This window comes from Streptomyces sp. NRRL S-37 (genome assembly GCF_000721605.1).
Lineage (GTDB): Bacteria > Actinomycetota > Actinomycetes > Streptomycetales > Streptomycetaceae > Streptomyces.
In genome coordinates this window covers 56,712-112,831 of the sequence record NZ_JOIZ01000022.1, presented here as the reverse complement: position 1 = coordinate 112,831, position 56,120 = coordinate 56,712, and the positions used below count along the sequence as shown (strand labels likewise).

At 72.6% G+C, this 56,120-nt stretch carries 51 protein-coding genes (2 of these 51 cut by a window edge); 25 read left to right on the top strand and 26 right to left on the bottom strand.

All coding sequences use genetic code 11. The features are described from left to right. Both IH50_RS0130105 and IH50_RS0130100 read right to left on the bottom strand, forming a co-directional pair. Positions 1–1,277, bottom strand: partial view of a sensor histidine kinase gene (locus IH50_RS0130105; RefSeq protein ID WP_030869220.1) — the 5' portion only. The gene continues 136 nt to the left of window position 1, outside the view; the window shows 1,277 of its 1,413 coding nt (coding positions 1–1,277); the start codon lies at positions 1,275–1,277; its stop codon lies beyond the left edge, outside the window. 11 nt (positions 1,278–1,288) lie between these two features. Beyond that, on the bottom strand, positions 1,289–1,960 hold the full coding sequence (locus tag IH50_RS0130100) for a response regulator transcription factor (protein ID WP_030869217.1): 672 nt from the start codon (positions 1,958–1,960) through the stop codon (positions 1,289–1,291). Positions 1,961–2,167: 207 nt separating this feature from the next. Here IH50_RS0130100 and IH50_RS0130095 point away from each other — a divergent pair, with 207 nt between their 5' ends. The 4 genes from IH50_RS0130095 (at position 2,168) to IH50_RS0130080 (ending at position 6,479) form a co-directional block, all read left to right on the top strand. After that, positions 2,168–3,193 (top strand): amidohydrolase family protein, encoded by a 1,026-nt coding sequence (locus IH50_RS0130095; RefSeq protein ID WP_030869214.1) that lies wholly within the window; start codon positions 2,168–2,170, stop codon positions 3,191–3,193. 78 nt (positions 3,194–3,271) lie between these two features. Then, positions 3,272–4,192: an amidohydrolase family protein gene (locus IH50_RS0130090; RefSeq protein ID WP_030869210.1), complete on the top strand. Its 921-nt coding sequence runs from the start codon at positions 3,272–3,274 to the stop codon at positions 4,190–4,192. 3 nt (positions 4,193–4,195) lie between these two features. Then, on the top strand, positions 4,196–5,572 hold the full coding sequence (locus IH50_RS0130085; protein WP_030869207.1) for an MFS transporter: 1,377 nt from the start codon (positions 4,196–4,198) through the stop codon (positions 5,570–5,572). 88 nt (positions 5,573–5,660) lie between these two features. After that, positions 5,661–6,479 (top strand): SAM-dependent methyltransferase, encoded by an 819-nt coding sequence (locus IH50_RS0130080; protein WP_030869205.1) that lies wholly within the window; start codon positions 5,661–5,663, stop codon positions 6,477–6,479. A gap of 73 nt (positions 6,480–6,552) precedes the next feature. Here the strand turns inward: IH50_RS0130080 and IH50_RS38920 are convergent, their stop codons facing one another. From IH50_RS38920 to IH50_RS0130060, 4 genes are read right to left on the bottom strand one after another with little or no spacing between them, the layout of a single operon-like run. Continuing rightward, complete coding sequence (locus IH50_RS38920) at positions 6,553–7,902, bottom strand: DUF4407 domain-containing protein (RefSeq protein WP_030869201.1); 1,350 nt, start codon at positions 7,900–7,902, stop codon at positions 6,553–6,555. Further along, on the bottom strand, positions 7,892–9,421 hold the full coding sequence (locus tag IH50_RS0130070) for a hypothetical protein (RefSeq protein WP_030869198.1): 1,530 nt from the start codon (positions 9,419–9,421) through the stop codon (positions 7,892–7,894). The genes IH50_RS38920 and IH50_RS0130070 overlap by 11 nt, the downstream gene beginning before the upstream one ends. Before the next feature lie 7 nt (positions 9,422–9,428). Next, a complete protein-coding gene (locus tag IH50_RS0130065) occupies positions 9,429–11,603 on the bottom strand; it encodes a hypothetical protein (RefSeq protein ID WP_051767504.1) in 2,175 nt (724 codons plus the stop codon). Between the two features lie 19 nt (positions 11,604–11,622). After that, a complete protein-coding gene (locus tag IH50_RS0130060) occupies positions 11,623–12,366 on the bottom strand; it encodes a hypothetical protein (RefSeq protein WP_030869195.1) in 744 nt (247 codons plus the stop codon). A 321-nt stretch (positions 12,367–12,687) separates the two neighbouring features. Between IH50_RS0130060 and IH50_RS0130055 the strand changes: the two genes are divergently transcribed. Then, the gene (locus IH50_RS0130055) at positions 12,688–13,221 is read left to right on the top strand and encodes a Pycsar system effector family protein (RefSeq protein ID WP_030869194.1); all 534 of its coding nucleotides are present in this window, start codon (positions 12,688–12,690) and stop codon (positions 13,219–13,221) included. A 6-nt stretch (positions 13,222–13,227) separates the two neighbouring features. Here the strand turns inward: IH50_RS0130055 and IH50_RS0130050 are convergent, their stop codons facing one another. After that, complete coding sequence (locus IH50_RS0130050; RefSeq protein WP_051767503.1) at positions 13,228–13,935, bottom strand: Crp/Fnr family transcriptional regulator; 708 nt, start codon at positions 13,933–13,935, stop codon at positions 13,228–13,230. 87 nt (positions 13,936–14,022) lie between these two features. Between IH50_RS0130050 and IH50_RS0130045 the strand changes: the two genes are divergently transcribed. Further along, on the top strand, positions 14,023–14,532 hold the full coding sequence (locus tag IH50_RS0130045) for a glutathione peroxidase (RefSeq protein WP_030869190.1): 510 nt from the start codon (positions 14,023–14,025) through the stop codon (positions 14,530–14,532). 208 nt (positions 14,533–14,740) lie between these two features. On the opposite strand, the gene IH50_RS0130040 is transcribed toward IH50_RS0130045, so the two are convergent. From IH50_RS0130040 to IH50_RS0130030, 3 genes are all read right to left on the bottom strand, one after another. After that, the gene (locus tag IH50_RS0130040) at positions 14,741–14,932 is read right to left on the bottom strand and encodes a DUF397 domain-containing protein (RefSeq protein WP_030869188.1); all 192 of its coding nucleotides are present in this window, start codon (positions 14,930–14,932) and stop codon (positions 14,741–14,743) included. 226 nt (positions 14,933–15,158) lie between these two features. Next, positions 15,159–16,016 carry a helix-turn-helix domain-containing protein gene (locus IH50_RS0130035; protein ID WP_030869184.1) on the bottom strand — a complete coding sequence of 286 codons (858 nt, stop codon included), beginning with the start codon at positions 16,014–16,016 and terminating at the stop codon, positions 15,159–15,161. A gap of 340 nt (positions 16,017–16,356) precedes the next feature. Then, positions 16,357–17,112, bottom strand: coding sequence for a GOLPH3/VPS74 family protein (locus IH50_RS0130030; protein ID WP_030869182.1), 756 nt, complete (start codon positions 17,110–17,112; stop codon positions 16,357–16,359). Between the two features lie 343 nt (positions 17,113–17,455). Here IH50_RS0130030 and IH50_RS0130025 point away from each other — a divergent pair, with 343 nt between their 5' ends. The 3 genes from IH50_RS0130025 to IH50_RS0130015 all read left to right on the top strand — a co-directional run bounded on the left by IH50_RS0130025 (position 17,456) and on the right by IH50_RS0130015 (position 23,785). Next, positions 17,456–20,014 carry a D-alanyl-D-alanine carboxypeptidase gene (locus IH50_RS0130025; protein ID WP_030869180.1) on the top strand — a complete coding sequence of 853 codons (2,559 nt, stop codon included), beginning with the start codon at positions 17,456–17,458 and terminating at the stop codon, positions 20,012–20,014. A gap of 120 nt (positions 20,015–20,134) precedes the next feature. Further along, positions 20,135–22,012, top strand: coding sequence for an MFS transporter (locus tag IH50_RS0130020; protein WP_030869176.1), 1,878 nt, complete (start codon positions 20,135–20,137; stop codon positions 22,010–22,012). A gap of 219 nt (positions 22,013–22,231) precedes the next feature. Further along, on the top strand, positions 22,232–23,785 hold the full coding sequence (locus tag IH50_RS0130015) for a sodium:solute symporter family protein (RefSeq protein ID WP_030869174.1): 1,554 nt from the start codon (positions 22,232–22,234) through the stop codon (positions 23,783–23,785). Positions 23,786–23,887: 102 nt separating this feature from the next. Here the strand turns inward: IH50_RS0130015 and IH50_RS0130010 are convergent, their stop codons facing one another. Continuing rightward, positions 23,888–25,006 carry an ADP-ribosylglycohydrolase family protein gene (locus tag IH50_RS0130010; RefSeq protein ID WP_030869171.1) on the bottom strand — a complete coding sequence of 373 codons (1,119 nt, stop codon included), beginning with the start codon at positions 25,004–25,006 and terminating at the stop codon, positions 23,888–23,890. Between the two features lie 246 nt (positions 25,007–25,252). On the opposite strand from IH50_RS0130010, the gene IH50_RS0130005 reads away from it, so the two are divergent. From IH50_RS0130005 to IH50_RS0129990, 4 genes are read left to right on the top strand one after another with little or no spacing between them, the layout of a single operon-like run. After that, complete coding sequence (locus tag IH50_RS0130005; RefSeq protein WP_030869167.1) at positions 25,253–25,765, top strand: DUF2165 domain-containing protein; 513 nt, start codon at positions 25,253–25,255, stop codon at positions 25,763–25,765. Positions 25,766–25,787: 22 nt separating this feature from the next. Beyond that, the gene (locus tag IH50_RS0130000) at positions 25,788–26,024 is read left to right on the top strand and encodes a hypothetical protein (RefSeq protein WP_051767502.1); all 237 of its coding nucleotides are present in this window, start codon (positions 25,788–25,790) and stop codon (positions 26,022–26,024) included. A 43-nt stretch (positions 26,025–26,067) separates the two neighbouring features. Beyond that, complete coding sequence (locus IH50_RS0129995) at positions 26,068–26,349, top strand: hypothetical protein (RefSeq protein WP_030869161.1); 282 nt, start codon at positions 26,068–26,070, stop codon at positions 26,347–26,349. Then, positions 26,346–26,744, top strand: coding sequence for a PIN domain-containing protein (locus tag IH50_RS0129990; RefSeq protein WP_030869156.1), 399 nt, complete (start codon positions 26,346–26,348; stop codon positions 26,742–26,744). Before IH50_RS0129995 ends, IH50_RS0129990 begins: the two co-directional genes overlap by 4 nt. 11 nt (positions 26,745–26,755) lie before the next feature. Here the strand turns inward: IH50_RS0129990 and IH50_RS0129985 are convergent, their stop codons facing one another. The 4 genes from IH50_RS0129985 to IH50_RS0129970 form a co-directional block, all read right to left on the bottom strand. Beyond that, the gene (locus tag IH50_RS0129985; RefSeq protein WP_030869154.1) at positions 26,756–27,322 is read right to left on the bottom strand and encodes a L,D-transpeptidase; all 567 of its coding nucleotides are present in this window, start codon (positions 27,320–27,322) and stop codon (positions 26,756–26,758) included. Between the two features lie 153 nt (positions 27,323–27,475). Beyond that, positions 27,476–30,064, bottom strand: coding sequence for a bifunctional FO biosynthesis protein CofGH (locus IH50_RS0129980; RefSeq protein ID WP_030869152.1), 2,589 nt, complete (start codon positions 30,062–30,064; stop codon positions 27,476–27,478). Between the two features lie 85 nt (positions 30,065–30,149). Beyond that, positions 30,150–31,016: an LLM class F420-dependent oxidoreductase gene (locus IH50_RS0129975; protein ID WP_030869149.1), complete on the bottom strand. Its 867-nt coding sequence runs from the start codon at positions 31,014–31,016 to the stop codon at positions 30,150–30,152. 104 nt (positions 31,017–31,120) lie between these two features. Beyond that, positions 31,121–31,327, bottom strand: coding sequence for a hypothetical protein (locus IH50_RS0129970; RefSeq protein WP_030869146.1), 207 nt, complete (start codon positions 31,325–31,327; stop codon positions 31,121–31,123). Positions 31,328–31,472: 145 nt separating this feature from the next. Between IH50_RS0129970 and IH50_RS0129965 the strand changes: the two genes are divergently transcribed. The 4 genes from IH50_RS0129965 (at position 31,473) to IH50_RS42160 (ending at position 35,662) form a co-directional block, all read left to right on the top strand. Then, on the top strand, positions 31,473–31,868 hold the full coding sequence (locus tag IH50_RS0129965) for a nitroreductase/quinone reductase family protein (protein ID WP_030869143.1): 396 nt from the start codon (positions 31,473–31,475) through the stop codon (positions 31,866–31,868). 125 nt (positions 31,869–31,993) lie between these two features. Next, on the top strand, positions 31,994–34,945 hold the full coding sequence (locus IH50_RS0129960) for an AfsR/SARP family transcriptional regulator (protein WP_030869142.1): 2,952 nt from the start codon (positions 31,994–31,996) through the stop codon (positions 34,943–34,945). Between the two features lie 211 nt (positions 34,946–35,156). Continuing rightward, on the top strand, positions 35,157–35,339 hold the full coding sequence (locus IH50_RS0129955) for a hypothetical protein (protein WP_030869139.1): 183 nt from the start codon (positions 35,157–35,159) through the stop codon (positions 35,337–35,339). 176 nt (positions 35,340–35,515) lie between these two features. Further along, on the top strand, positions 35,516–35,662 hold the full coding sequence (locus tag IH50_RS42160) for a hypothetical protein (protein WP_199822163.1): 147 nt from the start codon (positions 35,516–35,518) through the stop codon (positions 35,660–35,662). Between the two features lie 239 nt (positions 35,663–35,901). Here IH50_RS42160 and IH50_RS0129945 read toward each other — a convergent pair whose 3' ends face one another. The 3 genes from IH50_RS0129945 to IH50_RS0129935 form a co-directional block, all read right to left on the bottom strand. Beyond that, complete coding sequence (locus tag IH50_RS0129945; protein ID WP_030869136.1) at positions 35,902–36,423, bottom strand: hypothetical protein; 522 nt, start codon at positions 36,421–36,423, stop codon at positions 35,902–35,904. A 143-nt stretch (positions 36,424–36,566) separates the two neighbouring features. Beyond that, a complete protein-coding gene (locus IH50_RS0129940; protein WP_030869133.1) occupies positions 36,567–38,945 on the bottom strand; it encodes a PQQ-binding-like beta-propeller repeat protein in 2,379 nt (792 codons plus the stop codon). 198 nt (positions 38,946–39,143) lie between these two features. Beyond that, positions 39,144–39,881: a VOC family protein gene (locus IH50_RS0129935; RefSeq protein WP_199822162.1), complete on the bottom strand. Its 738-nt coding sequence runs from the start codon at positions 39,879–39,881 to the stop codon at positions 39,144–39,146. 134 nt (positions 39,882–40,015) lie between these two features. On the opposite strand from IH50_RS0129935, the gene IH50_RS0129930 reads away from it, so the two are divergent. The 4 genes from IH50_RS0129930 to IH50_RS0129915 all read left to right on the top strand — a co-directional run bounded on the left by IH50_RS0129930 (position 40,016) and on the right by IH50_RS0129915 (position 43,395). Continuing rightward, positions 40,016–40,651, top strand: coding sequence for a TetR family transcriptional regulator (locus tag IH50_RS0129930; protein WP_030869128.1), 636 nt, complete (start codon positions 40,016–40,018; stop codon positions 40,649–40,651). Positions 40,652–40,894: 243 nt separating this feature from the next. Continuing rightward, a complete protein-coding gene (locus IH50_RS0129925; RefSeq protein WP_030869126.1) occupies positions 40,895–41,320 on the top strand; it encodes a pyridoxamine 5'-phosphate oxidase family protein in 426 nt (141 codons plus the stop codon). Between the two features lie 42 nt (positions 41,321–41,362). Further along, positions 41,363–42,028: a pyridoxine/pyridoxamine 5'-phosphate oxidase gene (locus tag IH50_RS0129920; RefSeq protein WP_030869125.1), complete on the top strand. Its 666-nt coding sequence runs from the start codon at positions 41,363–41,365 to the stop codon at positions 42,026–42,028. A 161-nt stretch (positions 42,029–42,189) separates the two neighbouring features. Next, complete coding sequence (locus tag IH50_RS0129915) at positions 42,190–43,395, top strand: flavin-containing monooxygenase (protein ID WP_030869123.1); 1,206 nt, start codon at positions 42,190–42,192, stop codon at positions 43,393–43,395. A 290-nt stretch (positions 43,396–43,685) separates the two neighbouring features. Here IH50_RS0129915 and IH50_RS0129910 read toward each other — a convergent pair whose 3' ends face one another. After that, positions 43,686–45,002 carry an MFS transporter gene (locus tag IH50_RS0129910; RefSeq protein ID WP_030869121.1) on the bottom strand — a complete coding sequence of 439 codons (1,317 nt, stop codon included), beginning with the start codon at positions 45,000–45,002 and terminating at the stop codon, positions 43,686–43,688. Between the two features lie 71 nt (positions 45,003–45,073). Here IH50_RS0129910 and IH50_RS0129905 point away from each other — a divergent pair, with 71 nt between their 5' ends. Next, on the top strand, positions 45,074–46,099 hold the full coding sequence (locus IH50_RS0129905) for a GlxA family transcriptional regulator (protein ID WP_030869120.1): 1,026 nt from the start codon (positions 45,074–45,076) through the stop codon (positions 46,097–46,099). Between the two features lie 553 nt (positions 46,100–46,652). Here IH50_RS0129905 and IH50_RS0129900 read toward each other — a convergent pair. The 3 genes from IH50_RS0129900 to IH50_RS0129890 all read right to left on the bottom strand — a co-directional run bounded on the left by IH50_RS0129900 (position 46,653) and on the right by IH50_RS0129890 (position 48,673). Beyond that, positions 46,653–47,093 (bottom strand): ATP-binding protein, encoded by a 441-nt coding sequence (locus IH50_RS0129900; RefSeq protein WP_030869118.1) that lies wholly within the window; start codon positions 47,091–47,093, stop codon positions 46,653–46,655. Between the two features lie 520 nt (positions 47,094–47,613). Continuing rightward, positions 47,614–48,126: an EF-hand domain-containing protein gene (locus IH50_RS0129895; RefSeq protein WP_030869116.1), complete on the bottom strand. Its 513-nt coding sequence runs from the start codon at positions 48,124–48,126 to the stop codon at positions 47,614–47,616. Positions 48,127–48,292: 166 nt separating this feature from the next. After that, positions 48,293–48,673: an STAS domain-containing protein gene (locus tag IH50_RS0129890; RefSeq protein ID WP_030869113.1), complete on the bottom strand. Its 381-nt coding sequence runs from the start codon at positions 48,671–48,673 to the stop codon at positions 48,293–48,295. Between the two features lie 356 nt (positions 48,674–49,029). On the opposite strand from IH50_RS0129890, the gene IH50_RS0129885 reads away from it, so the two are divergent. Further along, on the top strand, positions 49,030–49,611 hold the full coding sequence (locus tag IH50_RS0129885) for a sigma-70 family RNA polymerase sigma factor (RefSeq protein WP_030869112.1): 582 nt from the start codon (positions 49,030–49,032) through the stop codon (positions 49,609–49,611). Beyond that, entirely contained in the window at positions 49,608–50,741 is a 1,134-nt protein-coding gene (locus IH50_RS0129880) for a maleylpyruvate isomerase N-terminal domain-containing protein (protein WP_030869110.1), read from the top strand. Before IH50_RS0129885 ends, IH50_RS0129880 begins: the two co-directional genes overlap by 4 nt. 234 nt (positions 50,742–50,975) lie before the next feature. On the opposite strand, the gene purU is transcribed toward IH50_RS0129880, so the two are convergent. Both purU and IH50_RS0129870 read right to left on the bottom strand, forming a co-directional pair. Next, complete coding sequence (gene purU, locus IH50_RS0129875) at positions 50,976–51,857, bottom strand: formyltetrahydrofolate deformylase (protein ID WP_030869109.1); 882 nt, start codon at positions 51,855–51,857, stop codon at positions 50,976–50,978. A gap of 47 nt (positions 51,858–51,904) precedes the next feature. Further along, a complete protein-coding gene (locus tag IH50_RS0129870; RefSeq protein WP_030869108.1) occupies positions 51,905–52,351 on the bottom strand; it encodes an SCO4402 family protein in 447 nt (148 codons plus the stop codon). 172 nt (positions 52,352–52,523) lie between these two features. Here IH50_RS0129870 and IH50_RS0129865 point away from each other — a divergent pair, with 172 nt between their 5' ends. Then, positions 52,524–53,837, top strand: coding sequence for an ABC transporter substrate-binding protein (locus IH50_RS0129865; RefSeq protein ID WP_030869107.1), 1,314 nt, complete (start codon positions 52,524–52,526; stop codon positions 53,835–53,837). A gap of 47 nt (positions 53,838–53,884) precedes the next feature. On the opposite strand, the gene IH50_RS0129860 is transcribed toward IH50_RS0129865, so the two are convergent. Beyond that, a complete protein-coding gene (locus IH50_RS0129860) occupies positions 53,885–55,564 on the bottom strand; it encodes a hypothetical protein (protein ID WP_030869106.1) in 1,680 nt (559 codons plus the stop codon). Positions 55,565–55,741: 177 nt separating this feature from the next. Continuing rightward, positions 55,742–56,120, bottom strand: the 3' portion of a protein-coding gene (locus IH50_RS0129855) for a hypothetical protein (protein ID WP_030869099.1). It continues 1,007 nt past the right edge of the window; 379 of the gene's 1,386 nt are visible here — the last part of the coding sequence; its start codon lies off the right edge, out of view — the gene reads right to left on this strand; it ends in the stop codon at positions 55,742–55,744.

Sequence of the window (56,120 nt, the reverse complement as noted above, 5' to 3'; positions counted from 1 at the left end):
GTACCGGCCGTCGTCCCGGTCCGGCGGGTCGAGCGCCAGAACCGGGTCGTGGCCTGGGCCAGCTCGTCCGCGTCCAGACCGGGGCCGTCGTCCGTCACCGTGAGGACCGCGAAGGGGCCCTCGACTCCGCAGGTGAGCGTGATCCGGGCGCCGGGGCCGCCCGCGTACTTGATGGCGTTGTCCAGGAGGATGTCCGTGATCTGGGCGAGTTCGTGGTCGGTGCAGGCGGCCGGGACCGGGGTGGCGGGGGCGTCGGTGGTGAGGCCGGCTCCGGCGCGGCGGGCGACCGGCTCCCACCGCCGGTGCTGGCCCAGCGCGACCTCGGCGGCGTCGCACCGGGCGTCCGTGCCGTCGGTCACCGTCAGTTCCCCGGCCCGGTGTTCCGCGGTGGCCAGGGCCAGCATGTCGTCGAGGAGGTTCTCCAGCCGGTCGAGCTCACCGGTGACGCCGTTGTACGTGCGGTCGGCGGAGGCGGGCAGGTGGGTGCGCAGGGCGTCGACGCGGAGCCGGAGCGCGGCCATGGGGTTGCGCATCTGGTGGGAGGTGTCGGCGACGAGCCGGCGCTGCTGCTCCAGGGCCGCCGTGACGGTGCTCGCCATCCGGTTGAAGCCGGTGGCCAGCTGGCGCAGTTCCGGCGGTCCGCCGCCGCTGGTCTGCTCGGGCGGCAGTCCCGCGGCGAGCTGGCCCACGGCACGGTCGAGCCGGCGCAGCGGGCTGACCACCCAGCGGGTGGCGGCCCGCGCGAGGGCCGTGCAGGCGAGGGCGACCAGGGCCGCCCCGGCCAGTACGGCCGCCCAGCGCCGGGCGATGTCCCGCGCGGCGGTCTCCACCGACGCCCGCATGACGACGGCCCCGGTGACCCGCGTGCCGGTGCCGGCGGGTTCGGCGAACGTGCGGTGGCCGCGGGACCAGGGGCGCAGGGGGCCCTTGGGGTGGGCGGTCTGGTTGCGCAGGGCCGCGTCGATCAGCGGGGCGACGGCCGGGTCGGCGGCCCGCATGCCGCCGGTCTGGACGACGGGGGCCCGGCGGACGTCGGTGACGACGAGCGGTTCGCCGTAGAGCTGGGTGTAGCGCCGGGCCTCGGTGACGACCGCGGAGGTGTCGCCGGTCGCCGCCGCCTGGTCCATGAGGGACGCGAAGCGGTCGAGGGCAGAGCTGCGGGCGAGCACCAGCTGCTGGGTGCGGTCGGAGGCGGTGAACAGCAGCAGCGGCACGGCGAACGCGGCGACCACGAGGATGCCGAACACCAGCAGCACGGCCTGGACCCGGGTACGCACGCGTCGGCCCCTCAGTCCCCGAAGCGGTAGCCGAAGCCGCGGATCGTGGTGAGCAGGCCGGGGCGGCGCAGCTTGGCGCGCAGCTGGGTGAGGTGGACGTCGAGGGAGCGGGAGACGGCGTGGTGGGCGTCGCCCCACACCTCGTCCAGAAGCTGCTCCCTGCTGACCGCCGTACCGGCCCGTGCGGCCAGGACGGCGAGGACGTCGAACTCCTTCGCGGTCAGGTCGATCTCCGTGCCGTCCACCCGGACGCGGCGCGCGTCGAGGTCGACCTCGACGTCACCGGCGCGGACCGTGCGCGCGGTGGGGGCGGCCGGCGCGGCGGGGCGGGACGCGGTGCGCCGGGTGACGGCCTCGATCCGGGCGAGCAGTTCGGTGAGCCGTACCGGCTTGACCAGGTAGTCGTCGGCGCCGAGCCGCAGGCCGCGCACCACGGAGCGCTCGTCGCCACGCGCCGTGAGGATCAGTACGGAGACGTCGCTGACCGCCCGCAGTCCCCGCAGCACCTCCAGGCCGTCGACGTCGGGCAGGCCGAGGTCGAGGAGGAGCAGGTCGGCGCTGCGGTGGTAGGTCAGGACGTCCCTGCCGTTGCGGACCCGCCGGGTGTCGTGGCCGTGGTCGTAGAGGACCTCGACGAGGGCCGCGGCCACCCCGTCGTCGTCCTCGGCCAGCAGGATCTGCATTCCTGCCCGCCTCCTTCCGGCCACGTTGAGGAGTCTCCGGTTCCGAATGTAGACCACGGCCGACGGTGCCCCTGGGGCGCGGCCGGACGCCCCGGGCCCCGAATGTTAAGGGGAGGTTAGTTCTGTGCCCGGTCGTCTCCTCCGCCGTGGCGGGCGGAGCCAGGCTGCAGCGGTCGAGGACGACGCACCGGAGCAGAGGAACCAGCCATGATCATCGACTGCCACGGCCACTACACGACCGCCCCGCCGGCCCTCGCGGCCTGGCGGGACCGGCAGATCGCCGGGCTCGCCGATCCCGCCCTGGCCCCGTCCCGCGCGGACCTGCGGATCAGTGACGACGAGCTGCGCGAGACCATCGAGGCGAACCAGCTGCGGCTGATGGACGAACGCGGCATCGACCTGACGGTCTTCTCGCCGCGCGCCTCCTTCATGGCGCACCACGTCGGGGACTTCCGGACCTCCGCCGAGTGGGCCGCGATCTGCAACGAGCTCTGCCACCGCGTGAGCCTGCTGTACCCGGAGCGCTTCGCGCCCGCCGCGATGCTCCCGCAGTCACCCGGCGTCGACCCCGCCACCTGCGTCCCCGAGCTGGTCCGCTGCGTGGAGGAGTACGGCGCCGTCGCCCTGAACCTGAACCCCGACCCGTCCGGCGGCCACTGGACCGCCCCGCCGCTCACCGACCGCTCCTGGTACCCCGTCTACGAGAAGATGGTCGAGTACGGCATCCCGGCGATGATCCACGTCAGCACCAGTGTGAACCCCGCCTTCCACACCACCGGCGCGCACTACCTCAACGCCGACACCACGGCGTTCATGCAGCTCGTCCAGGGTGATCTGTTCGCCGACTTCCCGGACCTGCGCCTGGTCATCCCGCACGGCGGCGGCGCGGTGCCCTACCACTGGGGCCGGTTCCGGGGCCTGGCGATGGCGCTCGGCAAGCCGCCGCTGGAGGAACACGTCCTGGGGAACGTCTTCTTCGACACCTGCGTGTACCACCAGCCGGGTGCGGACCTGCTGTTCGACGTCGTACCGGCCAGGAACATCCTCTTCGCCTCGGAGATGATCGGCGCCGTCCGCGACGTCGACCCGTGCAGCGGCCACCACTTCGACGACACCCGCCGCTACGCCGAGGCGGCCGCGCTGCCCGCCGCCGACCTCGCCGCGATCCAGGAGCACAACGCCCGCGCCGTGTACCCGCGCCTGGACGCGCTGCTCAGGCGCCAGGGCCGCTGACCGGCCCGCAGGCCTCCGTCCCCACCTCGTTCCCCCTTCCCCGAAGATCCCCGTCCCCACCCTCTCCCGAGGAGCCCCATGCCCACCGCCGCCCCCAAGACCCCGGGCTGGCTCGACTGGCACCCCAGCCCGTCCGAACCCGCCTTCCGGCTCCCTCCCGGCACCGTCGACACCCACTGCCACGTCTTCGGCCCGCAGGCCGCGTTCCCCTTCGCGCCGCAGCGCAAGTACACGCCCTGCGACGCCGGCAAGGACCAACTGTTCGCCCTGCGCGACCACTTGGGCGTCGACCGCACCGTCGTCGTGCAGGCCACCTGCCACGGCACCGACAACTCCGCCATGGTGGACGCCGTACGGTCGGCCGGTGACCGGGCACGCGGTGTCGCGTCCGTCCGCCCGGACGTCACCGAGAGCGAGCTGCTCGAACTGCACACGGCGGGTGTGCGCGGGGTGCGGTTCAACTTCGTACGGCGTCTGGTCGACGCCTCGCCCCAGGACGATCTGCGGGTGATCGCGGACAAGGTCGCCCCGCTGGGCTGGCACGTCGTCCTCTACTTCGAGAGCGCCGACCTGCCGGACCTGGAGGGCTTCTTCGCCTCGCTGCCCACCCCGCTGGTGGTGGACCACATGGGCCGCCCCGACGTGACCCGGCCGGTGGACGGGCCGGAGTTCTCCCGGTTCCTGCGCTTTGTCGACGCCGGCGACGTCTGGGTCAAGGTGACGTGCCCCGAACGCCTCAGCGTCACCGGGCCCGCCGCCCTCGACGGCGCACCGCTCCCGTACGCCGACGTCGTGCCCTTCGGCCGCCGCGTCGTGGCGGAGTTCCCCGACCGGGTGCTGTGGGGCACCGACTGGCCCCACCCCAACCTCACCGACCACATGCCCGACGACGGCCTCCTGGTCGACTACGTGCCGCGGGTCGCGGTCACGGCCGAACAGCGGCGCAGGTTGCTCGTCGACAACCCCATGAACCTGTACTGGCCCGGCGAGGAGAGCTGACCCATGCAGCAGTCACCCGTACCGCACGCCAACGCGCTGAACCGGCTGAACCGGCTGCCGATCGGCCGGTTCCACAAGGTCACCCTGGTGGCCGTCTCCTTCGCGTACTTCTTCGAGTTCGCGGACATCAACACCTTCGCGACGACCGCGCCCAAGCTGATCAAGCTGTGGGGCGTGACCATCGACCAGGTCGCCTACGTGACCTCGCTGTCGTTCGTCGGCATGTTCCTCGGGTCGATCTGCGCCGGTGCGATGGCCGACCGGTGGGGCCGCAAACGGACCCTGATGCTGACCACCGTGTGGTTCGGCGTCTTCTCGTTCGTCTCGGTGTTCTCCTGGGACATCGTGTCGCTGGGCGTGTTCCGCGTGCTCACCTCGGCGGGCCTGGCGGCGATGACCGTCGTCGCCGTCATCTACGTCAACGAGATGTACCCGGCCGCCGTGCGCGGCAAGTTCCAGGCGTACGCCATCGTCATCGGTATCTGCGGCACCCCGGCCACCAACCTCGTCGCCAGCGCGGTCGTGCCCCTCAACGACTGGTCGTGGCGGCTGGTCTACCTGTGGGGTTCGCTGGGCATCCTGCTCGTGTTCTTCACCAGGCGGCTGAAGGAGTCGCCGCGCTGGTACGAGAGCCGGGGGGAGCACGCCAGGGCGGACGAGGTGCTGCGGGAGATCGAGGCGAGCGTCGCCGCCGAGAAGGGCCCGCTGCCCGAGCCGGCGCCCCCGGTGGAGGAGACCCCGTCGACCCGGACCCCGGTGCGCCTGCTGCTGCGGAAGAAGTACCTCTTCCCGACGCTGCTGCTCACGGTGCTGTGGGTGACGCAGACCATCGGCTTCTTCGGCTTCTCCAGCTGGGCGCCCACGCTGCTCGCCAAGGAGGGCTTCAGCGTCGAGAAGTCCGTCTTCTACGTGGCGCTCACCACCGTCGGCGCGCCGCTGGGCTCCTATCTCGCGTCCCTGGTCACCGACCGCTTCGAACGCAAGTGGAGCCTGGCCGCCTTCGGTACGGTCATCGCGCTGTGCGGCCTGCTGTACGGGCTGACCTTCAACCCGGTGCTGATCATCGTCTTCGGCTTCCTGGTCAACATGTTCGAGCGCGGCTACACGGCACTCGCGTACGCCTACTCCCCCGAACTCTTCGACACCCGTGGCCGCTCGCTGGGCACCGGCGTCTCCTACGGCCTCGGCCGGCTGTCGAACGCCGCGGGGCCGCTGATCGTCGCGGCGCTCTACCAGAGCAGCGGTTACCAGAGCGTCTTCTACTTCATCGCCGGGACCTGGCTGGTCGGAGCCGTCGCCCTGGCCGTCTTCGGACCGCGCACCCGGCAGGCCCGCGCGGCCGCCCTGGAGAAGGAACCGGAGGCCGTGGCGGCGCGGTGACGTCGAGTCCCTCAACTCCCAGCGCTCAATGGCCGGTTCGCCTAGGTTGAAGGCGACTGACCATCGACCGTTTCCAGGAGGCTCGCCCGTGTCCGAGGACATCACCCAGGACCGTTCCGGTTTCGCGACACGCGCCCGGATCGACACGACCAAGCCGCACTCGGCGCGGTTCTGGAACTACTTCGTCGGCGGGAAGGACCACTACAAGGTCGACCGGGAGATAGGCGACCAGATCAAGGGGATCTTCCCCGGGCTGGTCGACGTGGCGCACACCAGCCGGCGGTTCCTGGGGCGGGCCGTCCGGTACCTCGCCGGTGAGCAGGGCGTACGGCAGTTCCTGGACGTGGGTACGGGGCTGCCGACCGCCGACAACACGCACGAGGTGGCCCAGCGTGTCGCCCCGGACTCCCGGATCGTGTACGTCGACAACGACCCGATCGTCCTCGCCCACGCGAACGCCCTGCTCACCAGCACACCCGAGGGGAGGACGGCGTACCTCGACGCCGATCTGTACGACCCGGAGGCCGTGCTGCGGGCCGCCGCCGGGACGCTCGACCTGTCCCGGCCGGTCGCCCTGATGATCCTCAACACGCTCGGCCACGTCTCCGACTACGAGCAGGCCCGTGACCTGGTGCGCCGGCTCATGGCGGGGCTCCCCTCGGGCAGTCACCTGGTGATCAGCGACAGTACGGCCACCAGCGAGGGCATGATCGCGGCCTCGGCCGCGTACAACTCGAGCGGCGCCGTGCCGTACCACGTGCGGAGCGTCGAGGAGATCGCCGGGTTCTTCGACGGGCTGGAACTGGTGAAGCCGGGCGTCGTACGGGTGCCTCAGTGGCGGCCGGACGAGGACGGCGACGGCGCGACGGCCGTGGACGCCTACTGCGGTGTGGGCCGCAAGCCCTGACCACCGGCGGCACGACGTCCGGGGCGTGCCCCCTCGGAGGCACGCCCCGGCCCCGTCCCGGCCGGCCGTGCGCTCAGGCCCTCCTCGTCCGCATGATCCGCTCCATCCGCTCCTCCAGTTCCGCCCGCTCCCGCACCGCCCGTTCCGCCTGCGCCCGGTGGTGTTCGTGCTCCGTGCGGCGCATGTGCTCCTTCGTCTCCTGCTCCACCCGGTGCCGGCGCACCTCGTGCTCCATGCGCACGCACGCCTGCTGCACCTGGAGTTCCTCCGTGTACAGCCGGCGGCTCGCGTCGAAGCGGGAGCCGAGGAGACGGTCGTACATCGTGGCGCCGCTCATGAACTTGGCGAGGACCGGGAGGGCGTCCAGGGAGAGCAGCAGCAGGTGCAGGACGACGGTGATGAAGAGGGCGAAGCCGTCGGAGTCCGCGACGGTGCGCAGGGCGTGCGCGCGGGTGAGGATGCCCTCCGAGTCGAGGCCCTCGGCCCGCCGGCGGGTCTTGGTGTCGATGGCCTCCTGCAGCAGGGGCTGGTAGGCGTCGGCGGCCCGGTTCTTCCTGGCCTGCAGGGTCTCCGCCTTGTCCCGCATGCCCGCGAGCTGCTTCTCGTACGTGTCGATCTTGCTGGTCGTGCGGTAGGAGGAGGAGTCCTTGCGGGCCCGCTCGCAGGTGATGGTGACGTCCCAGCCACCGCCCTTGCGGATCCAGTGGTCCCGGCCGCACTCCCGCTGCTCGGTGGCCATCTTGCCGTCGAGGGTCTTGTTGATCTCGGTGACCCGGCTCTGCAGGGTCTTCATGCCGGCCTCGTTGCTCTTGATCTGCTCCGCCAGCTCGGCCGGGGAGCCGGCCACCTTGAGCTGGTAGCGGGCGCACTCCGGGCGGCCGGCGGTGGACTCGCCGCCCGTGGGGTTGCAGGCGACGAGCCTGCCCCGGTAGTCGGCCACCTTCTGTTCGTTGCCGACGGCTATCTCCTGGCGGATCTCCTTGTCGAAGATCTGGAAGAGGATCGGTTCGGCGATGAACAGGCCGAGGAGCACCGACAGGAACAGCCGCAGCACCAGGGACCACTTCTTGACCGTGGTGCCGTGGGTGCTGGACACCAGCCAGCTGTCCATGGCCAGCACCACCCAGAACCAGACCGCGGCGACCCCGAGCACCGCCACCAGCGGCAGGTCGGAGCGGAAGCTGCCGAGCGCCAGCGACATGGACAGGGCGCCGAGCAGCGCGGTGTTGAGGACGAGCGCGCCGTACCAGGTGTAGCGGGTGCGCTCCTCCGGCACCCAGGACAGCAGGGCCTCGTCGATGCCGATCAGGCGGCGCAGCCGCGTCCCGGGGCCGGTGGCCGGCACGGGGACGGGGCGGCCGGTGGCCGGGTCGTCGTCGTAGGGCGCGCTGTCGGCGAGGCGCAGGGGTGTGTCAGTGGCCAAGGTCCGCCTCCGAGTCGGTGCCTCCGAGGTCCAGGTCGGCGTCGTCCTCGTCGAAGCCGGCGGGTTCGCCCTGCGGGATGCTCCGGTGGGCGGCGCCCGGGACCTCCCGGGCGGTGCCGCGCTCCGCCGCCGGCCGGCCCCCGTCGTACGAGATGTCCTGGATCCGGTTGATGTGTGCGCCGGGGTCGCTGAGCTGGCCGTCGAAGAGCCCGCGCTCGAAGGCCTGCTTGCTCAGCTGGGTCCAGGCGGCGAGCCCCTGCTGGTTCAGCTCGTGACGGTCCCGGTGCAGCTGGTGGGCGTCCTCGCGGGCCTCGTGGCGGGCCTGTACCCGGTCCTGGTGCTTCAGGTCCCAGCGGCGGCTCTCCTCGCGCTGCCGCGCGGCCTCCTCCTCGCGCGCCGCCTGGCGTTCGAGTTCCTTGCGCCGGTCGTCCTGCTCCACCTGCCAGCGCACCTCGTCCCGGTCGAAGCCGCGCCGCGTCAGCTCCTCCTCCAGCTCGGCCCGCCGGCGCCGGTCGGTGAGCTCGGCCCGGCGTTCGTCGTCCGCGTGCAGCCGCCGGGACAGCTCGTCGGCGCTGATGTCGCCCTGCCGCCAGGCGTTGAAGTCGGCGAGGATCGGGTCGGCGCCGATCAGCCGGACGTCCTCCCTGAGCTGGTCCCGGTTGAAGCGGTTGCGCTCGGCCCGCTGCGCCAGCTCGTGCCGCTGGTCCTCGGCGCCGGACTCGCGCCGGAACCGGGAGAGCAGCGTCTCGTGCTTCTGCCGGCCGTACTCCTTCTCCAGCTCCTCCTCCTGCCGGTTGCGTTCCTTGCGCAGGGCGCTGGTGTTGCGCAGCTCCTCGCGCTTCAGCTCCAGTTCGGTCTCCAGCCAGGAGCGCTTGAGGGCGGACTCCTGCTCCCACTCCTGCCTGATCCGGTCGCGTTCCCGCTGCCGGCGCTCCTCCTGGAGCTTGGCGATGTCCTCGGCGAGTTCCGCCGGGGTGAGGACCTCGACCAGTCCGTGCCGGGCCCGCAGCCCGGACAGCGGGGCGGGCCGCATCTCGTGGTACGCGGTCAGCCGGGCGTCGATCCGTTCCCGTACGGCGTCCGAGTCGACGATCGGCAGGTCGCTGCCGTCCTCGGTGAGCCCGGGGACCTCCCGCAGATGGGCGAGCAGCAGGGCCTCGATGTCGGTGACGCCGTCGCGTACGACGGCGCAGGCGTCCGTCACCGTGCAGTAGAAGGTCGTCCGTACGGTGAAGTCGCCCGCCTCGGCGGACGGGATGCGGGTCTCCACCACGACCGGGACCTCGACCCGCCGGTCGACGACCGTGACGGAGCTCGCCCCGGTCACCAGCGGGTCGTCGGGCCGCAGGTGCCCGGGGTCCTCGACGTACTCCTCGCCGACCCGGAAGACGCGCACCTGGTGCCCGGCGATCAGGGGCAGTTCGTCATCGTCGCGCACGCTGCGCTTGTTCAGCCAGCCGACGCGCTTCTCCGGCCGCCGGTACTCCCGTTGCTCGACGAGGGGATAGTTCTCGGCCATACCTGTGTCAGTCCTCCGTGCTCAGTACGGCGGTAAGGAAGGTCTCGGTGAGGGCGGCGGTCTCCGGGTCGGGGCGCACCGCGGTCCGCCGCAGGGCGGTGGCGAGGTGCTGCCGCTCCCCGGGGGCCAGGGCGGCGCCCAGGGAGCGGCCGAACCGCTCGGCCGCCGGTTCCGGTCCGGCCGTCACGGCGGTCAGGTCGCGCAGGGTGGCGTGCAGGAAGCGCAGCGCCCATCCCCGGCGCGGGCGGTTCTCCAGCACGCCCGCCCACAGTTCGGCGATCCGGTCGCTCTGTGCGGGGTCGCCGTCCAGCAGCGAGGCGCCCACCAGCCGGCCGGTCCGGGGGTCGCGGGCCCCGAGGAGGGTCCGGACGGTGTCGAGGACGGTCTCCTTGTGACGTCCGGTGAGCGTGGTGCGCAGGGCCCTGAGCCGGTACGCGAGGGGCCGCAGCACCGCGCCGGTGTCCTCGCCGCATTCCAGGAGCAGGGCGACGAGGCCGGCCAGGGCGGGCGCCGCCTCCTCGGACCGGCCGGTCAGCCGCAGCAGCACGTTCACGGCGTCGGTGGGGAACCGCACGCCGAGCGCCCCGCTGAACGCCGCGGCGGCGGCCGACCGCAGCGCCGGGTCCGGCGAGCGGGCCCAGTCGCGGCCCACGGCGAGCGCGGTGGCGGCGAGCCCTTCGTCCAGGCACATGAACTGCAGCACCAGGACGGCCGTGGACTGTCCCTCCGGTCCGGCCGCGCCGCCCGCCCAGGGGTGCAGGTAGTTCTCGGCGACCTCGTCGAACGCGGGCCGGGTGAGCAGGGCGAGCCCCGAGGCGACGGAGAGCTGCACACCGAGTCCGGGCCGGGTGCCGACGAGTTCGGTCAGCCAGTCGCGTACGCCGTTCCAGTACGCCGTGGAGCGCTTCGCCCACAGCTCCTGGAGCGCCCACTGCCGGTAGTGGGGGTGGGCGAAGACCAGCGCGCCGCGGGTGAGGGCGCCGTCCTTGCGCTCCTCCACCGCGACCAGGGTGTTGCGGCCCAGCGACAGCCGGCGGTCGGCGTCACGGCGGTGGGCGGAGGCCGTCTCCTCGTCGTTCGCCAGCGTCGGGAAGGTGGGCGCCACCCATTCCTCCAGGCGCTCCTGGCAGGTCTCGAAGTCGCGGTAGCCGACGCCGGTGACGAAGGCCAGCGTGGTGACCTCGACCCATTCGTGCGGCTCCCGCCCGGCCACGAACCAGTCCCGTACGGGCTCCGCCGCGCCGCTGCCGTACTCCTGCCACACCTCGTCCGGGTCGGCGCCCCGCGCGATCCGTTCGGCCGCCTCGGCGACCTCCGCGACCCCGCAGCCCTCCGGCAGGCCGGCCGCGGCCCGCTCGACGGTGTCCGCGGCGCACCGCGCCCGCAGCAGCCGCACCCGCAGGACGGCGGCCAGGTCCGGCAGCTCCCACGGCACATGGCGTACGGAGCCGGGGGCGTCACCCTCCACCGGGTGCACGGTGGTGATCACCAGGTGGGCGCCGGCGTCCCGGACGGCGTCCCGGACGCGCCGCCAGTCGAAGTCCGTCGTGCCCGAGGCGGCCTCGTGCATGCGGTCGATCAGCACGTAGCCGACGCCCTTGCCGAACGTCATGCGTCGCCCGTCGGCGAGGTCCTCCAGGCTCCGGCCGGGCGAGAGCACCACGTACTCCGTGCCCTCGGCGGCCTTCGCCACGAGTGCGACCGCCGCGGACCGCTTGCCGATGCCGGGCGGGCCGACGAGCACCACCACACCGTCCTGCTCCAGGGCGGCGGCGGCCTCCTCGAAGCAGCCGGGTTCCACGTACGGGGCGAGGAGCGCGTCCGCCTCCCCCGCGTCCAGCCGGCCCACGGCGCGGCGGCGGACGCTGGCGGAGTCGCCGGCGCCGATGCCGAAGTGGGCGCCGGGGGCGTCGAGGGCTCCGTAGAAGTACTGGTTGACGCGGTTGTGGTGCACGGGGGCCGCCGCGGGGTTCTCCGGGGCGGCCGGGTCGGGCTGCTTGGGGGTGCTCGGGTCGGGCTGCTCGGGGGCGTCCTGTCCGGCCCGGGGTCCGTCGGCCCTCCCGGGCCCCTCGGCCTTCCCGGGGCTCTCGGCCTCCGCGCATCCCTGGGTCCTCCTGGGCTCCTCGGCCTCCTCGGCTCTCCCGGTTCCCTCGGCTCCCCGCTCGCTCTGCTCCTCGTCCATCCTCAGTCATCACTCCGTGTCACTTGGAGATCCCGAAGACGGCACCCGGAGCGTGGACGGTTCCGGAAATGACTTGAACTACCGTGTCGCCAGGAGCAGTTGGTGTATTCGGGGGGCGCATGTCCGGAGTTTCACCACCCTCCGCGCACCACTGCGCGGGCTCGACGGTGCCGGGGCCGGGCGCCCGCCCGTCGTGTCCGGGCACCCGGATCCATATCCGCCCCGTGTACTCCTTCTCCTCGATCCGCGCCTCGCGGAACTCCTGCGCCCGGACCGTCGTGTACGCCTCCCTGATCACGTCGTTGAAGACGGTCGAGGAGACCGCGAGGGCCATGCAGGCGTCCGGGGCCGCGTCCAGGGCCGAGCGCAGCGCGGCGCTGTCCAGCATCCGGCCGATCTCGACCGGGGCCCGGCCCTCGAATCCGTTGGCGGCCGGCACGGCCGTACCGAAGTGCACGGCCACCCGCAGCCGCAGCCATGCCTCACGCACCCTGCCGTGGTTGAACTCCCGCAGACCCGCGTCCAGATGGCGCATGAACGTGTCGACGAGGTGCGGCTCGGAGGCGCCCTCCGGCAGCACGGCGAGCACCGAGTCGCCGCCGACCTGCGTCTCCCAGTGTTCCCTCGCCAGCCCGGACGCGCCGGCCGACTCCGTCAGCAGCCTCTGGATGGCCTCCTGCAACTGCCGCTGCGTCACGACGTCGACGCGGCCGTACCCCTTGGCGTCGACCGCCAGCAGCAGCCTGCGACGGAAGGTACCCATGCTCGAACTCCCCGTTCTTTCAATGGAGTCACACCCTGGGACGCACGTCTTCGGGGACTCCGTGGCACACCGGCGCCCGCTCCCCCGAACCATGCGGACGCCGGTACGCCAGTGGTACACGTCGCGCCCGGGGGGAAACCCCGTCTAAATACGGGATGCGGAAGGGTGCGAAACATACAGCCGGCCACGGAAGTGACGGGCGGGTTCCGGTGCGCGGGGGCGAGAACAAGTCACCCGCGATCCCGGAGAAATGCCGGATCTCCGCGCGCGGACCGGGCCCCAATGGAGAGCGGGAGCCGACCACCGACCGCAGGAGTCCCCATGCCGACCACCGGAGCCGACCGGGACAGCCGTCCGGCGCGGTACATGTTCACCGCGCTGCAGACCACCCACCAGCACGCGGACGCCAAGGCGGGTGTCCTGGCCGCCGTCCAGGCGGCCCTGGTCGGCACCGCGCCGTGGTGGAGCGGGCCCGCCCTGCGCGCCGTACGGGACGGCGGAGCGCCGGGGGTGCTCGCGGGTGTGCTGCTCGCGCTGTTCCTGGGCGCGCTGTTCGCCGGCGCGGGCTTCCTCGCCGCCGCCCTGCGCCCCCGGGTGCTGCGTCCCGGGGGCGCCAACCGCTACAGCTTCGTCCACCTGGCGACCGGCCCGGACATCCTGCCGCCCGCCGCCCCGCCGGAGGACGGCGAGGAGGCCGAGGCGGCGCGGGAGCGGCGGGAGTTGTCGGGAACCGTTCGTTTCCTGGCCCGGGTGGCGGTGAGCAAGTACCGCTGTCTGACCGGGGCGGTGGTGTGCACGGCGGTGATGGGTGTCAGTGCCGGGCTGCTGGTGGTGGTGCGGCCGCTGCTGTCGTAGCCGCTGCTACTCCTCGGGGGCGAGGTCCGCGATCCGTCTGAGCCGGGGCAGGTCGCGGATGACCGTCGATCCGTAGCCGGTCTCCAGCAGCCCCTCCTCGCGCAGTTCCCGCAGCCCCTTGTGCACCGTCGTCTCGGCGGCCCCGGTGAGCGCGGCCAGCTCGGGCTGGGTCAGCCGGCAGCCCAGGACCACGCCACCGCCCACCGGGTGCCCGTAGGTGGTCGCCAGTTCCACCAGCAGCCGGGCCAGCCGCACCTTGACCGGGTAGCCGCGGAAGTCCAGGCGCCGGCGGTTGGCCCAGCGCAGCCGGTCGGCGACGATCCCGGTGAGCACGATCGCCACGTCCGGGCGCCGCATCAGCAGGGCCCGCAGGACGCCCGGCTGGAGCACCCGCGCGGTCATGGGCCCGCACGCCGTCACCGTGGCCGAGCGGGGCGCCCCGTCCATGGCCGCCATCTCGCCCACCGTGTCACCGCCCACCCGCACCGCGAGCAGCGACGCCTCCCCGTTCTCCACGCGCGCCGTCACCTTGGCGAAGCCGGACAGCAGCAGCAGGACGTGCCGGTCGTGCGCGCCCTCGCTCAGCAGCACCTGCCCCGCCTCGAACCGGGTCTCCACGCCCAGGCCGAGCAGCTCCTGCCGGGCCCGGGGCTGCAGCTTCCCCAGCAGACTGCCCGCGGGCCACCGGGCGGAGCCGGGGCTGTACGGCGGCATCGGCACGGTGGTCCCCCCGACCTGTCGGTGACCCCACCGATCCTGCCCGCCCGTCCGGCCCCGCGCCATGGGGTTAGGCTCCCGTTCATGACGACTGCGAAGAACAACGGCGCCTCTCCCCTCGATGTCGAGATCGGCGCGCTGAACGGCGGCTCCGCCTCGCTCGCCCAGTACGCGGGGCGGGCCGTGCTCGTCGTGAACGTGGCCTCCAAGTGCGGGCTGACCCCGCAGTACGCCGGTCTGGAGCGGCTGCACGAGCGGTACGCGGAGCGGGGCTTCACCGTGCTCGGCGTGCCCTGCAACCAGTTCCTCGGGCAGGAGCCGGGCAGCGCGGAGGAGATCGCCGAGTTCTGCTCGGCGACGTACGGCGTGACCTTCCCGATGACCGAGAAGGTCGAGGTCAACGGGGACGGGCGGCACGCCCTGTACGAGCGGCTGACCGGGTTCGCCGACGCCGAGGGGCACAGCGGGGACATCCGCTGGAACTTCGAGAAGTTCCTGATCGGGCGGGACGGTGAGGTCGTCGCCCGGTTCTCGCCGCAGACCGAGCCGGAGTCGGCGGAGGTCGTGGCGGCGGTGGAGAAGGCGATCGGCTGACCGTCGGCCTTGACTCCGGGGCGGGGGCGCGCGTGTCCGCCTTCGAGGCGGTCGAGGAGTGGACGGCGGCGGAGGGGCTGACGCCGCCGGGCTGAGCCGAGAGGACACGGGCCGAGCCCTCTCGGCTAGGACGGCGAACTGGTCGAGAGGGCCCTGCCGGTGGTGCTCGTGCCGGTCCGGTGTCGCCCGGTGGCGGTCGTCGGACCGGTCAGCTCTTGACCGAGGCCACGAAGGCGCTCCACGCGTCCGCGGGGAAGGCCAGCTTCGGGCCCTCGGGGACCTTGGTGTCCCCGAGTTCCAGCGCCGCCTCGGTGGTCGACCTGACCATCACGCACGCGCCGTTGTTGTTGGTGTAGGAGGACGTCGTCCACGTTTCCGTGGCGCCCAGACGAATTGCCATGTTCGCTCCGTAGCCAGATGCCGAGTCGCTGTCATCCGCCTGTGTGCTCCGACGTGAACCCACAGGACGGATTGCGCCAACCCTCGCTGGTGGTTGGCGTGATCGACGCTACTCGCCGACATCTTCTTTCGGAGCAGTCGTTCACTCGACCGGGTGGCATATACCAGGTGATACTTCCAACCTGACATGTCAACGGTGTATCATCCCGCCGCCTCCCGGCCGGTGCTCAGCGCGCGTACTCCTTCGCGAGGCGCTCGACGCGCTGCCGGGACGCCTCCACGTTCAGCGACTGGGCCCGCAGGTGCTCGTACATCACCGTGTACTTCTGCACGTCGTGCGGCTTCTCCAAGTACAGGTCGCTGGTGACGCCCTCGATGTAGACGACGCTGGAGTCGGCCGCGTCGGCGAACTCCAGGATCGAGTACTGCCCGTTGATACCGGCGTGCGCGCCGACCTCGAACGGCAGCACCTGCACGGTGATGTGCGGGAGCTGGGACAGCTCCATGACGTGCTCGAGCTGTTCCCGCATCACCTGCCGGCTCCCGACGACCCGGTGCAGCGACGCCTCGTCCAGCACCACCCACAGCCGCAGCGGGTCCTTCTCCGCGGTGATCCGGCTCTGCCGGCGCAGCCGTACCTCGACCCGCTTGTCGTTGTCCTGCTCGGACGACTCCGGCGAACCGCCCTGGACGATCGCCTCGGCGTACGCGCGGGTCTGCAGCAGACCGGTGATGATCTGGGGTTCGTAGACCCGGAGCGACTCCGCGTCCGTCTCCAGACCGATGTAGACGCTGTACGGGATGTCGCCGAAGGCGTGCCACCAGCCCTGCTGGCGCGAGTCCTTGGCCATCTGCATCAGCGACTCGACGATCCGCTGGTCCTCCACCTCGTAGACCCCGCACAGATCGCGGACGTCACGCTGGCTGATGCTGCGCCTGCCGTTCTCCAGGCGGCTGATCTTCGACTGCGACACCAGCAGCCGCTCCGCCACCTCCTCGGCGGTCATGCCCTTGACCTCGCGGAGCCGGCGCAGCTCCTGGCCCAGCCGGCGCCGCCTGACGGTGGGATTGACATTGGACGCCACGGGACGTGCACCTCCGGCTGCGTGCCTTGTACTACTTGCCACTTTGCGTGTCTGCTGTTGAGCAGATTGCCACCAAGGTGCTTCCCGCCGCTGGGAAACGGCGGATATACGACGGGTACACGCCACTTCGCGATGTGATGGCGGGAGTTGGCGTGCGCCGAGGCCGGCCGTGGGTGCGCCGAGCGGGGCGAGGGAGAACCCGTGCGCTCTCCTTCGCCCCGCTCGGACCGCGGCTCCCGTGACCGGGTCTGCCGGCCGTGGATCCGTCGGCCGTTCCGCTGCCTGCCGCCTGTGCCGTCGAGCCCTGGGGACGTACGGGCTCCCTGGGGGACGTACGGGCTCAGTGGGCCGCGGCGCGTGCCATGGATCCGCGGTGCGGTTGCGCCGGAACGCCTCGGGCGGGTTCCGGTGCGCTCCGGCCGCCGGCGGGGGCCTGCCGGCCCGCCGGGGCGGAGTTGCGGCGCGGCTGGGCCGCCACGCCGTTCTGGACGTCCATCACGGCGTGCGCGACGAGTCCGCCCATCGGGTCGTGCCGGATCAGATCCCGCAACCGGGAACGCGAGGAGCGTCCCTCGTTCCCCGGGTACAGGTGCTTGCCGAGGCCGACCGCGTGCGCCAGTGCGGCGAGCGCCGCGGTCCGCGGGTCCGGCGGGACGCCGGTGCGGATCGCGGAGTCCAGCCGGGTTCTGATCTCCCGGCTGATCTCGGTGTCCGTCGCCTGGTAGCGAGTCGTCGGCAGCACCCCGCACATCTGTCCGGCCACGGCGTGCACCATGCCGCACCGCTCCAGATGCGAGAGATAGGTCTGGCGCAGCCCGAGACGCGGCCCGCCGATCCAGTGGACCGCCCGCACCGGAGCGCCGCGCCTTCGCAGCAACTCCAACGCGCAGTCCAGTGTTGGGTCTCCAGTCGGCCGTGGCACCACCACGGCGATACGATCCCCGTCTGGGGCTATCCGTCCGGCCAGCGCCAGCTCCACTAGCTGCGCTCCGGCCAGACCGAGGTCGAGCGACTGCGGCTGCGCAGTGGTACCCGTGGTCGGGTCCAATGCCAGCAGCAGAAGCTCCTCCGGAAGTGTTCTGCGGCTCCTGCCCATCCATGCCTCCCCGCGTGGATGAATGACAGGGTGACCCCTCTCACATTGGTCTGTCGAGGGTGCGTGACCGGTTCGTAGTGGAACCAGTAGCTATGTCGTTCTCGTCTACCACGTGGGAGAAGTCCGCACACAGGACACTGGTACATGGTTCGGACAGCGCCGCGGAGTGCTGTCGCGGGCGGGCGGTTCACGGTTCGGTTGGCGCACGCGGGGCGTGCGGCACATGGAGGAGGCATCGGTGGCGGGCGAGTCCCCCGACAGGTCGAAGCAGCGCGAGTCGTCGGAAGAAACGACGTCGGGGAGCGGGGGCCCGGTTCCCGGGAAGCGGGATCCCCGACTGGCGGTGAGCCGCGAGGCCGAGTCCTCGGAGAGCCGCGGGGCCGTCGACACGGCCACCCGTGTGCTGTCGGTGCGCGAGGAGACGCCCTCCGGCACGGGCGAGGAGTCCGGCCGCCTGCGCGAGGCGGTGGCCGCGTGGGTCCGCCCGGCGGATCCGGACGAGTCCGGGACCGGGGGCAGCACCGGGGACGGCACCGGGGGCGCCGCTGACGAGGCGTCGGACGCTTCCGGGCGGGAGGACACCCCCGAGGCCGGTACGACCGAGAGCGCCGCCGACGCCGAGGGCACCTCGGACCCGACGGCCGCCGCAGAGGACCGCGAGGACGCCTCCGAGGCCGGTACGACCGAGAGCGCCATCGACGACCAGGACGAGCGCGAGACCGGGACCGAGCCGGAGCCCGGCCGCACGGACGACGCGAGCGGCAAGGCCGAGGACACCTCCGGACGGGCGGCCGACATCCGGGACCGGAAGAACACCCCCGAGGCCGGTACGACCGCGAACGCCACCGACGACCAGGACGAGCGCGAGACCGGGACCGAGCCGGAGCCCGGCCGCACGGACGACGCGAGCGGCAAGGCCGAGGACGCCTCCGAGCGGGCGGCCGACACCACGAAGCCGAAGGGTGGGGCCGAGGACGCGTCGGACGGGGCCGAGGCGCCCCGCGCCGAGGACGAGTCCGGGAGCGCCGGGACGGACGCCGCCGCGCCGGAGTCCGCCGTCTCCGCACAGGACGCGCCCCGCGGCCGGGACGGGTCCGAGGAGACCGGGCAGGACGCGCCAAGTGCCGGTACGGCCGAGGCCGCCGCCCTCGCGGGCTCGGGCGAGGGGGACTCCGAGGCGGGTTCGTCCGCGAATGGTGACGGGAAGCCGGCCGCCAAGGCCCCGGGGGCGGTCGACGACGCCTCCGACGAGGACGGCGAGGACGACCGGCGCGGTGAGGACGAACCCGGGGACGGGCCGGCGGCCGGCACCCCCAAGGCCGGTGCCGCGGGTGCGGACGGGCGGCCGAAGGCCAAGGGCCCCGTCGATCAGCCCACCGCCGTGTTCCGGACCGGGCGGCCCTCCGCGCCCGCCGTCGACCAGCCCACCACCATGCTCAAGCTGGGCGGTGCGGGCCGTGAGGCCGCCGCCGAGGCCGAGCGGACCAGCAAGTTCGTCGCGCTCAAGCGGGACGAGGACCTCGGCGGACGCAAGCCGCCCGCCTCCCCCGCCGCTCCCGCCGGGGCCACCTCCGCCCTCCCGCAGGTCGGCCCCGAGCGGACCACACAGCAGCCGCTGCCGCCCAGACCGCCGCTGGACCTGCTGGCCGAGCTGACCAACACCCCGCCGCCCCCGCAGACCCCGCTGCGGACGGCCGTGCGGCGGATCAAGATCTGGGCGCCACTGGTCGTGCTCCTCGCGATCGTCTTTGCGATCGTGCAGGCCGTACGCCCGCTGCCGGCTCCCACCCTGGCGCTCACCGCGGAGGACACCCACACCTTCGACGGCGACCAGGTGAAACTGCCCTGGCCGGGCGAGGGACAGGGGTGGATGAGCGGCGACGGCATCGGCACGATGGACCACTTCGGTGAGCAGGAGCCGGTCGCCATCGGCTCGGTCGCCAAGACCATGACGGCGTACATCATCCTGCGCGAGCACCCGCTGAAGCCCGGCGAGGAAGGCCCGAAGATCGAGGTCGACGCGAAGGCGGAGAAGGAGGGCGGCTACGACAAGGCCGGCGAGTCCACGCTCAACACCGTCAAGGCCGGTGACTCCCTCACCGAGAAGCAGGCGCTGTCGGCCGTCATGATCCCCTCCGCGAACAACATCGCGCGTCTGCTGGCGCGTTGGGACGCGGGCTCCGAGGAGGCGTTCGTCAAGAAGATGAACGACACCGCCAAGGAGCTCGGGATGACCGACACGACGTACACCGACCCCTCGGGGCTGAAGGAGACCACCGTCTCCACCGCCGAGGACCAGACGAAGCTCGGCATCGCGGCCATGAGGAACCCGGCCATGGTGGCCATCACCAGCGCGGCCAGCTGGACGGACCCGAGCGGGCAGTACTGGAGCAACTACAACGAGCTGCCGTACACGATGGGCGCGATCGGCATCAAGACCGGCTCCACCACCAAGGCCGGCGGCAACCTGCTCTTCGCCGCCCGCAAGAAGGTGGGCGGCCGGGAGATCACCGTCGTCGGCGCGATCCTCGGCCAGCACAAGGGCCCGTCGATCCTGGACACGGTCAACGAGGTCAGCAAGCCCGCGCTGCGCGCCGCCCAGGATGCGCTGACCTCGACGGAGATCCTGAAGAAGGGCACCGTCGTCGGGTACGTGGACGACGGTCTCGGCGGCCGTACGCCCGTCGCCGTCACCGAGGACGTCAAGGCGGTCGGCTGGGCCGGCCTCAAGGTGAAGCTGACGTTCGCCGGGGGCGACCTGCCGCACACCGCGAAGGCCGGCACGAAGGTGGGCACGCTCACCGTCGGCGACGGGTCGAGCGGTGCCGTCAAGGTGCCGGTCGCCCTGCAGGAAGACCTCGTGGAGCCCGGCTTCATGGCCAAGCTGACGCGTCTCTCCTGACCCGGGGACCTACGAGCCGGACGGCCGTCGCCCACCCGGGCGACGGCCGTCCGGCTGCGTGCTAGCGTCACGAAACGGGCAGGGAACAGGCAAGGAACGGGACACGGGGAGTGCCTTCAGGTGGCCACAGCGGAGCCGACACACGCCGACGACGCCGATCCGGACCCGGAGTCCGGCCCGCGAATACCTCCGGCCGGGACACAGCGGACATCCGAGGGCACTGAAGACACCCCAAGCACCTCCGGCACCCCCGCCACCTCCGGCGCGTTCATGACCGCCGTCCTCGCCGTGCGCGCCCGCATGCTGCGGCACCCGGTGCTCTCCGTCACCGCTCTCGCCGGCCTGCTGCACATCGTCTGGTTCTTCACGTTCGCCAACAGCGGCGGCGACCTCGCCGCGCAGGACGCATGGGCCGAGTTCGTCGGCCGGCACCCGGACTCGGCGTACAACCTCGCCTGGTACGGCGGGATGCACCCGGTGTCGTACAGCGTGGTGTCGCCGTATCTGATGTCGGTCCTCGGGGTGCGGACCACGATGATGATCGCGGGCACCGTGTCGGCGGGGCTGCTGACCCTGGTGCTGATGCGCAGCCGGTCGGTGCGCAACCCCCTGTGGGCGGCGCTCGCCGGGGTGTTCGCGCTGCTGTGCAACGCGGCCTCGGGGCGGGTGACGTACGGGCTCGGCACCATGTTCGCGCTCGGCGCGGTCGCCGTCGTCTTCTGCTGGCCGTACCGCTGGCGCTACAAGCGGTGGGCGAAGGCCCTGTGCGCGGCCCCGCTGGCGGCGCTGGCCACGATGGCCTCGCCGGTCGCCGGGCTGTTCGTGGGCCTGGTGGCGGTGGCGCTGTTCCTGCAGAAGCGGCGGCCGGGGGCGTGGGCGCTGGGTCTCGCGCCGAGTGCGGTGGTGGCGGTGTCGGCGTGGCTGTTCCCGTTCTCGGGGACCCAGCCGATGGCCATCGGCTCGGTGATCCTGCCGCTGATGTACTCGGTCCTGGTGTACGTCCTGGTCCCCGCGGAGTGGAGGACCGTACGGATCACGGCCGCCGTGTACGGGCTCGGGCTCGTGCTGGTCTGGCTGATCAGTTCGCAGATCGGGTCGAACATGACCCGGCTGGCGATGCTGTTCGGCGGGGTGGCGCTGGCGGCGGCGCTGCCGTTCGCGGTGCCGAAATCCCGCAAGTGGTACGCGATCGTCGTCGCCTTCGTCGGCTTCACCGGCTGGATCGGCTTCAAGACGGTCGACGACGTGGTGCGCACCACGCCACGCGCGTCCTGGGCGCGCGAGCTGGCGCCGCTGGTGAACGAGCTCCAGGAGGCCGGTGCCGGACGGGGCCGGGTGGAGGTCGTCCCGGCCCGCTCGCACCGTGAGGCGTCCGCCCTCGCCCCGTACGTCAATCTGGCCCGGGGCTGGAACCGGCAGGCCGACATGAAGCGCAACCCGCTCTTCTACGACGACACCCTCAACTCGGCGAACTACCTCGAGTGGCTGAAGCGCTGGGGCGTGCACTTCGTGGTGCTGCCGAAGGACGAGCCGGACGGTGACGGCGGTCAGCGGGAGCGGGAGCTGGTACAGCGCGGGCTGCCGTATCTGGAGCAGATCTGGGGCGACGCCAACTGGCAGCTGTTCGCGGTGGAGGCGCCGACCCCGCTGGCGGAGCCGAACACGGTGGTGGAGCGGGCCGAGCAGGGTGAGTGGACGCTGCGGGTGGAGAAGGCGGGCCGGATCCTGATCCGGGTCCCGTACTCGCCGTGGCTGGGCCTCGTCGACGCCGAGGGCGAGGCGCTGGACCCCCCGCGGGAGACGGAGGAGTCCGAGGACCGTCCGGAGGGCGAGCCGAAGACGTACGAGAACGTCCACGGCTGCCTGATGGAGACGGAGGAGGACGAGAACGGCGACACGTGGACGACGCTGCTCGCGCCCCGGCCGGGGAGGTACCACCTGGCGGCTCCGTACAAGTGGGGGGAGCGGGGTACGCCCTGCCCGGACGAGCTGCGCTGACACCGGGGTCTCCACCCCTCCGGCTTTGTTCATGACCGTGAACGAAGGTCAGCTAGTCGAACATTTTTACCTGCTCTTGACCTTACGCTTGCTTGTCGTGCTCTCGCCATCCCGCCCACGATGAGCGGGCACTTCGCGGCCTTCCCCGTCCCTACCCCACTCAGGCGAAGTGCCAACCAGCTGAGTGGAGTTCACAAGGCGGACCCTGGAAGGGGGGACATGAACAGTCTCGACTGGGCGGTGCTCATCGGCTACTTCGCCGTGATGGTCGGCATCGGCGTCTGGTCCCACAAGCGCGTGGACAACGTCAGCGACTTCTTCACGGCCGGCGGCAAGATGCCCTGGTGGCTCTCCGGCATCTCCCACCACATGTCGGGGTACAGCGCGGTGATGTTCACCGGCTACGCCGGCATCGCCTACACCTACGGCGTCACGTCCTTCGTCACCTGGTCGTTCCCCATCGCCTTCGGCATCGCCATCGGGTCGAAGCTGTTCGCCCCGCGGATCAACCGGCTGCGCTCCCGGCTCCACGTGGCCTCCCCGCTGGAGTACCTGAAGAACCGCTACGACCTGAAGACGCAGCAGGCGCTGGCCTGGTCCGGCATGCTGCTGAAGATCGTGGACGTGGGCGCGAAGTGGGCGGCCATCGCCACCCTGCTGTCGGTGTTCACCGGCGTCTCGCTCAACCAGGGCATCCTCATCACCGGCGTCGTCACGGCGATCTACTGCACCATCGGCGGCCTGTGGGCGGACGCGCTGACCGAACTCGGCCAGTTCATCATCCAGCTCCTGGCCGGCATCGCGATGTTCGTCGCGGTGGTGGCCGAACTCGGCGACCACGGCGGCTTCTTCGGGGCGTGGGACGAGCCCGAGCTCCAGGGACACGGGGAGCCGCTGGTCGGACCGTACGGCACGATCTTCCTGCTGGCGTTCCTCTTCATCAAGCTGTTCGAGTACAACGGCGGCATGCTCAACCAGGCCCAGCGCTACATGGCCACCCCCAACGCCCGCGAGGCGGAGCGCTCGGCGCGGCTGTCGGCGGTGCTGTGGCTGGTCTGGCCGGTGGTCCTGTTCTTCCCGATGTGGATGTCACCGCTGCTGGTGGAGTCCCAGAAGCCGGACGGCTCCGACTCCTACGCCCTGATGACCGAACAGCTGCTGCCGCACGGCCTGCTGGGCCTGGTCATCGTCGGCTTCTTCTCCCACACGATGGCCATGTGCTCCTCCGACGCCAACGCCATCGCGGCCGTCTTCACCCGTGACGTGGCGCCGGTGCTGTCGGAGAAGGCGCGGCTGTGGGGCGAGCGGTCGGGTCTGATCGCGGCCCGCGTGACGACGGTGGTCTTCCTCGGCCTGTCCATGGCGGTCGCGACGCAGGTCAACTCGCCGACCTTCAAGGACATCATCACGGTCGTCATCAAGTGGGTGGCCGGACTGATGGGCCCGATCGCCATCCCGATGATGCTGGGCCTGCTGCGGCCGTTCCGCCGCTCCGGTCCGACGGCGGCGCTCACCAGCTGGGCGCTGGGCCTGCTCGCGTTCTGGCTGGTGAACTACCCGATCAACTGGGCGATCGACGGCGGGGTGCCGCTGGAGTACCAGGTGTCGATTCCGCTGGCGGTCTCGCTGGTCCTGTACGTCCTGATCGGCTACGTGAAGCCGGAGGACACTCCGGAGCGGATGGCGATCATCGAGCGCGTCAACACGGACGACGACGGCTCGGCTGCCGCGGCCGCGGTGCCGTCTTCCGCGCCGGTGCGGGATCAGGCGTAGTTCTCTCGCCCCCGCCGCCCCTTCCCGTCCCGACCCCGGGGCTCCGCCCCGGACCCCGCTCCTCGAACTCCCCCGGAGGGGGTGCCCCCAGAGGGGCTGAGATCAGGCCCCCCGCGGGTACCGCGCCAGCCAGGCCGCCGACGAGCCCGCCGGTCCGTGCAGCGCGGCGCCCTGGGTCATCTCCATCGCGAAGTCGTCGGCGAGTTCCAGGATCGTGGGACGGCCCTCCAGCTCGGCCAGCCAGGCCGGCGGGAGGGCCGTCTCGCCGTGCAGCGCCCCGAGCAGCCCGCCGGTCAGCGCCCCGGCGGCGGCGCTGGGCCCGTCGTGGTTCACGGCCAGGCACAGCCCCTGCCGTACGTCCTCCCCCACCAGCGCGCAGTACACGGCGGCGGCCAGCAGCCCCTCGGCGGTGGCGTTCCCGACCAGCTCCGTGACCCGCTGCGAGGTGGGGATCCCCTGCCGTACCGCACCCAGCGCGTGCTGGAGCGCGTCCGACACCGGCTGGTGCCCCGGCCGCGCGGCCAGCAGCGCGAGCGCCCGCTGCACCGCCGTGTCCAGGCTCTCGCCCCGGGCCAGCGCGTGCACGATCACGGCGTACGCGCCCGCCGCCAGGCAGGCGACCGGGTGGCCGTGGGTCTGCGCCGCGCACTCCACGGCGAGCTGGGCGACGAGCTGCGGCTCCCAGCCGACGAGCAGCCCGAACGGCGCCGACCGGGCCGCCGCCTCGGGCCCCGCCTCACCGGGGTTCTTGGGCGCCGCCGGCGTCCCCATGGTCTCGTCGCCGAGCCCGAGCAGCAGCGTGCGGACGGGCTCCCGGCGGGCGTACAGCCACTCCTCGCGCGCCAGCCAGCCGTCGTCCTCGCGCCGCTCGTCCGGGCCCCAGTCCCGCTGGGTGGTGGCCCAGCGCAGATACGCCCGGTGCAGATCGGTCGGCGGGTGCCAGGCGCCGGTGTCGCGCCGCACCTGGGCGCGGATCAGGCCGTCCACGGAGAAGAGGGTGAGCTGGGTGTGGTGGGTGACGGCACCGCGCCGGCCGTGGGCGGGGGCGAGCTCGGTGAGGCCCTTCGCGCCGTGCGCCTGCCGTATCCCGTCGGCCGTCATCCCGTCCACGGGCGCGCCCAGCGCGTCCCCGAGGGCGACTCCGAGCAGCGTCCCGCGCACCCGGCTGCGGAAGTCCTGCTGCTCGCGCCGCCCCCACACGGGCCCGGCAGTACCGCCCACCAAGTCCTCCCGGGGCACCGTCCGTACGTACGACGCCCAGCACTGTAATCGAACGGGGACGGCCGGTTCAGGGGGTGAATCGGGATGCGGAGTGTGAGGCGTGTGAAGCGGGTGACCGGAAGGGGGCGAACAGGACCCCGCGGCACGCCGACGGTACGGAACGCGGCCTCTCGCCCGCGTCCCGGCCGGGCTCATTCCGGCCCGGCGTCCCCGGGTACGGGCTGCCGTACGGGGAAAGAAACCGCCATGCTCACCACAACCTCACGCGGCGCGTTACAGCTCACCGCCACGCTCCTCACCGCCTCCGTCGCCCTCTACATGGCGCTGGTCGCCTTCGGGAACATCACGGACTTCGGGACGAACCAGGACTTCGTGCGGCATGTCCTCGCGATGGACACCACGTTCAAGGACGAGGACCTGATGTGGCGCGCGATCACGAACGAGGGCGTGCAGGACGCCGCGTACGTCGCGATCATCGTCTGGGAGACGGCCGCCGCGCTGGTCCTGGTCTACGGCACCTGGCTCTGGACCCGCCCCGACCACGCCCGCGCCCGCCGCGTCTCCACCTACGGCCTGCTGATGGTCATGCTGCTGTTCGGCGCCGGCTTCATGGCGATCGGCGGTGAGTGGTTCGCGATGTGGCAGTCGGAGGACTGGAACGGCCTGGACGCGGCGCTGCGGGTGTTCGTCCTCAGCGGGGTGGTGCTGCTGGTCAACCACCTGCCGGTGATCCACACCGAAAAGCGCGACGCCCACTGAGGGGCCGCAGTACCTTCACCCCATGCCCCTTCCCATGAGCGCCTCCTCCGTGGAGGCGGCTCGCGCGGCCCTCCTGCGCGTGATCCCCTCGGTCTTCCCGTGGGTCCGTCATCTGTCGGCAGCCGAGCGGGAGGAGTTCGCGGCCAAACTCCTCGAAGCCATGGACGACGCGCCCGGCCGGGATCCCCACGCCGATGTCCATCGGACCGTCGTCGAGTGGCGCGCGACAGCGCGCGTCCTCGCCGAGCTCGGGGAATGACCGGCCACCATGATTATGGCATTTGCGATGCCATAATGGGGTCATGGCTGACGACGACATCGCGTTCCCTCCCGGCGACGGCCCCAGCAACGGCGTCTCCATCACCCTCACCGCCGGCACCCTGCAGGCGATCCGCGAGCGGGTCGGCAAGCGGGGTGTCTCGGCGTACCTGGAGAGGGCGGCCCAACGGCAGATCGAGCGGGATCGGCTGGACGAGCTGATCGCCTCCTTCGAGGAGGTCCACGGGCCCGCGGACCCGGGAGCCGTGGCGGCCAAGCGCGCCCGGCTCACCGGGGAGGGCTCCGGCGCGGGGGCCGCCGCGTGAGCGGTGCCCTCGTCCTGGACAGCGAAGGGCTGGCCAAGGCCGTACAGCGGGACCGTGAGGTGCACGAGTGGCTGACGGCCGCCCGGGAGGCGGATCTGCCGGTGATCACCTCCGCGGCGGTCCTGGTCGAGGTGATCCATCCGAGGATCGACGACGCCGCGCTGCGATGGACGCTCTCACGGCTGCGCGTGGAGCCGGTCACCCAGGCGCTCGCCCAGTCCGCCGCCGCCCTGCTGCGTGCCGCCGGACTGCACGGCCACACGTACGCCATCGACGCCATGCTCTGCGCGACCGCCCTGCACCACCCGGGCAGGGTGACCGTCCTGACGTCCGACGTGGAGGACATCGGCCTGCTCACCGCCGCGCATCCACGCGTGGTGGCCGAGAAGGTCTGAGTCCGCCCCGGCTACTCGACGACCCGGACCGTCGTGCCCGCCGAGCCGAAGGTCCACAGGGCCTTGCCGTCGGGCTTGGCGATGCGGATGCCGCCCGTCTGCGCGCCCGGTTCGGCGGGCGGGGGCGAGGAGCCGTCGACCGCGTTGGAGAAGGCGATGAAGACGCCGGACTTCTGGGCGAAGTACATGATGTGCTCGACCGGGACACCGTCGCTGCCGGTGGTGGCCTCGGTGCGCTTGCCGATCGTGTACGTGCCGGGGTCCGGGGTGACCGTGCCCGGCCAGACCGTGAAGGAGCGGCGGGGGGTGTCGCTGGCGTCGACCAGCCAGACCCGCTTCCGGTCGAGGGAGTAGACGATCCGGCGGCCGGTGCCCGAACCGTCCGGCACCGCCACCGGCTTCTTCTCCTCCGGCTCGGCGGACGGTTTCGCGTCCGCCGTCACCGGCGCGCTGGGCCGGGTCGTGGCGGCGACGGGCTTGGTCCCCTGGTCCGCCTGGACGGCCAGGACCACCACCGCGGCGATCGCCCCCGCGGTCAGCCCGGTCACCCAGGCCCACGAGGGAAGTCGGGCAGGCACCGGTACGCATCTCCTCAGCTACGGGTCCCGATCGAAGGCCGCCGGCTCCGGTCCGGAGGCCGCGGATCCCGATCGAACGCGGGTCGGATCATCCTACTGCCAGGATCCGCGCTTCCCCGGCCCGTCTCAGTCCGGTACCGGCAGCGGCTCCGGTCAGTCCAGTACCGGCAACAGCTCCGGAAGGTGTCCGTCGGAGGCCTCCGCCGCACGACGGCGCTCCTCGGGCACCTCGCCGTACAGGGTCGTCCGGGGCTTCGCCGGACGGCCCGCGGCCTCCGCGACCGCGATCAGGTCCTTGACCGACTTGTAGGAGCCGTAGGACGAACCCGCCATCCGGGAGATGGTCTCCTCCATCAGCGTGCCGCCGAGATCGTTCGCACCGGAGCGCAGCATCTCCGCCGCGCCCTCCGTGCCCAGTTTCACCCAGCTCGTCTGGATGTTGGGGATGTACGGGTGGAGCAGCAGGCGGGCCATCGCCGTGACCGCGCGGTTGTCGCGGACCGTCGGGCCGGGGCGGGCGATCCCCGCCAGGTAGACGGGGGCGTTGGTGTGCACGAAGGGCAGGGTCACGAACTCCGTGAAACCACCGGTCCGTTGCTGGATGCCGGCCAGGGTGCGCAGGTGGCCCAGCCAGTGGCGGGGCTGGTCGACATGGCCGTACATCATCGTCGAGGAGGAGCGGATGCCCAGTTCGTGGGCGGTGGTGACCACCTCGGTCCAGGTGGCCGCCGGGAGTTTGCCCTTGGTCAGGATCCAGCGGACCTCGTCGTCGAGGATCTCGGCCGCCGTGCCGGGGATGGTGTCCAGGCCGGCCTCCTTCGCCGCCGTGAGCCACTCGCGGATCGACAGGCCGGTGCGGGTCGCGCCGTTGACGACCTCCATCGGGGAGAAGGCGTGCACATGCATGCCGGGGACGCGTTCCTTCACCGCCTTCGCGATGTCGAAGTACGCCGTCCCGGGCAGGTCGGGGTGGATGCCGCCCTGCATGCAGACCTCCACCGCGCCCACGTCCCACGCCTGCTGGGCGCGGTCGGCGACCTGCTCCAGCGAGAGCGTGTAGGCGTCCGCGTCGGTGCGGCGCTGCGCGAAGGCGCAGAAACGGCAGCCGGTGTAACAGACGTTGGTGAAGTTGATGTTGCGGGTGACGATGTACGTCACGTCGTCACCGACCGCGGACTTGCGGACGTCGTCCGCGATCCGGCACAGCGCGTCCAGCGCGGGACCGTCGGCGTGCAGCAGCGCCAGCGCCTCCGCGTCGGTCAGCTTCGTCGGGTCGTCGGCGGCCGTGCGCAGGGCCGCGCGGACGTCGGTGTCGACGCGCTCGGGGACCATGCCGGGGGCGGCGGCCTCGCGCAGGGCGTCCCAGTCGCCGTACACCTCGTCGAAGTCGTCGCGGCGGTCGCCGGTGCGGCCCTCGGTGTCGATGGTGCGGTGCAGGTCGGTGCGGCCGGACGCGGTGAACGCCTCGTCCGGCTCCTGCCAGGGCAGCCCTTCGGGGAGCGCGTCCGGGAGGGCGAGTCCCGTCTCCGGGTCGGCGAGCGCGGCCACGTGCGGACGCAGCCGCGGGTCCAGCCACGGCTCGCCGCGCCGCACGAACTCCGGGTACACGCAGAGCCGTTCACGCAGCTCGAAGCCGGCCGCCCGGGAGTGCTCGGCCAGTTCCTCGATCTGCGGCCAGGGGCGCTCGGGGTTGACGTGGTCGATGGTCAGCGGGGAGACCCCGCCCCAGTCGTCGATCCCGGCCGCGATCAGCCGCCCGTACTCGGAGTCGACCAGGTTCGGCGGCGCCTGGAGGCAGGCGGACGGGCCGAGGACCAGCCGGGCGACGGCGACCGTGGCGACCAGCTCGTCGAGTTCCGCGTCCGGCATGGAGCGCATCGCGGTGTCCGGCTTGGCGCGGAAGTTCTGGATGATCAGTTCCTGGATGCCGTGGTGGGCACGGGAGATCTTGCGGAGGGCGAACAGGGACTCCGCGCGCTCCTCGTACGTCTCGCCGATGCCGATGAGGATCCCGGAGGTGAAGGGGACCGAGGAGCGGCCCGCGTCCTCGAGCACCCGCAGCCGCACGGCCGGCTCCTTGTCCGGGGAGCCGTGGTGCGGGCCGCCCGGCTCGGACCACAGGCGGGTCGCGGTGGTCTCCAGCATCATGCCCATCGACGGCGCGACCGGCTTGAGACGCTGGAAGTCGGTCCAGGTCAGGACGCCCGGGTTGAGGTGCGGGAGGAGTCCCGTCTCCTCCAGGATCCGGATGGAGATCGCGCGGACGTACGCGATCGTGTCGTCGTAGCCGTGCGCGTCGAGCCACTCGCGCGCCTCGGGCCAGCGGTCCTCGGGCTTGTCGCCCAGGGTGATGAGGGCTTCCTTGCAGCCGAGCGCGGCGCCCTTGCGGGCGATGTCCAGCACCTCGTCCGGCGACATGAACATCCCGTGCCCGGCCCGGCGCAGCTTGCCGGGCACGGTGACGAACGTGCAGTAGTGGCACTTGTCCCGGCACAGCCGGGTCAGCGGAACGAAGACGCTCTTCGAGTACGTGATGACACCGGGCCGCCCCGCCGCCTCAAGCCCCGCGTCCCGCACCCGGGCGGCCGACGCGGACAGGTCCCGAAGGTGCTCTCCGCGCGCCTGGAGCAGGACCGCCGCCTCGGAGACGTCCAGGGAGACGCCGTCCCGGGCACGTCTGAGGGCGCGCCGCAGGGAGTTCTCGGTGGGGCCGCCGGTTCCGGTGGTCACGGAAGTCGTCATTCTTTGAGCATACGTTCGGCGTGATCAGAGCCCCTGCCCGTCCGCGTCATGCGCCTCCCTCTTCCCCGTCCCCGTCCCGTCCTCGTCAGGCCCCTCCCCCTTCTCCGTCCACGAACGGCTGGAACGCGTCCAGCGCGCGCAGCACCCCCGCCTCCCCCTCCGGCGGAAGCTGCACCACGACCTCCTCGATGCCCAGCCCCGCGAAGTGCGCCAGCTTGCCCGCGCTGGGCAGGACGGCGTACGGCACGACCTGGAGGGCGCCGGGATCGCGGCCCGCGTCGGCCCAGGCGGTACGGAGTGCGGGCAGCGCCTCCGTCAGGCCCCGTCCGCCGATCGGCAGCCAGCCGTCGGCGTACGAGCAGATGTGCGCGAACAGCTTCGGCCCCGCCGCCCCGCCGACCAGCGTGCGCGGCCCGACCACCGGACCGCGCGGCTTCCGCACCGGCTTGGGGTGCGCGAAGCTGGCCCGCACACTCCCGAACTCCCCCTCATACGCCCTCGGTTCCTCCGACCACAGCGCCCGCATCAGCCCCATCCGGTCCCGCACCAGCTCGCGCCGGGTCCGCCACTCCACCCCGTGGTCGGCGGCCTCCTCCACGTTCCAGCCGAAGCCGAGCCCGAGCGTGAACCGGCCCCCGGAGAGGTGGTCGAGGGTCGCGGCCTGCTTGGCCAGGTCGATCGGGTCGTGCTGCGCGGCGAGCGTGATGCCGGTGCCGAGCCCCAGCCGCTCGGTGACGGCGGCGGCCTGGCCGAGCGCGACGAAGGGGTCGAGGGTGCGTCCGTACTCGCGGGGCAGTTCCCCGCCCGCCGGGTACGGGCTGGTCCGCTCGACGGGGATGTGCGTGTGCTCCGGCAGATACAGCCCGGCGAACCCGCGCTGCTCCAGCTCACGGGCGAGCCGGACCGGGGTGATCGTCTCGTCGGTGAGGAAGATCGTGACGGCTATGCGCATGAGCGGCCTTTCGTACGCGGACGAGGCCCCCATCAATACCTGCGCACATCCCGCCTGTCCATACCGACCGGTCGGAACTCCCTGGCGACTTCTCTTCCCTCCGCTCAGTGGAAGGCCAGCCAGCCGATCCCCGCGACCGCCGTGACACCGCCGACGGCCAGGTCGGCCGGCCGGTGGCGGTGCAGCGCGAGACCGAGCAGCACGGCCGTGATCAGCACGGCGGCCGTTCCGATCGCGCCTTTCAGGAGGCCGTGACTGAAACCGAACTCGTTGATGTGCCGGACGATCCAGACGAACCAGGCGAATCTCATGGTCTGCTGCCGATCTCCTTCTCCTGTAAGGAAGTTCACCGCCCCGCCCGACAGTTTCACCGTCGCGCACGGCAGTTCCCCGCCCCGCGCAAAGGTCGCACAGTACCGGCCCCGTTCTCCCGGCCGCCGGTAGGCTCACGTCACGATGACTTCTCGTGCCGAGCGCAAGTACCGGGCGGCGACCGCGTTCCAGCGCCGGGTCGGGAATCCGGTCCTGCGCCGGCTGCCGTTCCAGACCCTCCTGGAGACCACGGGCCGCGTCTCCGGCCTGCCCCGCCGGACCCCGGTGGGCGGGCGCCGGGTCGGCGGCTCGTTCTGGCTGGTGTCGGAGTTCGGCGAACGGTCGCAGTACGTCCGCAACATCCAGGCGGACCCCCGGGTACGGGTGCGTATCCGGGGCCGCTGGCACACCGGCACCGCCCGTCTCCTGCCCGACGACGACCCCGTGGCCCGGCTGCGCACCCTGCCCCGCCTCAACAGCGCCGCCGTGCGGGCCTTCGGGGCGGGGCTGCTGACGGTGCGGGTGGATCTGGACGACTGAGGACGGAGTGTGCGGGCCTTGTGACGGCCCGCCGTTCCGCGTGTGATCGCCGTCTCGCACGGCTGACGCATCTGCCATGAACGAGGCAAACTGGCGTAGTTGCTCAGGATGCATAGGGGGACTGCATGGACAGTGTGCCGCGAGGACCGGAGCAGCGGCGTTCCGGCTCCTCGACGGAGCCCGGTTCGCTGCGCTTCGGCGTGCTCGGCCCGGTGCGTGCCTGGCGCGACGGCGAGCCCGTCGCCACCGGCAGTCCCCAGCAACGCGCCCTGCTCGCCGCCCTGTTGCTGCGCGAGGGCCGTACGGCCACGGCGGCCGAACTCATCGACGCCCTGTGGGGCGAGGAATCCCCCTCCCAGGCGCTGGCGGCGGTACGCACCTACGCCTCCCGGCTGCGGAAGGTGCTGGACCCCGGGGTGCTGGTCAGCGAGTCCGGCGGCTACGCGGTGCGCGGGCTCGGCGAGGGGGCGCTGGACCTCACGGCGGCGCAGGAGCTGGCGGCGGAGGCGGAGAAGGCACGGAACACCGGGGACCTGTGCCACGCGCGGGACGTACTGAACCGGGCCCTGTCCCTGTGGGACGGCGAGACGCTGGCCGGGGTGCCGGGCCCGTACGCGGAGACCCAGCGGGTCCGCCTGGAGGAATGGCGGCTCCAACTCCTCGAATCCCGCCTGGACATGGATCTGGAACAGGGCTGCCACGCGGAGGCCGTCTCGGAGCTGACGGCCCTCACGGCGGCCCACCCGCTGCGGGAGCGGCTGCGCGAACTGCTGATGCTGGCGCTCTACCGCAGCGGCCGCCAGGCGGAAGCCCTCGCGGTGTACGCCGACACCCGCCGCCTCCTCGCCGACGAACTCGGCGTCGACCCGCGCCCGGACCTGCAGGACCTCCAGCAACGCATCCTCCGGGCCGACCCGGGCCTCGCGGAACCCTCCGCCCCCATGACGGAACCGGTGGCGCTCCCCGTCCGCCCCGCCCAGCTCCCGGCGACGGTGCCGGACTTCACGGGCCGCGCGTCCTTCGTACGGGAGCTGAGCGGCGTACTGGCGTCGGCGTCCGGCGACGAGGCCCGGGTGATGGCGGTGTCGGCGCTGGCCGGCATCGGGGGCGTCGGCAAGACGACACTGGCGGTCCACGTCGCCCACGCCGCGCGTGCCTCCTTCCCGGACGGGCAGCTGTACGTCGACCTCCAGGGCGCGGGCTCCCGGTCCGCGGAACCGGAGACGGTCCTCGGCTCCTTCCTGCGCGCCCTCGGCACGGCGGACTCGGCGATCCCGGACTCGCTGGAGGAGCGGGCGGCGCTGTACCGCTCCGTCCTGGACGGCCGCAAGGTGCTGGTCCTGCTGGACAACGCGCGTGACGCGGCACAGGTCAGACCCCTGCTGCCGGGAACGGCGGGCTGCGCGGCGCTGGTGACGTCGCGGGTGCGGATGACGGGCCTGGCCGGGGCGCACCTGGTCGACCTGGACGTGATGTCCCCGGAGGAGGCACTGGCGCTCTTCACGAAGATCGTGGGCGAGGAGCGGGTGGCGTCGGAGCGCGAGGCGGCCCTGGACGTGGTGGCGGCGTGCGGTTTCCTGCCGCTGGCGATCAGGATCGCGGCGTCGCGGCTGGCGGCGAGGAGGACGTGGACGGTCTCGGTCCTGGCGGCGAAGCTCGCCGACGAACGCCGCCGCCTCGACGAACTCCAGGCGGGCGACCTGGCGGTCAAGGCGACCTTCGAACTGGGGTACGGCCAGCTCGAGCCCGCCCAGGCCCGCGCGTTCCGCCTGCTGGGCCTGGCGGACGGCCCCGACGTCTCGCTGGCGGCGGCAGCGGCGGTCCTGGACCTGCCGGCGGAGGACACGGAGGACCTGCTGGAGTCCCTCGTGGACACGTCCCTGCTGGAGTCGGCGGCGCCGGGGCGGTACCGGTTCCACGATCTGGTACGGCTCTACGCGCGTGCTTGTGCGGAGAGGGACGAGCAGCCGCCGAGCGAGCGGGAGGCGGCGATGTCGCGGTTGCTGGACTTCTACCTGGCGACGGCGGTGGGGGTGTATGCCATCGAGCGGCCGGGAGACCGGTTGGTGGACGGGCTGGAGCCGACGGAGCATCCCGGTCTGGTCTTCACCGACGGCTCGGCGGCACTGGACTGGCTGTACACCGAGGCCTCCCCTCTGTTGGCGGCCGTCCGGCAGGCCGCCGGGACGGACCGGCTGCGCCGGGGGGTGGACCTGCTGTGGGCGGCGAAGGACCTGACCGAGTCCGGAGCCAACTCCCACCAGTACGAGACGACGGCCCGTGCCATGTGCGACGCCACTCGTGCCGCGGGCGACGCACGCGCTGCGGGAAGGGCGCGGACGGTTCTCACCGATGTGCTCCTGGTGTCCGGCCGCATTCAGCAGGCGGAGGAGGAAGCCCGGCTGGCCATGGAACTGGCCGACTCCGTGCGGGACGCCACCGCGGTCAGCTGGGTGGCCAACAACCGAGGGCTCATCTGCCTGCACCAGCACCGGTACTCAGCCGGGAAGGTCCTCTTCCACCAAGCCATCGAAGGGTTCCGGGCGACCGGCAACCGTGCGGGCGAGGCCTCCGCGCTGTCGAACCTGTCCCGTGCCCAGCTGGGTATGGGCAACATCACCGAGGCCGTGGAGATCGCCCGGCACGGCTTGGCCGTGTACCTGGAGATGGGGCGAACCATGCGACTCGCCAACGGTCATTTTGCAGTGGGCGTCGCTCTGGCCAAGGCCGGACGTCATAACGAAGCGCTCGGCCAGTTCTCCGAAGCCGTGAGCATCTTCGCCGGCCACAGACAGCGCCTTTGGGAAGGAGCGACGAACTTCCGCATCGCCGAGGTGCATCTGGCCGCTGAACGGCCATCACACGCTGCGCAGCATGCCGAGCAGGCACTGGCCCTGGGGTGCATCGGCGGCGACCGGACGCGCGGCAACGTCCTGGCTCTCCTCGGGCGAGCGCTGTCGGCCCTGGGACAGGCCGACCGGGCCAACGCCTGCTGGCGTGAAGCCGTGTCTCTTCTCGAGCAGAACAGTGCTCCCGAGGTCAGCGAGGTTCGTTCCCTCCTTACGCCAGTGACGTGACTGTCCCGCATACACAGTGCCGTTCGGGCGTTCAGCGTTCGTTTATCCCCGTCCGTCATTCTCTTCCATGTCACACCGTCGCGTCGGGGGGCAGGCGGCTGACCAGGGGCCGACCGGTTAATGTGCGGCCCCGAACACCCGTCCGATGGCCCACGGGGGAGCTGTCGGGCGGGTGTTCCATACGTGGCACCACAACAGAGGAGCAAGCCTCATGAGCGACAAGATGAAGGACGCGGAAGCGACTCCGCTGGACAACCACATGCCTGCTCCGCCGGCGGGGGAGGAGACCGTCACCACGCTCGACAACCACATGCCGAGCGAGCCGGTCGACATCACGACACTGGACAACCACATGCCGGCCCCGCCCGCCCTGGACCTCGACGGCGGCAAGTAGCCGTCCTTCCCGCACGGGGAATCGGCCGCGGCGGCGCGGAGGGGGAGCCGTCGCGGCCGATGTGTGTCCGCAAGGGGTTCTGGTCAACCTTTGACACGAACCGTTCGAATCAACTGGCTGCGCTCGCCGTACTGTCACTTCCCGTACGGATCTGCTCCCCCGCCACAGGAGTCACAGTGACCCGCACCAAGAAGGTTCTCGCCACCATCGCCCTGGTCCTCGGCATCACCGGCGCCGCCGCCGGCCCGGCGCTGGCCGACAACCACGCACCCGTCGGCCCGCAGGACAGTGTCGTGGTGACGCTCGAGAACGCCATGCCCTGACGCGTCGCCCGACCACCGATGGGGCCGAGGGAAACCTCGGCCCCATCGTCGTACGCCCGTGCCGTCGGCGGTGTCCCTCGCCATGATCGGGGAAGCGGTCGAGGACTTTCGAAGTGACCGTTGGGCCACTCGTCGGCGGGCGTCCGCTGCGGTATGCCCCCGGTCCCGTGCTGGTAAGGGGTCCGCGTGAGCATCAAAGGCGAGTGGCCCGACGGCCACCGCCGATGCACCCCGTCGGGTCAGGCGGCCGCCGGGGCGTACGTCTCCGGCTCGCACTCGGCCACTTGGGTCACGTCCGCGTCGGTGCCCACGTTCACCCTGGCCGGCACCGTCTCGCCGCCCGGTACGGCGACGTCCTGGGAGCGGGTGACGACCTCCGCGCCGGTCGCGTCCTCGAACCTCACGGTGACGGTGAAGACGCCGTCCACGGCGTTCTGGTTGGTGACCTCGACCGTGGCGTACGGGGTCTCCTCCGAGGCGCAGTCCACCAGTTCCACGCCGGCGTCCTGCCCGGACGCCGAGGCGCTCTCCTCGCCGCCCCCCGCGCCGCCGCCTGAACCGTAGTCGTCGTCATCGTCGTAGTCGCGGTGCGAGCCGCCCCCCGAGCTCGACGACGAGTCGTGGTTCTGGCCGGAGCTGCTGCAGCCGCCCCCGTCGCCACTGCCGCCGCCGTGGCCGCGGCCGGTCGAGAAACCGGTGAGGGTGAGGACGACGAGTGCCGAGACCGCTGTGAGCTTGAGTGTGTTCCCCCGGGAATTCATGGCCCTCAGGTTATCGATCTTCGTGTCACGAGCATGTCACCGTCCGGCGACCGTCGCGTACCCGGCGCAGCGACCGGTACGGGAGCCGCGCGGGGAGGGGAGGCGGCGGTCGTCCGCTGCCTCCCCTCCCCATACTCACCGCCTCACGTCGTCCGCGCCGTCCCCGTCCCCTTCTCCGCGTCCAGCGCGTACACGCAGCGGTCCTTGCTGCACGCGTACACCACGCCGTCCCGGACCACCGGGGAGCCGGTGATCTCGCCGCCGGTCGCCAGCTTCCATCTCAGGCGGCCGTCGTCGGCCTTCAGGGTGTACAGCAGGTGGTCGCTGGAGCCGAAGTGGATCCGGCCCTCGGCGACCGCGGGCGCGCCGACGATCTCGCCGCCGGACTGGAAGCGCCACTTGGGCGTGCCGGTGACCGCGTCCAGGGTGTACAGGCCCTTGCCGCTGCCCACGTGGACGTGACCGGCGGCGACCAGGACCGGGTCGACCGAGGAGCGCGCCTCGGTCGCGATGCGCCAGCGGTCGCGGCCGTCGGTGGCGTCGAGGGCGTAGACCGTGCCGAGGTAGTCGGCGAGGTAGAGGCCGCCGCCGGTGACCGCCGGGCCGGGGACGAAGGCGGGCGGGGAGAGGAAGACCGCCGGGGCCTCGAAGTGCCAGCGGACGTGGCCGGAGGTGACCTCCAGGGCGAGGACGCGGGTGCCGGCGCAGGCGTAGGCGTAGCCGTCGGGGGCGTGCGTCACGCGGACCGGGACGCCGCCGCAGGAGGCCGCGTCGCCGATCGGGTACGACCAGCGCTCGTCGCCGGTGCGGGCGTCGAGGGCGCGCAGCCGGGCGTCCTGCCAGACGTAGACCGTGCCCTCGTGGAGGGCGGGGCCGGCCTCGGGGGACTCGAAGTCGGTCTGGCAGCCGGTGATCTCCCACAGCTTCTGGCCGGTGGACGCCTCCCACGCCTGGACGCCGCCGCCGCGCGTGCCGGTGACGACGGTGCCGCGGTCGGCCTTGAGGGAGTACACCCAGGCGTCCGTGGACACCCGCCACAGGTCGCCGCCCTCGCGGGCGTCGAGGGCGAACAGGGTGGGTCCGTCGGAGGCGTGGATACGGCCGTCGGCGACCGCCATCGACCACGCGACGTCGCGGGTCTTGAAGCGGCGCCGGCCGGTGGCGACGTCGAGGGCGTGCACCTCGAAGGAGGTGACGTAGACGAGGTCGCCGTCGACGGCGGGGGTGCCCCAGACGTCGTTGGACATGCGGAAGCGCCACGGGCGCCAGCCGCCGGGCTGGTCCGGCGACGCGGCGGGCGCGGCGGGTGCCGGTACGGCCGGGTCGGCGCCGTTGACGCCGGGGCGGGGCTTGGACCAGGTGGCGGCCAGGGCGGCGGCCGGCGGGGGTGCCTTGACGGCGGCCGCGCGCATGTCGGCGACGCGCGGGCCGGGTCCGATGGGCACCATCGCGCCCGCCAGCCGTACGGGGCCGGTGTCGGGGGCGCCCGTCGGCGCGCCCACCGGCGCGGGCATCGAGGGGGGCGGCGGCGGGACGACCGGGTCGTGCCGGGGCGGCGGAGGGACGTGGGGGCGGGCTCCGCCACCGGCGCTGCGGCCGGTGGCGGGCGCGGGCCGGACCGCCGTCCGGCCGCCCCGCCGCGTCTCGATCAGGGCCACCGCCCGCTCGGGCAGCCACGCCGACGCCGTACCGCTGTCGTCGGAGCCGGAGCCGAACAGGTGCGGGGCGAGCTGGGCCTGGAGGTCGGCCGGGTTGGGCCGGGCCGCCGCCTCCATCTGCATGCAGGATTCGATGAGCGGGCGCAGCTCGTCCGGGAGGCCGTCGAGGTCCGGGCCCTCGCGCAGCAGCATGAAGACGGTCTCGACGGGGTTGGCGCCGTGGAACGGCGGATGTCCCGTGGCGGCGAAGACCAGCATCGAGCCGAGCGAGAACACGTCGCTCGCGCCGGTGACGCTGCGGGAGTCCTTGGCCTGCTCCGGGGACATGTAGGCGGGGGTGCCGACGGCGACGTTCGTCATCGTCAGGCGGGTGTTGGAGACGCCGGAGGCGATGCCGAAGTCGATCACCCGGGGGCCGTCCTCGACGACGAGGACGTTGGAGGGTTTCAGGTCGCGGTGGACCAGTCCGGCGCCGTGGATCGACTGGAGTGCCTCCGCGACGCCCGCCGCGAGCCAGCGCACCGCCTGCGCCGGGAGCGGCCCGCACTCGTTCACTATCTCCTCGAGGGAGGGCGCCGGCACGTACGCGGTGGCCAGCCACGGCACGGCGGCGCGCGGGTCGGCGTCCACCACGGCCGCCGTGTAGAAACCGGAGACCGCGCGGGCCGCCTCGACCTCGCGCGTGAAGCGGACCCGGAAGAGCTGGTCCTCGGCCAGTTCGGTCCGGACCGTCTTGATCGCCACCCGCCGCCCGGACGCCGAGCGCGCGAGATAGACCAGCCCCATGCCGCCGGCTCCCAGCCGTCCCAGCACCTCGAACGGCCCGATACGCCGCGGATCGTGCTGTGTCAGCTGATCCACCACTTGCCTGCCACCTCCCCGTACGAGTCGCGCCACCACCTGTGCCCGCGACCGTAGTGCAGCGTCTCACCACCGCACCGCCGTGGCGGCACGCACCCCGATTCTTCCTGTCCACGCCCCCGGTTGCGAACCGGCCGACAAATAGGGTGTCCAGGTTTTCATACGACACAGAGGGTGGAAACGGCTCAACGGTCCGGCGGCTCAGCGGTGCAGCAGCGCGAAGGACGCCCCCTGGTCGTCGGTGACCACGGCCGCCGTGCCGTAGGACGTCTCGAAGGGCGGGACCTGGACCCGGCCGCCGAGCCGGACCACCTCCTCCATGGCGGCCCCGGGGTCCTCGACGGCGAAGTGGACGAGGAAGTGCGGCGGCATCTCGGCGGGGAAGACGTCGGAGACCGGTGCGCGGCCGAAGTCGGGATCGGCGTCCGGGCCGAACAGGGCGGCGTGGAAGAGACCGCCGTAGAAGGTGTTGGCCGCCTGGGTGTCCCGCGTGTACAGCTGCACCCAGGCGAAGGTGCCCGGCTCGTGGCGGCGCCCGAAGCCGGGGGTGCCAATGCCCTGCCAGAGGGAGAACACCGCCCCCTCGGAGTCGGTGACGAGCGCGGTGACGCCCAGGTCGCCGAAGGGCCCCGGCGGGGAGACGACCTGCCCGCCGGCCGCGCGGATCCGCCGGCACAGCGCCCCGGCGTCCGGGGTGGCGAAGGACACCGTCCACACGGTGGGCAGCCGGCCGTCCGTCTTGTGCGCGAGGGAGGCGACGGGGGCGCCGTCCTTGAACGCCCGCACGGTTCCCTGGGGCTGGTCCTCGAAGGTCCAGCCGAAGAGCCCGCCGTAGAACCGCTTGCCCGCCTCCACGTCGGGCAGCTGCGCGTCCACCCAGCAGGGGGTGCCCTCCGGGTACTCCGACGCCCTGTGCCCCGATGCCCTGTTTTCGGCCATGCCGCCAAAGTAACCGCGCCGCCCGCAGGCCGCAGACCAGGCACACCATCCTCCAAGGGCCCGCACACCCCATTTGCAGTCGGCCGAATCGCGCTCGGATCACCCGTCGGTAAGCTGACGGCATGACAGGACAAGTGCGTACCGTCGACGGCCGTGTGGCCGGCCGGCGTGGGCAGGCGACCCGGCAGAAACTGCTCGACTGCCTCAGCGAGATGCTCAGCTCCTCCCCCTACCGGGACGTCAAGGTCATCGATGTCGCACGGAAGGCGGGCACCTCGCCCGCGACCTTCTACCAGTACTTCCCGGACGTCGAGGGCGCCGTCCTGGAGATCGCCGAGCGCATGGCCGCCGGGAGCACCGGGCTGAGCGAGCTGCTGGAGGGCCGCTCCTGGGCGGGGAAGGCCGGCTGGCAGACGGCGCAGGAACTCGTCGACGGTTTCCTGGAGTTCTGGCGGGCCAACGAGGCGATCCTGCGGGTCGTGGACCTCGGCGCGGCCGAGGGGGATAAACGTTTCTACAAGATCCGCATGAAGATCCTGAACTCCGTGAACAACTCGCTGGCGGACTCCGTCGCCGAGCTGCAGGCCAAGGGACGGATCGACAAGGACGTGAACCCCGCGGCGGTCGCCGGCTCGCTGGTGGCCATGCTCGCGGCCGTCGCCTCCCACCAGAAAGGTTTCTCCTCCTGGGGCGTGAAGCAGGCGGAACTCAAGCCGAACCTGGCCCTGTTGGTGTACCTGGGGGTCACCGGAAAGAAGCCGCCGAAGTAGGCGGAACAGGCGCCCGGCGGCCCCCGCCGACCGGCGCGCGGATCGGCAAGTCCTGTCAGACGGGCGGTGGTTCACTCCGGTGAGCCGCCGCCCGTCGCTTTCCGCGCGATACGGGAACGGGGAACACGGCACCATCCGACCGGTGTTGTGTTCCAGCGGACCGGCCGCGGGCCGCACGTGGCCCCGAGCGGCCCCGAACGAACGAGTGAACGTCCGACGCACACGCCGCAGGAGGAACCCGCGATGGCCCTGACCCGCGAAGAGCGCGAACAGTTCCTGGCCGAGCCGCACATCGCGGCGCTGGCGGTCGACGCGGGGGAAGGCCGCGCCCCGCTCACCGTGCCGATCTGGTACCAGTACGCGCCCGGCGGCGACGTGTGGATCATGACCGGCCTGGACTCGCGCAAGAACCGGCTGATCGGCGCGGCGGGACGGTTCTCGCTCATGGTCGACCGCGTCGAACCCACCGTCCGTTACGTCTCGGTCGAGGGGCCGGTGCTCGACACCACCCCGGCCACGATCGAGCAGCTGCGGGAGATCTCCGCGCGCTACCTGCCGGCCGGCAAGGTCGAGGAGTACGTCGACTCCGCCTGGAAGAACCACGGCGCGCAGGTCGTCGTGCGGATGCGGCCCGAGCGGTGGGTGTCCTCGGACCTCGGGTCGGTGTGAGCCCGCCGGACGCCCGACGACCGGACACCCGACAATCGGTGCATGGAACCCGATCTCCACGAGCTGCTGAGGTCGCTGCGGGTGTGGGACCCGCAGGTCACCGACCTGCCTGCGTTCGACCCGGCCGCCGCGCCCGCCGAGCCGCTGCCGCTGTTCACGCGGTGGTTCGCCGAGGCCGTGGCGGCCGGTCAGACCGAGCCGCACGCCCTGTCCCTGGCCACGGCGGACGCGCACGGGCTGCCGGACGTACGGATCGTGATGCTGCACGGCGCGGACGACGACGGCTGGTCCTTCGCCACCCACGCGCACAGCCGCAAGGGCGGCCACCTCGCCGCGCGCCCGTACGCCGCGCTGGCCTTCTACTGGCCGGTGCTGGGCCGCCAGGTACGGGTGCGCGGGCCCGTCGAGGCGGCCCCGGCCGAGGAGGCGCAGGCGGACCTGCACGCCCGCTCCACCGGGGCGCTGGCGGCCGCGCTGACCGGCAGGCAGAGCGAGGTCCTCGGGTCGCCGGAGGAACTGGCACGGGCCTCGGAGGCGGCATGGGAGCAGGCACGGCACGCACCGGACACCCCGGTCCCGTCCTGGACCCTGTACCGGCTGCGGGCGGACGAGGTGGAGTTCTTCCAGGGCGAGCCCCGACGACGGCACGTACGGCTCCGCTACCGGCGCGGGACGGAGGGCTGGATCAGGGAGTCCCTGTGGCCGTGAGGCCCGGGGAGGGGCCGGGCGGGCCAGGGGGGCCGGGCGGGCCCGGATGAGGAGGACATGCGGACATTCGGGCCCGCGATCCCCGCACACGTGATCAATCCGCAACCAATTCCGCTCTTGACCGATACCCATCAACCAGGGGCGTGATTACGCTCGCGCTCATGGCCGACTCCTCCGACTCCTCCACGCCCGCGCAGCCCACCGCGCCGAACCGGGTGGACCGCCCCGTCTACGTCATCGGCGGCGGCCCGGGCGGACTCGCCGTCGCGTACGCCCTGCGCGCCCGGGGGGTGCGGGCCGTCGTCCTGGAGCGTTCCGGCCGCGTGGGGGACTCCTGGCGGCGCCACTACGACCGGCTGCACCTGCACACCACCCGGCGCCGGTCCGCGCTGCCCGGGCTGCCGATGCCGCGCCGGTTCGGACGGTGGCCGGCCCGGGACGACGTGGTCCGCTACCTGGAGAAGTACGCCGAGCACCACCGCCTGGAGATCGTCACCGGTGTCGAGGTCTCCCGGGTCGAGCGCACCCCCGACAACACCGGCTGGCTGCTCCACGCCACCGGGGGCCGCGAACTGACCGGCGCGGCGGTCGTCGTCGCCACGGGCTTCAACCACACGCCCCGCGTCCCCGACTGGCCCGGCCGGGACACCTACACCGGCGAGTTCCTGCACGCGTCCGAGTACCGCAACGCCAAGCCCTTCGCCGGCCGGGACGTGCTGGTCGTGGGCGTCGGCAACACCGGTGCCGAGATCGCCGTGGACCTGGTGGAGGGGGGCGCCTCCCGGGTGCGCCTCGCGGTGCGCACCCCTCCGCACATCGTGCGCCGTTCGACCGCGGGCTGGCCCGCGCAGTACTCGGGGATCCTGGTACGCCGGCTGCCGGTCGGCCTCGTCGACCGGCTGAGCCGGGTCCAGGCGAGGGTGGCGCTGCCGGACCTGTCGGACCGGGGGCTTCCGCGTCCCGGCTCCGGGCTCTACACCCGGGTGCGGGAGGGGGCCATCCCCGTGCAGGACGTCGGTCTGATCGACGCCGTGCGCAAGGGGAAGGTGGAGGTCGTGGCCGCCGTGGAGGGGTTCGAGGAGGGCAAGGTCGTCCTGGCGGACGGCGATCGCGTCGGTCCGGACGCGGTCGTGGCGGCCACGGGGTACGCGCGCGGTCTGGAGGGGCTGGTCGGCGGGCTCGGTGTCCTCGACGACCGGGGCAGACCGGTCGTCCACGGCGGACGCACCCCGGCCGGCGCACCCGGCCTCTACTTCACGGGGTTCACCAACCCGATCAGCGGCAGCCTCCGCGAACTCTCCCTGGACGCCCAGCGCATCGCCCGAGCGGTGGTCCGAGCAGGCGGAACGTCCCCACTCCCCGCCTGACCACACACAGCCCCTCCACGCACAGCCGCCATCCCGCCCGTCCGCGGGCAGTCGTGCCTCCCCCAGTGCCTCAAGGGCCTGGGAGGTACCCCCAGGGCGATGGGGGTCCCCCCGCTCGAGCGGAGTCGAGAGTGGGGGAGGGTGGGCTGGGGGTACCCCCTCTGGGGGAGGCACCCCGCAACGCCGGGCCGCGCGACACCCCCCGCCCGGTCCTCACCGCGCCGGCGCAGGAGCCCGCGGGGTGGGACTGCTCATCCGCGCCTACAGGGTGCCTCTGCGCCCATCCGCGCCTACACGGCCGGCGCCGGTGAAACCCCCGCCCGCCGCCGGATCACCAGCGCCATCAGCGCCGCCGCCGCGCACAGTGCCCCCGACGCGATCCAGACCACGTCGTACGACCCGAACCTGTCCCGCGCGGCACCTCCGAGGAAGGCGACGACCGCCGCGCCCACCTGGTGCGAGGCCAGCACCCACCCGAACACGATCGGGCTGTCCTCGCCGTAGTGCTCACGGCACAGCGCGAGCGTCGGCGGCACGGTGGCGACCCAGTCCAGCCCGTAGAAGACGATGAAGAACAGCATCGGCGGATGCACACTCGGCGCCAGCAGGATCGGCAGGAACAGCAGCGAGATCCCCCGCAGCGCGTAGTACACCGCGAGCAGCCGGCGCGCGTCGAAACGGTCCGTGAACCACCCGGACGCCACCGTCCCGACGACGTCGAAGACGCCGATGACGGCCAGCAGGGACGCCGCGGTCGTGACCGGCATGCCGTGGTCGTGGGACGCGGGCACGAAGTGGGTCTGGATCAGCCCGTTGGTCGAGGCGCCGCAGATCGCGAAGGACCCGGCGAGCAGCCAGAACGGCCCCGTCCGCACCGCCGAGAACAGCACGGTCAGCGCCCGCCGGGCGGCCCCCGGAACGGGCTCCGGCTTCGGCACGAACTCCTTGGCCCCGTACGGCTTCGCGCCCACGTCGGCCGGATGGTCGTGCAGCAGCAGCCAGACGAACGGGACGACGGCCAGCGCGGCGAGCGCCACGGTGACGGCCGCCGGGCGCCACTCGTACCGCGTGACGATCCAGGACAGCAGCGGCAGGAAGATCAGCTGCCCGGAGGCGGACGCGGCGGTGAGGATGCCGCTGACCAGGCCCCGGCGCTCGGTGAACCAGCGGTTGGTGACGGTCGCGGCGAAGGCCAGCGCCATGGAACCGGAGCCGAGCCCCACCAGCAGGCCCCAGCACAGCAGCAGTTGCCAGGGCGCCGTCATCCACACCGTCAGGCCCGAGCCGAGCGCGATCACGCTGAGGGCGACCGCGACGACCTTCCGGATGCCGTAGCGGTCCATCAGCGCCGCAGCGAACGGAGCGGTGAGGCCGTACAGCGCGAGGTTCACGGAGACCGCCGCGCCGATGGTCCCGCGCGACCAGCCGAACTCGTCGTGCAAAGGATCGATGAACAGGCCCGGTACGGAACGGAAGGCGGCGGCACCGATGATCGTCACGAAGGTGACGGCGGCGACGAACCACGCGCGGTGCACGCGCGTGCGGCTCGGCTTCGGGCCGCACGCGGGCGGCTCCACGACGACGGCTGTCTCGCTTGTCCGGGTCATGCCCTAGAGCTTCCGGGATCGGCCCCGCCGCAACGAGTGGCCCGGAGGACAGCATTCGCTAGGATCGGGCCATGGATCCGGTCGAGCCCCCGCACGCGTCCGCCGGCTTCCGGCCGCACCGCGTCGTCGTCCTCGCCCTCGACGGGCTGCTCCCCTTCGAGCTGGGCATCCCGCACCGCATCTTCGGCCGCCCGAAGGACGGGCAGGGCCGCCACTTGTACGAGGTGATCACCTGCTCGGTCCGGCCGCCCGGGCCGGTGGAGACCGACGCCGACTTCGCCGTCCACGTCGCCCACGGCCCCGAGGCCCTCGCCACCGCCGACACGGTGATCGTCCCGGCGTCCTACGAGCTCGGCCCGGTGTTCGAGCGGGGCGAGCTGACCGACGAGCTGGCCGCCGCCCTCGCCCGTATCCGCCCCGGCACCCGGCTCGCCTCCATCTGCACCGGCGTGTACGTCCTCGCCGCCGCCGGGTATCTCGACGGCCGGCCCGCCACCACCCACTGGGCCGACGCCGAGCGCTTCCAGCGGCTGTTCCCGCGGATCGAGGTCGATCCGGACGTGCTGTTCGTCGACGACGGGGACATCCTGACCTCGGCGGGCGTCGCGGCCGGGATCGACCTGTGCCTGCACATGGTGCGGCGCGACCACGGCGCCGCGGTGGCCAACGAGGTGGCCCGCCGTACGGTCGTACCGCCGCACCGGGACGGCGGGCAGGCGCAGTACATCGAGCGGCCGGTGCCCGATCCGCAGCAGTCCTCCACGAGCGGTGCCCGCGCGTGGGCGCTGGGCCGGCTGCACGAGCCGATCCAGTTGCGCGACATGGCCGCGCGGGAGGCGATGTCGGTCCGCACCTTCACGCGCCGCTTCCGGGAGGAGTCCGGTGTCAGTCCGGGGCAGTGGCTGACCCGGCAGCGGGTGGAGCGGGCCCGGCACCTGCTGGAGTCCACTGATCTGTCCGTGGACCAGGTGGCCCGCGACGCCGGTTTCGGCACGGCCCAGTCGATGCGGCAGCACCTCCAGGCGGCGCTGGGGGTGACGCCGACGGCGTACCGGCGGACCTTCCGGGCCGGGACGGCCGCGTCGGCCCGGGGGTGAGCGGGAGGTCGCCCACAGGCTGTGGAGAACCCGGGGCCCCGCCGGCGGTGGCGGTGCGGCGCTGTCCGCCCCGAGCACGGCAGCGCCGCACCGCTTTTCGGCTTCGGCGTTCCCGCCCAGGTTCCCCCCTCGGCCCTGGGGGAACCGACGCCGAATCACGACCCACACTCGTCGAGGACCCCCGTCGTCGGGCCCTCGCCGTCCCCTCGCGGCGAATCGCTGACGACCAGAGTGATCAAACAGTCACCGAACGTCAATACCGATTCGGGTGACAATGACCTGCTTGGGACATATGCCCTGTTGGCCGAGACCGCGCACGGAAGCACACCCGGCGCACCACGTCACACCCCCGCCCACCGACCCGGCCTCTCGTGCACCCGTGCACCTGCGAAGACGGGGGCGACCGGGCGGGAAGGGGCGCGGACAACTCTCCAAGGGCACGGGGCCGTAGCGCCGTTCGGCTCCGCCGCGCGGGCGCGGTCGACCGCAGGGAACCCGCACACCCCGGCCGCCCGAGCCCTCCCGCGCCCGCGCAGCACACGCCCCGCGTGTACTACACCGCCTCGTAGGCCAGCCCGCCGCACGCCGACGCCCCGTCGGACACCTGCCCGCAGCGGTCCAGCTCGCACCAGATCCGCTTGCCGGCGCCCTCCGCGCTCCACCCCCACCGGTCCGCCAGTCCGTCCACGAGCGCGAGCCCGCGCCCGCCCGTGGCCTCGCCGTCCACACAGCGCGGCACCGGGGCCCGTTCGCTGCGGTCGGTCACCTCCAGGCGGACGGTGGCCTCCGCGGTGTCCTCCCCGGGCAGGGAGAGCCGCAGTACGGCCGGACGGCTGGTGTGCACCACGGCGTTGGTGACGAGCTCCGAGACGAGCAGGATCAGGGTCTCGGCGAGCGGTTCGTCGGCCTCTATGCCCGAGCCGGCCAGCCGCGAACGGGTCCACTGCCGGGCCCGTCCCACCTCAGCGGGGTCGGGCCGGATCTCCAGTTGCACTTGAAGCACCTGCACCGCTCACACCATCCGAACCGGCGGACACTTGGACTCGCGCCTCACGAGGGCCACGATCGTAGCCATTTCCTGCATGGCCAGAACAACGGCCGGGACAGGGGTCACGGAACGTGAATCCCTTATGGGACAGCATGGTTGACGTACAGTCACCCCAACAAGCGCTTCGGGCATATTCCAGCGCGAAGGAGTACCCGTACGGCATACTGTGCGACGCCCGCCACGGGGAGTCGAACGGGTGCCGGCGTTTCGCCTGGCCACCCGGCGGGAAGTCGCAGGCACCGGCCGGTACGGAGCCGCCTCGGGGGCGGCTCCGGCGCGGTGCGTACGCGGGACCACTCGCATCCCACACAAGGTACCGGAGGGGACGTCCGACTTCGGGCCGTGACGAGTGCCGCACAGGACACAAGCCGGTATCAACCCTCCGTGATCATGAAAATGCCACGATCCGTGACATCCGCGCGGAGGCGTTCCACCGGGGCCACCCGGACCGTCCGGGCCACCGGAGCTACTCGGGGACGGTGAAGTAGCGGGCGAAGGACCGGACGACCTCCTCCTCGCCGATCCTGCCGTCGCCGTCCGGGTCCAGCGCGGCGGCGGCCGTACGGGCGAGGTCCTCGGGGACGCCGAGCACCTCGAGGACCCGCGCGACGCCCTCGACGCCGGCGGTACCGTCCTCGCCGGTGCCGGCGACGGCGAGCGCCGCGTGCAGGAAGGGGCGGGCGATCTCGGCGAACCGGTCCGGGTTGTCCCGCAGCCGCTTGACCGCGCCGTTCACGAACTCCTCGCGTGTGATGCGCTGGTCGCCGTCGCGGTCCGCGATCCCCGCCATGCCCTGCCAGAACGCCTCGGCGCCGATGTACAGGGCCTGGCCCCGGTCGGAGCGGGCCGCGACGGCGAACTCGGCGAGCAGCGCCTTGGCCGCTCCGCTGAAGTCCTCGCGGTCGATGTAGCCGTTGCCGTCCTGGTCGAAGCCCGCGAAGCGGGCCGCGATCCTGCGCTCGTACTCGCTGGTGACCATGTCTCTCTCAGGCCGCCTTAGGTCAGTGGGTCGTCTCGCTGGGAGCGTACGTGGTGGTGGGCCGCCGGGAAGCCGGAAAACGACGCCTGGACCAAGACCGGGGGAATAACGGGACAAGCGTGTGACACGTGCGAGCGTCGACACATGTAAGCGTCCGCGCGTGCCGTCATGCCGACAGCGGGCGGGAGTCCTCGTCGACCGCGGAGGGGACGTCCGGGTGGATCTCGAAGAGCCGGCGGACCCCGAGGGCGCCGAGCACCTTGTTGACGTGACTGCCGTCGGCGGCCCCCCGCGCGGGGAGGATCAGCCGCAGACTGCCCCGGCAGGAGCGGAGCAGTCTGCGGGAGGCTATGAGCACGCCGACCCCGCTCGAGTCGCAGAACCACACCTCGGAGAGGTCGAGGACGAGGCTGTGCCCGCCCTCGGCCACCACGTCGTGCACCCGCTGGCGCAGCACCGGGGACGTCACCAGGTCCAGCTCGCCCGAGACCCGGAGCACGGTCCACTCGCCGTGCTCCTTGTCGGTCACTTTGAAGGTCACCACCACGCCCCTCGCTCGCCGGAACGGAAGCAGTCCCTACGCTTCCTTGCAGCGCGGCTGCCCACCGGCCGTTCCCTGAAACGCGAGCCGGGAAACGGATGCCGAACAGAAAGGGCTTATTTTAGTCGTCTTCGATCTGATTCGATCGGTTCCGATCGGTGCGGAGGTGGGCGGATGCGACCCGGACGGCGTCCGACGTGGGCGGGCGGCCCCTTACCATCTACGGCTCCTCCAGGGGCGCACATTGCCATAAAGGGGCGTGCGCCCTCCTGTACGCCGACTACATTCCTGGGGTCGCAGGCGACACCGGAACCGGGACCGACCACCCCGGAACCGGGAAGGAACAGGGGGTGAGGGGCCGCATGCCGAAAACGGACGTACCGCCCCGCTGGGACCGCAGGATGCAGCAGCGGCTCGCGCGCGGGGAGGCGGCGGCCCTCGGTGAGCTCTACGACCGGTTCGCCTCGCTCGTGCACGGCCTCGCCCACCGCGTCGTCGGCGACGAACACGCCGCCGACGCCGTCACCCGCGATGTCTTCGCCCACGTCTGGGAACACCCGGACTCCTACGACCCCGCGCAGGAACCCCTGCGCACCTGGCTCGCCACGCTGACCAGCCTGCTGGCCGTACGCCGGCTGCGCACCACGGAGACCGCGGCACTCGCCCGCGGCGGCCCCGGCACCACGGAGGACCTGGAGCGCACGGTGCGGCACGCCTCGGTGGCGGCCCGCGCCGACTACATCGTCCAGTCCATGCCGGCGCCGCTGCGGGACGCCCTGGAACTGGCGTACTTCCAGCGCCGGGACTACCGCCAGACCGCCGCCGACCTGGGCGTCACCGACGACGAGGCGCGCCGCCGGCTCCGCCTCGGCCTGCAGTTGCTGGCCACCGCGCACGACACCGGGGCCCCGGGCGACCCGCCCGGGATCGGGGGCGCCGCGTGAGCGAGCACCGTGCCGGACCGCTCGTACTGGAGCACCACGTGCTGAAGTCGCTGCTGGGTGCCTGGGCGCTGGCCGCCTGCGCGCAGGCGGAGGCGGACGCCGTCGAGGAGCACCTCGGCACCTGCGGGCCCTGCGCGGACGAGGCGCTGCGGCTGCGCGAGGCGGTCGGCCTGCTCCAGCGGCCCGAGAGCCTGGACCTGGACCCCGGCCTGCGCACCCGCGTCCTGGAGGCCTGCCTGGAGCGGCGCCCGCCCCGCGTCCCCGTGCCGGAGTGGGCCGCCGCGTACGACGCCGAGACCGCGCGGCTGGACGCGCTGCTCCAGGACTTCGGCGACTCCGAGTGGCACGCGCCGGTGCGGCTGCGCTGGTACGAGTCCGACGAGGCGAGCAGCCGCCGTACCACCGTCGCCGGGGTCATCGCGCATCTGCTGACGGTCGACGGGCTGGTCGCGGTCGCCCTCGGCCTCGACGACCCGCTCGGCGACGCCACGCCCGCCCGGCCCACCCCGACGGACCGCACCGAGGCGTACTGGCGGGCGGCCCGCTTCCCGCCCACCCGCTCGGTGCGGGCGCCCTGGCGGGAGCAGAGCCACGCCCTCGTGCGGACGGTGTCCTTCACGGGCGGCGGCACCGGACGGCTGCCGGTGTCGTACGGCGACTACGAACTGCCGCTGCACGACGCGATGCTGGACCGGGCCTTCGAGTGCTGGGTGCACGCGGAGGACATCGCCGAGGCGGTGGACTACCCGTACGACCCGCCCTCCGGGCGGCATCTGCACCGCATCGTCGACCTGGCCGCGCGCATGCTGCCGGCCGTGCTGGAACACCGCCGGCAGCACGGGCTGGCCTCCCCCGTGCAACGGCACCTGGTCGCCGCCGGGGAGCCGGGGCGCAGCCTGCGGCTGGAGATCGAGGGGTCCGGCGGGGGCGAGTGGCTGATCCCGCTGGACTCTCCGGCGGCGAAGGGGTCGGCCGAGCACGAGGTGGCGCACGTCGCGCTGGACGGGGCGGAGTTCTGCAGGCTCGCGGCGGGGCACGTGTCCCCGCGCGAGGCCGCGGTGGGGCAGGTCGGAGACCGTGACGCCATTAAGGACGTCCTGTTCGCGGCGGCGAGCATGAGCCGGTTGTAGGGGCGGGTTCCGTCTCGCCGGTGAGCGCGGGTGCGTGGGAGGTTCCGCGCAGTTCCCCGCGCCCCTATGGGTACGCACAGTGGACGTACCTGTGGGGGCGCGGGGAACTGCGCGTTCAGCCACAGACCACCCGCACGAGAGCACGGCGGGATCGCCCCTTCAGGGACGCGGGGAACTGCGCGAACGGCCACGACGAGCCCGCACCCGCCGACGGAACGGGAACCCTCCGGGCTCCTAGGCGAAGACCACCGTCCGCCGCCCATTGAGCAGAATGCGCCGCTCCGCATGCCACTTCACCGCCCGCGCCAGCGCCTGGCACTCCACGTCCCGTCCGATCGCGACGAGCCCCTCGGGCGTGACGTCGTGCCCCACCCGCTCGACCTCCTGCTCGATGATCGGCCCCTCGTCGAGGTCGGCGGTGACATAGTGCGCGGTCGCGCCGATGAGCTTCACGCCCCGCGCGTGCGCCTGGTGGTACGGCTTCGCGCCCTTGAAGCTCGGCAGGAAGGAGTGGTGGATGTTGATGATCCGCCCGGAGAGCCGCTTGCACAGGTCGTCCGAGAGGACCTGCATGTAGCGGGCGAGGACGACGAGCTCGACGTCGTTCTCGCGCACGATCTCCAGCAGCCGGGCCTCGGCCTCCGCCTTGCCGTCCTTCGGCACCGGGATGTGGTGGAAGGGAATGCCGTACGAAGCCACCAGTTCGGCGAAGTCGGTGTGATTGGACACCACCCCGGCGATCTCCACCGGCAGCGCGCCGGTCCGCGCGCGGAACAGCAGGTCGTTCAGGCAGTGCCCGAACCGGCTGACCATGAGCAGGACGCGCATCTTCTCGTCGGCCCGGTTGATCCGCCAGTCCATGTGGAAGGAGTCGCCGATCGCCGCGAAGCTCGCCCGCAGCTTCTCCACGGTCACCGGGGCGTCCGCCGAGAAGTGGACGCGCATGAAGAACAGTCCCGTGTCGTGGTCGCCGAACTGCTGGCTGTCCTCGATGTTGCAGCCGGTCATGAAGAGATAGCTCGACACGGCGTGCACGATGCCCTGCTTGTCGGGACAGGACAGGGTGAGGACGTACTGGTCGGCGGGGGCCGCGGCTCGGGTGGACTGCTCGCTCATGCGGAAAAGGGTCCCACACGCGCGGTCACGGCCGGCCTGCCGTTTCGCTACGCGGACCGCGTCACGATCCGCAGCACCTCCAGGGTGCTCGGCGGTGCGTCGGGGTCGTCGCCGTCGCTCGCCGCCATCCGCACGTGCGCGTCCCGCGCGGCCCGTACCGCCTCCGGCCACCCCTCGTGCTCGAGATAGGCGGCCACCGGCGCGTCCGGACCGACCTGGTGCATGATCCGCAGCACGCGCAGCACCGCGGTGTCGACGAGCGCCGCCTCCTGGGAGTCGCGGAAGATCGTGCCGACGTACTTCTCGGCGGACCAGTTGTCCAGCCAGGTGTCCTCGACCAGCCGGTAGACGGCGTCGGTGACGTCGCCGTAGCCGTCGACCCCGGCCAGCCAGACGTCCCGCTGGAAGGCGGGGTCGGAGAGCATGTGCAGCGCGGAGCGCACATTGCTGCGCCAGCGCCACCACGGCATGTCGTTGAGTGGCATGCCGCCCATGGTGAAGGAGCGACGGCCGCGACGGGAAGAGTTCTCCGAACCTTGCACGATCGTCGATCGTACGTTTCCGCGCCACATGAGTCATACGGGACCCCGTAATTCACCCCGGCGTCACCATCCGTTGACCAAGGGTCACTCCGGGGTTGGCCGTGTGGCGGAATCGTGGGGGAGCATGACCGGCAGGCGACGCATCCGCAGCATTCTCCTCCCCCGCCTCCTCCACCGGCCCGTCAGGGCCCGCGTCCTGGCCACGGGCGCGCTGGTGGCGTGCGCGTCGCTCGCCGCGGGGTGCGGGGTCGTCCCCGGTGCCACGGGGGGTTCCGGGGACGACGGCCCCCTCACCGTGATGACGTGGGCGCCCCAGGACACCGAGGCCACCAACAAGCCCGGAATGCCCGCGTTCGCCGAAGCGTACGCCCGCTGGATCAACTCCCAGGGCGGTATCAACGGCCGTCGGCTCACCGTACTGACCTGCAACGACAAGAACGACACCGTGGCCGCCGCACGGTGCGCCCGGCGCGCGGTGCAGGAGAACGCCGTCGCGGTGGTCGGCTCCTACAGCCAGCACGCCGACTCCTTCATGCCCACCCTGGAGGGCGCCGGGATCCCGTACATCGGCGGTTACGGCATCACCACCAACGAGTTCACCAGCCCGCTGTCCTACCCCGTCAACGGCGGCCAGCCGGTGCTGCTGGCCGGTCTCGGACGCACCCTGGCCGACACCTGCGGGCCGGTCACCCTGATCCGGCCCGACACCATCGTGGGCGACCAGCTCCCCCCGCTGCTCGACTCGGGTCTGGCGGCGGGCGGGCACGCGCGCTCCGGTGACCAGCGGGCGGCGGAGGACGCCACCTCCTACGAGAGCCAGGCGCGGCAGGCCCTGGAGCGCGCCACCGCGGACACGGCCGAGCGGGGCTGTGTGGTGCCCGCGCTCGGCGACCGCACGGGCACCTTCATGGACTCCTTCCGGCGGGCCCGCGCCGACTATCCCGAGGTGCACACCGCGACCGTGCTGGGCAGCGTCGACCAGAGCACGATCGACGCGTCCGGCGGGGCGTCGGGGCCGTACGAGGGGTCGTACGTCACCGGCTGGTACCCGGCGGCGAGCGACGCCCGCTGGAACCCGATGAAGAAGGTGATCAAGGAGGAGGCGTTCGGCGACAACCGGATCGACGCCGCGGACGCCGGGGTGCAGACCACCTGGATCGCCTACACCGTGTTCAAGCAGGTCGTCGAGTCGTTGGGGGACGGCGAGGTGAGCGCCGACACGGTGAGCGGGGCGCTGGACGGCGGGCTGAAGGTCACCACGGGCGGGCTCACCCCCACCCTGCGGTGGGAATTCCAGGACGATCTCGCCGCCGTCGGTTTCCCCCGCCTGGTCAACGCGAACGTGACGCTGCAGGCGGTCGAGGGCGGCCGGCTGGTCGCGGCCCGCAAGGGATTCACCGATGTGACGAAGACGCTGCGGGACGCGGATCTGGGCTGACCCGCGGTTCCGCCCGGCCGGGCGGGACGCGGGTCAGCGGTGCCCGGTCAGAGCTGGGTCGGCTGGCGCTCGGTCAGGCCGTACCGCTTGGCGATCGCGTTCCACAGCTTGGCGGCCTTCTGCTTCTCGGTGGTCGCGGTGCCGCTGGCCTGGTTGCCGGCCTGGGTCTGGCCGGTGGAGCGGGCCTGGCCCTTCTTGCAGCCCTTCTTGCCGGCGGTCTGGTCGGCCCAGGCGGCGTAGTGGTTGTCGGCCGAGGCCGACGCCTGCCACGCCTTGGTGAGCGCGCTGGTCAGCGCCTGGTGGTCGGGCAGCTTGTCCACGGACAGACCGGAGAGGTCGGTCACGAGCTGGTTGCGCTGCCCGGCCGCTTCCCGCAGGTCCGCGGCCGCCCGGCCGAGATCGCGGCAGGCCCTCACATCGGCGACCGCGTTGATCACGGTGGTGCGGCTGTCGCCGCTGTCGGCCAGCAGCTTGTCCAGCTCGACGGCCTGTTCACGGGCCGGGTCGGCGGACGGCGAGCCGGAGGCCTCCGCGCTCGCGGGCGCGGTCGCGGACACGTTCTGGTTGCCGCCGTCGCCGTCGTCGTCGCCGTTCGGGCTGCCGAGCAGCGCGCCCGCGCCGACACCGAGGACGGCGATACCGACGCCGATCGCCGCGATGAGCGGCACGCGGGAGCCGGTGCGGCCACCGCCGCGTCCGCCCCGGCCGCCGGCCGGGGCGGTGGGACCGGCCGGGCCGGCCGGACCGCCGGGCGTGGTGCGGACGGGCGGGCCGTAGTCGACGCGCGGGAGCTGCTGGGTGGATCCGGCCGGTCCCGCGGCACCGTCGCGGAAGAGGTTGTCGAACTCGGCGGGCGGCTGCCGGCTGCCGTCACCGGGCGGCGGGGTGCCGTAGGACTGCCCGGGGGGCTGGTCGGTGACGGGGGCGATGTACTGGGTGGCCTCGGCGTCGGGGCCGCCGGCGGGCGGCAGGTGTCCCGCGCCGGACGCGTTCCGCGGGGGCATGCCGGGGTATCCGCCGGCCTCGGAGCCGTGGGCGGGCGTCTCGGGCGGCAGCGCGCCCGGACCCACCGGGGGGATGAACTGCGTCGCTCCCTCGTCGGCGGCGGGTACCGGGGGTATGAACTGCGTCGCCCCCTCGCCGTCGGCGACCGGCGGCATGTACTGGGTGACCCCTTCCACCCCGTCCGGCGCGGCGGCCGGCGGGTACTGGGGGGCACCGTAGCCGTTCTGGGCGGGGGCGCCGTAGGGGTCGGCGGGCGGCAGCGGGGCTCCGGCGGCGTACGGACCGGCGCCGCCGTGCGGAACGTTTCCGTGCGGGCCGGACGGGGTGTTCCCGCCGTACGGCGGATGACCGCCGTGGGTCTGCGCGCCCTCGGGCGGGAGCGGACCGGGGCCGCCGCCGTGGGCCGGGGCGGGCGTGTTCCGCGCGCCCCACGGGGACGGCTCCGGGGTGCCCCACTGGTCGTCGGACGGGGGCTGCCAGTCCTGGCCGGGCGGTGCGGCCGGGCTCTGCTGCCCGGGACCCCACGGCGTGTCCCAGGTCTGGCCGCCGGGCGGGGCCGAGGCGGGGAACCCTCCGCCGGAGGTGCGGCCGTCCGCGCCGCCGGGGGCGGCCGGCCCGGCCGTCATGCCCGGCAGCAGGGGTTCGCCACCGTCGGAGGGCAGCACGATGCCTTCGCGCGCGGGGCGCGCCGAGGGCTCCTCGCCCTGTCCACTCTGCGTCACCGGGACTCCTGCCAATGGGGGACCTTGTGAATCGTCGGCTCACGCTACCGGGTCCCCGGAGCCCGGTGCCACGCAGCACAGGACCTGACCTCCTGCCCTGTGAGCGCGGTAACAAAACCGGGACACCGTAAGCCGCTTGCGTCACCCCCTTCACCCCTGCCCGTCACCTGGTGGACGTCAGGCCGCCGTCTGGAGCTCCATCCGCGCCCCGAACTCCCGTACCACCGACTCCTCCCGGTACGGTTCGAGGCGCTGCTGGAGGTCCTCCAGGTACTCGGCGCCCCGGTTGGAGCGGAGTCCGCCCAGCAGCTCCACCGCCTTCAGACCCGTACTGCAGGCCTGTTCGACCTCGCGCTGCTGCACCTGCGCGGTGGCCAGCAGCACGAGGCCGATCGCCCGCCGCCGCGCCCGCGACGCCGGATGCCCCTCCAGCGCCTGGCGGGCGCACCGCGCGGCTGCCTCAGCCTGGCCGAGGTCCCGGTGGCAGTGCGCCAACTCGTCGGCCAGATAGGCCTCGTCGAAGTGCGCGATCCACACCGGGTCGTCGCCCGAGGCC

What these genes read in the sequence shown, in the direction of transcription:
- IH50_RS0130100 (WP_030869217.1), bottom strand. Translation starts at nt 1,960, where the DNA reads ATGCAGATCCTGCTGGCCGAGGACGACGACGGGGTGGCCGCGGCCCTC.
- IH50_RS0130095 (WP_030869214.1), top strand. Translation starts at nt 2,168, where the DNA reads ATGATCATCGACTGCCACGGCCACTACACGACCGCCCCGCCGGCCCTC.
- IH50_RS0130090 (WP_030869210.1), top strand. Translation starts at nt 3,272, where the DNA reads ATGCCCACCGCCGCCCCCAAGACCCCGGGCTGGCTCGACTGGCACCCC.
- IH50_RS0130085 (WP_030869207.1), top strand. Translation starts at nt 4,196, where the DNA reads ATGCAGCAGTCACCCGTACCGCACGCCAACGCGCTGAACCGGCTGAAC.
- IH50_RS0130070 (WP_030869198.1), bottom strand. Translation starts at nt 9,421, where the DNA reads ATGGCCGAGAACTATCCCCTCGTCGAGCAACGGGAGTACCGGCGGCCG.
- IH50_RS0130065 (WP_051767504.1), bottom strand. Translation starts at nt 11,603, where the DNA reads ATGGACGAGGAGCAGAGCGAGCGGGGAGCCGAGGGAACCGGGAGAGCC.
- IH50_RS0130060 (WP_030869195.1), bottom strand. Translation starts at nt 12,366, where the DNA reads ATGGGTACCTTCCGTCGCAGGCTGCTGCTGGCGGTCGACGCCAAGGGG.
- IH50_RS0130055 (WP_030869194.1), top strand. Translation starts at nt 12,688, where the DNA reads ATGCCGACCACCGGAGCCGACCGGGACAGCCGTCCGGCGCGGTACATG.
- IH50_RS0130050 (WP_051767503.1), bottom strand. Translation starts at nt 13,935, where the DNA reads ATGCCGCCGTACAGCCCCGGCTCCGCCCGGTGGCCCGCGGGCAGTCTG.
- IH50_RS0130045 (WP_030869190.1), top strand. Translation starts at nt 14,023, where the DNA reads ATGACGACTGCGAAGAACAACGGCGCCTCTCCCCTCGATGTCGAGATC.
- IH50_RS0130040 (WP_030869188.1), bottom strand. Translation starts at nt 14,932, where the DNA reads ATGGCAATTCGTCTGGGCGCCACGGAAACGTGGACGACGTCCTCCTAC.
- IH50_RS0130030 (WP_030869182.1), bottom strand. Translation starts at nt 17,112, where the DNA reads ATGGGCAGGAGCCGCAGAACACTTCCGGAGGAGCTTCTGCTGCTGGCA.
- IH50_RS0130015 (WP_030869174.1), top strand. Translation starts at nt 22,232, where the DNA reads ATGAACAGTCTCGACTGGGCGGTGCTCATCGGCTACTTCGCCGTGATG.
- IH50_RS0130005 (WP_030869167.1), top strand. Translation starts at nt 25,253, where the DNA reads ATGCTCACCACAACCTCACGCGGCGCGTTACAGCTCACCGCCACGCTC.
- IH50_RS0130000 (WP_051767502.1), top strand. Translation starts at nt 25,788, where the DNA reads ATGCCCCTTCCCATGAGCGCCTCCTCCGTGGAGGCGGCTCGCGCGGCC.
- IH50_RS0129995 (WP_030869161.1), top strand. Translation starts at nt 26,068, where the DNA reads ATGGCTGACGACGACATCGCGTTCCCTCCCGGCGACGGCCCCAGCAAC.
- IH50_RS0129980 (WP_030869152.1), bottom strand. Translation starts at nt 30,064, where the DNA reads ATGACGACTTCCGTGACCACCGGAACCGGCGGCCCCACCGAGAACTCC.
- IH50_RS0129975 (WP_030869149.1), bottom strand. Translation starts at nt 31,016, where the DNA reads ATGCGCATAGCCGTCACGATCTTCCTCACCGACGAGACGATCACCCCG.
- IH50_RS0129970 (WP_030869146.1), bottom strand. Translation starts at nt 31,327, where the DNA reads ATGAGATTCGCCTGGTTCGTCTGGATCGTCCGGCACATCAACGAGTTC.
- IH50_RS0129965 (WP_030869143.1), top strand. Translation starts at nt 31,473, where the DNA reads ATGACTTCTCGTGCCGAGCGCAAGTACCGGGCGGCGACCGCGTTCCAG.
- IH50_RS0129960 (WP_030869142.1), top strand. Translation starts at nt 31,994, where the DNA reads ATGGACAGTGTGCCGCGAGGACCGGAGCAGCGGCGTTCCGGCTCCTCG.
- IH50_RS0129955 (WP_030869139.1), top strand. Translation starts at nt 35,157, where the DNA reads ATGAGCGACAAGATGAAGGACGCGGAAGCGACTCCGCTGGACAACCAC.
- IH50_RS0129945 (WP_030869136.1), bottom strand. Translation starts at nt 36,423, where the DNA reads ATGAATTCCCGGGGGAACACACTCAAGCTCACAGCGGTCTCGGCACTC.
- IH50_RS0129935 (WP_199822162.1), bottom strand. Translation starts at nt 39,881, where the DNA reads ATGGCCGAAAACAGGGCATCGGGGCACAGGGCGTCGGAGTACCCGGAG.
- IH50_RS0129925 (WP_030869126.1), top strand. Translation starts at nt 40,895, where the DNA reads ATGGCCCTGACCCGCGAAGAGCGCGAACAGTTCCTGGCCGAGCCGCAC.
- IH50_RS0129920 (WP_030869125.1), top strand. Translation starts at nt 41,363, where the DNA reads ATGGAACCCGATCTCCACGAGCTGCTGAGGTCGCTGCGGGTGTGGGAC.
- IH50_RS0129915 (WP_030869123.1), top strand. Translation starts at nt 42,190, where the DNA reads ATGGCCGACTCCTCCGACTCCTCCACGCCCGCGCAGCCCACCGCGCCG.
- IH50_RS0129910 (WP_030869121.1), bottom strand. Translation starts at nt 45,002, where the DNA reads ATGACCCGGACAAGCGAGACAGCCGTCGTCGTGGAGCCGCCCGCGTGC.
- IH50_RS0129905 (WP_030869120.1), top strand. Translation starts at nt 45,074, where the DNA reads ATGGATCCGGTCGAGCCCCCGCACGCGTCCGCCGGCTTCCGGCCGCAC.
- IH50_RS0129895 (WP_030869116.1), bottom strand. Translation starts at nt 48,126, where the DNA reads ATGGTCACCAGCGAGTACGAGCGCAGGATCGCGGCCCGCTTCGCGGGC.
- IH50_RS0129885 (WP_030869112.1), top strand. Translation starts at nt 49,030, where the DNA reads ATGCCGAAAACGGACGTACCGCCCCGCTGGGACCGCAGGATGCAGCAG.
- purU (WP_030869109.1), bottom strand. Translation starts at nt 51,857, where the DNA reads ATGAGCGAGCAGTCCACCCGAGCCGCGGCCCCCGCCGACCAGTACGTC.
- IH50_RS0129870 (WP_030869108.1), bottom strand. Translation starts at nt 52,351, where the DNA reads ATGGGCGGCATGCCACTCAACGACATGCCGTGGTGGCGCTGGCGCAGC.
- IH50_RS0129865 (WP_030869107.1), top strand. Translation starts at nt 52,524, where the DNA reads ATGACCGGCAGGCGACGCATCCGCAGCATTCTCCTCCCCCGCCTCCTC.